A 57,671-nucleotide genomic window follows, 5' to 3' on the forward strand; every position below is an offset into this window, starting at 1 on the left:
TATCTGAAATGACAGCAATACGATCCATCTGAATATCACTCCTTTGTCCGAAACAGCTACATACTACACTAAACCCTTTTTATGTGAGGATTTTAAATAATCCTGATAGTAGTTACAAGCCGATGCTGATGAAGGTAAACATATAATAGCCTATTGACCGGATTTCAGTGTAATGACACTCAGCTCCGGCCTGCACAGCACACGAATCGGCAGCTTGGTCATACCAATGCCTCTGCTGACATACAGCGGCATTCTGTCGGTCCCTACATGAAATAATCCCTGAATGTACTTGCGTCCACCCGGAGGCGGCATCGGCGCTCCCATGACAGGCAAGCGCACCTGTCCTCCATGCGTATGCCCCGACAGCTGAAGATCAAAGGACATTCTCGCCGCCACATCCGCATAATCCGGCTCATGCATAAGCAGAAGCTTGCACATCTCATCAGGTAGTCCGTGGATGGCACGCCGTGGATTGGGTTTGCCCATAATGTCATCCTCTAAACCGACAATCGCCATTCGCTGTCCTGCTCGCTCCACAATCACGTGTTCATTTCTCAGCAACGTAAACCCGGTTTTCGGATATAGCTCCTGTACCCCGGCTGGTAAACCTCTATAATCGTGATTGCCGAGAATGGCGAATTTGCCGAGTGTGGCGTGCATAGAGGCCATGACCGGAACAGCAGCTTTCATAGATACGGCATAATCATCCACAATATCACCTGTAAAACAAAGCAAATCCGGCTCCAGTCCTGCAATCCGATCCGCAAGCTCCCGCAGGTCCTGCTCATCCATGTGAAAGCCCAAATGTACATCACTAAAATGCACCACCCTGATGCCGTCAAAAGCCAACGGCAGACGGGGCAAAGCTAGTGTGAAACGTGTAATCTCCAAATGATTAGGCTCCCATAAGGAAGCGTATCCTCCAGTCAAAAGCGCGGTTCCGGCTGTCGCTAAAGCGGCTTTTTTCAAAAAACGGCGGCGCGAAGGATTGGCTGGCTCATTTGAAATGGAACGCCGCGAAGAACCGGGAGGGATAGCTGCCTCATCGTGTGAGCCATCCTGACTCTCGCGGCGGGTTTGCGGCGTCTTCTCCATATGCGTGCCCCCTTGCTATCTATTCAACTATTGTACAGTTCAGATATCTCATGATTCAAATGTTCAAATATCTCACGCTTTTAGCCCTCTAGCGGTTGGTGGCTAACCATCGTTCTGCATAGTCTACCAAATCGCGCTGCCTCGCTAAAAAACAGAAGGCCTCTCCAATGTTGACCCGTGTAAAGCACGCAGGGCAATCCCGTTCAAAGTCATGGCCCAGCTGCTCAAAATCATCTGAGGTAATATTAAAATCCTGAAAAGTGACCCATGCTCTCTCCCCGTCCACCATCATCGGGGCCTGATGGGTCGATTCTTCACGTCCATTGTACGCCGTGCGGTATTCCGCCAAATGAAAGGACGTGTTGCTCTCATGTCCGCAGCCCAGCAACAGCACGAAGGCGTCTGCCTCATATAGCTTCGCCAGTGGCGAATGTTCACCCAGCCCGAAATCAGGCTCATGCCCTTCCAGCAAGTGTGAAGCCGCAGGTCCACGGGCCGCAAACGAAACATGCGGGTGTCCGCTGCGCAATGTTCCCGGCAGGCCACGGAACGTTTCCACAATGACACCCATCCCCCCGGTCAGTGTCCAGGCCGGATCATAGACGGGCATTTCCTCGCGTACAAGATCCCACCATGACTCATCCAGAGGCGGGTTCATCCATGTCGACGGATCGGTCAGATCATGGGATTGCGTCGGCGTGACCAGCGTCCCTTCCGGACCAATGGCTTCGGTTAACGATGCAAGAATGGCAGAGGCCCCGCCCGGAACAAAACTGCCGAAGCTGCGCATCGACGAGTGCACAAGCAGCGTCATGCCTTTTTGAACTCCTAGCTCCTTTAATCCCTTCAACACATCCGACCCGGTAACAGGCCGTCGCGTCATCGGTTGTACAGCCACCTGTCCAGCCTCCTTTTCTCCAAAAACGATACACAATACCATAATTATACCATAACTGCTGCCCCACTCTCCTCCCTCCACGATAACTCCGATCTGTCCTGAGCACAAAAAACAGGCTTTCTCCGGTTCAGGGAAAAAGCCTGTTTTTGTATAAAGCATTCACTGACGAGTGCTATACGGTCAACCAGCGCTTGAACATATGCTTGGTCGTTTGCTTGTTCATTTCGGCAATGGAGGTTGTCAACGGAATGCCCTTCGGGCAGGAACGTACGCAGTTTTGCGAGTTACCGCAGCCCTCCAGCCCGTCGTCCGTCATCAACGCATCCAGCCGCTCCTCCTGATTCATTTCCCCAGTTGGATGGCTATTGAACAGACGAACCTGAGATATCGCCGCAGGTCCAATGAATGTCGTTTTCTCGTTAACATTCGGGCAAGCTTCCAGGCAGACACCGCAAGTCATGCACTTGGACAGCTCATACGCCCATTGACGCTTCTTCTCTGCCATTCTGGGGCCTGGGCCCAGATCGTAGGTGCCGTCAATTGGAATCCATGCTTTGACCTTCTTGAGCGCGTTAAACATCCGGCTGCGGTCGATGACCAAATCCCGCACAACCGGAAACGTGCTCATCGGCGCGATGGTAATCGGCTGCTCCAGCTTATCCACAAGCGCGGCACAGGCCTGACGCGGCTTGCCGTTAATCACCATGGAGCAGGCTCCGCACACTTCCTCCAGGCAGTTCGACTCCCAGCATACCGGGGCTGTCTCTTTACCATGGCTGTCCACCGGGTTACGCTGAATCTCCATCAACGCACTGATTACATTCATCCCCGGTCGATAAGCCAACTCAAATTCTTCCGTATATGGATTCGCATTAGGTTCATCCTGACGGGTCACAACGAACTTCACGGTTTTATCCGATTTCACTGCTTGCTCCGACATCTAATACACTCCCTTCTGTATCTTCCTTTTACTTGTTCTTGGAGTAATCCCGAATACGCGGCTTGATCAACGAAACATCTACCGCTTCATACGAGATTTGCGGTCCTTCCGGTGTCCAGTCCGCAATCGTCGTTTTCAGGAAATCCTCATCGTTACGGTCCGGGAAGTCAGGTTTGTAGTGGGCTCCACGGCTTTCGTTACGCAGCAGCGCTCCTTTAGTCATCGCTTCGGCCAGCTCCATCATATTCCACAGCTGACGTGTGAACGCCGCACCCGCATTGTTCCAGCGCGAAGCATCATTAATGTTAATGTTGGAATAACGCTCCTTCAGCTCCTTAATCTTGTGGATCGTAGCTTCCAGCTTGTCATTATAACGAACCACGGTCATGTTATTCGTCATCCACTCGCCCAGTTCTTTATGAAGGACATAGGCATTTTCTTTCCCGTCCATATGCAAAATACGCTCATACTTCTCTGTCTGCTGGTTGACCGCCGCATCGAACACGGAGGAAGCTACATCCTGCGCGGATTTTTTCAAGCCTTTAATGTATTCCACAGCCTTTGGTCCAGCCACCATCCCGCCATAAATGGCTGACAGCAGCGAGTTGGCACCCAAACGGTTCGCTCCGTGATACTGGAATTCACATTCCCCGGCGGCAAACAGTCCCGGAATATTCGTCATCTGATTGTAATCGACCCACATGCCGCCCATCGAATAATGCACAGCCGGGAAGATTTTCATCGGTATTTTACGCGGATCGTCACCGACGAATTTTTCATAAATTTCAATAATACCGCCCAGCTTCACGTCCAGCTCTTTCGGGTCCTTGTGGGACAGATCAAGGTACACCATGTTCTCGCCATTAATGCCGAGCCCATCATCGACACATACACTGAATATTTCACGTGTCGCAATATCACGAGGGACCAGATTTCCATAAGCCGGATACTTTTCTTCGAGGAAATACCACGGCTTGCCGTCCTTGTATGTCCAGATACGGCCGCCCTCTCCCCGTGCCGACTCAGACATCAGACGCAGCTTGTCATCCCCAGGAATAGCCGTCGGATGAATCTGGATAAACTCGCCGTTGGCATAGCGTACGCCCTGCTGATATACCGCCCCGGCAGCCGTACCGGTATTGATCACGGAATTCGTGGTTTTACCGAAAATAATGCCAGGTCCGCCCGATGCCAAAATAACTGCATCCGCTGCAAAAGTCTTCACTTCCATCGTGCGCAAATCCTGCGCACAGATGCCGCGACAGATACTCTCATCATCTAGTACAGCCTGTAAAAACTCCCAGTTTTCATACTTGGTCACCAAGCCTTCGGATTCCCAGCGCCGTACCTGTTCATCAAGTGCGTACAAAAGCTGCTGCCCTGTCGTCGCTCCAGCAAAGGCGGTCCGATGATGCTGCGTACCCCCGAAGCGGCGGAAATCCAGCAGTCCTTCCGGTGTCCGGTTAAACATGACACCCATACGGTCCATGAGATGGATAATTCCCGGAGCCGCTTCGCACATCGCTTTTACCGGAGGCTGGTTTGCCAGAAAGTCCCCGCCATAGACCGAATCGTCAAAGTGAATCCAGGGTGAGTCACCTTCACCCTTCGTATTCACCGCGCCGTTGATGCCGCCTTGAGCACAAACGGAATGGGACCTTTTGACCGGAACCAAAGAAAATAAATGAACGTGAACTCCTACCTCTGCCGCCTTGATCGTAGCCATTAGACCCGCAAGACCGCCGCCCACGACAATGATGTTGGATGCTGCCATTTCTGCTCACTCCTTTTTTTCAGGATTTTAGCCAAATCCCCTTTTACCATAAGAAATAGAATCTGCAAACGATGTATTGCAAACACGTAAAGTGTGCATTCATTTTTTACAGTAGCTGTTGAATAGCACTGCTTTGTATCAAGGCGGTTGCCGTTTCCTGGAATTCCGCGCTGCGGAATGCCAACAGGGAAGCGATGAAGCCGATGGATACAACCACGAACAAGGTCATGCAGATATAGGAGGACACTTTTTGTGCACGCGGTCCCACCGTAATCCCCCAACTGACCATAAAAGCCCATAGTCCGTTAGCAAAGTGAAAGGATGCCGAAACAACACTGATTAAATAAAGGATAAAATAAACCGGATTCGTTACAATGCCATGCATCACGCCGCCTAGCTGCTCATGTGTTACATTACCCAGAGCCACCTGAAAACGTGTATCATATACGTGCCAGATAATGAATACGAACGTAATCACACCGGAAATGCGCTGAAACAGAAAGCGCCAGTTACGCGAATAGCCAAAATTTTTGACATTCGGATCAGCCTGGTAAGCGATATACAAGCCATAGATTCCATGGAACAGCAATGGTAAGTAAATAAATAACGTTTCAAGCACAATAACAAGCGGTAGACCATTCAGGAAGGCCACGCTGCGATTGAATCCTTCCTTGCCGCCCTCCACCGCTGTGAAGTTGGTCACCAAATGCTCTACAAAAAACAGAGCCAGCGGGATGACGCCAAGAAGCGAGTGCAGCTTTCTGGAATAAAATCCTCTCATCTAGGTAATGCTCCCTTCTCCCAATAATAGCGTTTTCAATAGTAATATAACATATGAAATGACAGTTTCCGACAGGAAATGTCCAACAAGGTGTTCCTTAAAAGGGAAAACAAAAGTGTGAACATCTTGTGTCGCTTTCATGTTACTCCTTTTCGGCTTATAATGGAATTGCAATATACGTATTAATTGTTATGTCTTTTTTGCATATAGAGAGGAAGTGGATGATTTGTTTGAGGATTTGAACGCTTTTGCTGTCATTGTCGAGCAATCCAGCCTGAATAAAGCCTCCAAGCTGCTTAATCTGTCCCAGCCGGCCCTGTCCCGCAAAATCGCCAAGCTGGAGGAAGAGATGGGTGTGAACCTCTTTGATCGGAGGGGCAAACGACTCGAAATTACGTCGACAGGCCGATTTGTATATACCTTCGCACTGGAGCAACGGCAACGGCAGCTCCGCTTTTTGCAAAAGCTGTCCCAGCACAAAAACGAAGCCCAGAGCATGCTCACACTGGGCGCGAGTCTGACGACACTCCAAACGACGCTACCTACCCTCGTTGAAGCTTTCATGAGCAAGCATCCCCAAACCGAGCTGAAACTACTCACGGGCAAAACCCATGAAATCGTCGCTTTTGTACGCGACAAAAAAGCAGACGCCGGTATTGTCGGGTCTGCCATTCATGAGGCCGGACTGCGTTGCATTCCGCTGTTTGATGATCATTTGGAGCTAGTCGTTCCGATCGGACATGAATTAACGATGAAGACGGGAACGGCCTCGATGAAAGACCTGCAAGGACTGCCAATGATTATTTTTTCCAAGGGAACCTGGTATCGCAGTCTTACAGATGACCTGTTCCAGCGCAGCGGCATCATGCCGGATATCCGTATGGAAATCGACTCGTTCGAGGCGATTGTGCGCCTGCTGCCGACCTGCAAGGCTTCCGCATTGCTGCCCAAATCCTACTTGCGCAGCGAGCTGCTTCGGGATAATGGGCTAACCGCGCTGTACTTGCCCGATCTGAAGGAGACACGACGCACCACCTCCCTTATCTACTCGGAGACAACCGATCTGGGGCCGACAGCACGGCGCTGGATCAGCGAGACACGTGCATCGTTTGCAGGCTATCGTATGGTGTAGCTGAGAACAGCTTTCCTAGTTAACGTTAACGACCTCGTCCTCGAAGCGGCCGATATTATCATTGGAGCCGATGATGACCATAATATCGTCCGCTTTTAGCCGATCCATCGCTGTTGGTGCAATCAGGATACCGTTCGCCGTATGAAGCGCGACGATGCTGCAACCAAAGCGGGTGCGGGCATTCAGCTCAGATAGCGTTTTGCCATGCAGACATGCAGGAACGTTGAGTTCTACAATACTGTATTCCTTGGACAGCTCCAAATAATCAAGCAAATTAGGCGTGACCAGTTGATGCGCGACCCGTATCCCCATATCCCGCTCGGGATAAATGACCCGGTCCACACCGAGCTTTTCCAACGCCCGTCCGTGCAGCACAGAAATCGCTTTGGCAACGACTTTGCTCACTCCCAGCTCCTTTAGCAAAATGGCAGCCAGAATGCTGACCTGAATATCAGCACCAATCGCAACAATGCCGCAATCGAAATTGCGGATGCCCAGTGATCGTAGTGAATCCTCATCTGTAGCGTCCGCCACGACGGTATGCGTCAACAGCTCACTCATACTGTCCACAACATCCTCATTCCGGTCGATGCCAAGCACCTCGCACCCCATATCTACCAATTGCAAAGCCAGGCTTGAGCCAAATCGTCCCAAACCAATAACTACAAACTGCTGCGTTTTCATATCTACTCGAAAACTCCCTTATCTGAATCAATTTCATAAATGATTGATTCATCCTATAATCATTTTGCCTTCCGGATGACGATATAATTCCTTACCCTTTTTCGGAGTCATTGCATAAGCGAGCGTGAGCGGACCCAATCTGCCCGCAAACATCGTCAGGGTAATGACCAGCTTGCCTATAACTGTCAAGTCAGGTGTAAGTCCCATGGACAATCCCACCGTCCCAAATGCAGACACCGTCTCGAATAATATCATCAGAAAATGATGATCCTCGGTTGCCGATAAAATCATCGTCACGCCAATCACAAACAGCAGCCCAAGCAGTGTAATAGTCAAAGCCTTGTAAATTCGCCCCTGCGCAAGCCGGTATTTGAACAGCACAATATCCTCCCGACCCCGCAGCATCGAAATCACGGCTCCAATGAGCAGCGCAAACGTTGTCGTCTTAATACCGCCTCCAGTAGAGCCAGGAGAAGCACCGATAAACATCAATATAACGATGAAAAACTGCGTGGCCTGTCGCAAGCCAGCGATATCTAACGTATTGGCACCTGCGGTGCGTGGTGTTACGGACTGGAATAAAGATCCCAGCAGCTTTCCACTCCAATCCAGCGAGCCCAATGTCTTCGGATTGGTAAACTCGAATACAAAGATGACGAGCGTACCGACTACAATCAGGGCAGCCGTCATACTGAGTACCACCTTGGTATGCAAGGAAAGTCTCCCGCGCTTGCGGTATTCTACCAGGTCCGACATAACCACAAAGCCGATGCCACCCGAAATAATCAGAAACATAGCTGTAAAATTAACAATAGGATCATACACATAACCTGTCAGGCTGCGAAATTGACCGAATAAATCAAAGCCTGCATTGTTAAACATGGAAATCGCATGCCAGATTCCAAAATAAATCGCCCTGCCTACGGGCATATCAAAGGACCAGCGAATCGCGAATATCGTGGCGCACACGCCCTCAATAATTAGCGAGTACAGCAACACCCTACGAATCAATCCGACAATTCCCTCAACAGAAGTCTGATTCATCGCTTCCTGCAAAATCAGGCGCTCCCGCAAGGAAATGCGGCGCTTGAACACCAGCGCAATCAAAGTAGCCATCGTCATAAAGCCGAGACCACCAATCTGGATCAGCGCAGCGATAACCACCTGACCAAAGGTGGTAAAGAAGGTACCAGTATCCTTAACGACAAGACCTGTTACACAGGTTGCGGAGGCAGCTGTAAACAAAGCATCTATAAATGCAAGCGGCTTCCCCGTTGTATTGGAAATCGGCAGCATTAACAACAAGCTGCCTATAAGAATGATAATGGCAAAGCCCGCAACAAATATCTGCGGTGGAGAAAGCCGAAGCCATCTTGCATTGGGATTCATCTATTTATCACTGCTCCTACTAGGTGAATTATGAGCATGGAGACGCTCCGGGTGCAGATTGTTCTTCCGATTGCTGTTACCCCCGGATTTTTTTCTGATTTTATAAGCCCTTTTAATGGTTAAAATCCGGTGGTAAAGGCAAACGCTGGCGCTTCTTCAGAACAATTCTGCCCCCTCCGCTACTGCCAGCTCATAAAATCACCAATCTCTTTTCAGTTTCTTTAGTCCGTTTTTTTAGCAAACAGAAAAGTATCCGCAGAGCAAGATACTTTTACCTATCAGTACTCATCACACTTCATACCTCACTACCTCATGAAACGTTTAGTGACTTTAAGGCGGGCAGCAGCGCAGCGATCCATTTGAATCTGGAGAAGCGGTAGCGCTCGCCTTTGTCTCTGAATTTTAACCTTAACAGGGCTTATCTAATCCAATAAAATTCAGAGACAACAGCGATCGGAAGATCAAATGGAGCGCGAAGCGGACTTAACTCAGCTACGTTTTAATCGCACAAAAAAAGACACCGGAAAACCGAGTGCCTGACTTGGTTCCTGCTCACAGCCTACGAGGTTAGCTGACGGATTCGGGCAGCACAGTATGCCCTATTCACACTTCCGGTCCGGGACCGGCTGTGAAATTCACCCCAGTAACATGGTTCCCCCGTTTTCCTATGGAAATTCGGCTCAAAATGTATATCGTTACCTATGTATTTCATATCCATTGCCTCAAGATTATAATCTTTATGTATGCAGAGCACAAAACCGATTTCGTCGAAATAACGCTAAATTAGCGGTAATTTGAGAATAGGCCACCTTTAATCGCAGCTTATCTTATTTTATTGAAACTTTAAAGTGCTTTCACTCCATTTTCATGAATATCGTAGGTCTGTTGGCGGGAACCTGTGCAGTATGATATCTTTAATGGATGTTCTTATTTACAGATTAAGGAGGAAACTCATGAATCCTATCGGGAAACCGGTCGTGCTCACGGCCAACTTCAAAAGATTAGGCTTGCTGGGCGCGATTGGCCTGATTTGCTTTTTTGTCTTTCAATTGCTTATTCCCTCATTTAGTAATCCGAATCCGGAGGCACTGGCGAATGCCAAGGTCATCAGCAAGCAGGAAGCAGTCATACACGCGCTGGACTTCGCCCGCTCCGAGCTGAGCTATACCGAATTACGGTCTAAGGAGCCTCTGGTGACCTATCAGGCCGAAACGGACCTGTACGGTTATTTATCCAGAGAAAAGCTGCTTCAACAGTATGACCGTACATGGAAAAAAAGTTATCCTTACGAAACCTTCCGGGTCGATTTGCCGGAACCTTCTTCGAAGAGCAAGTTGCAAATTCATGTGGATTTGTCCACTGGCAAAGTCGTTAGCTTTAAACGAATTACCTCCAGCACCAGTTACACACAAGCTGATATTTCTACGGATGAGCAAGCACGTAACAGGCTTGTACGTGCAGCTGAGGGAGACATGACGCTGGATGCGAAGGAGCAGGCAGCGACAGCTTGGGTGAAGCGCTTTGGCTTTAAGCCGTCGGACTTGAAGCTCGCAACAACCGATGGCGAGGGTGGATTGAAGTATACCGTGGACGATAAGAAAATCGGTTCCTCGGTGCTTACACTGGCTTTTACTTTTGAAGACGGGGATGTTCGCTCGTTTACACAAAGCTTTTCTGCCCCATCGTCCTATACGGATTATGTCAAAAAACAAACGTACTGGGCAAACTGGATGACCTACGCGGGTTATGCCTTATTAAGCATGGTCTTGGGCATACTTGCCATCGTATACGCCTCACTCACACGACGCCACACTTCCTTTGTACGCGGCATTGTTCTGTCCATTGTATATTTTGCTGCCAGTATGGCAGGAACATTTAACATGCTACCTGTACTGCAAGCGGAAGCAGGCGTACGGGGAGCGCTTATATTTCTTATGATTTTGCAAGTTGTGGTTTCCTTCGTAATGGCTGTAGCGATCTACTTCTCCTTGGTCGGCGGTGACGGGCTGATGCGCAAGGTTGGACTGAATGCATGGCCACGCGCCAAGGAGTCTGGCTATGGGCTGTATGTGCTTCGCAGTATGTATGTTGGCTACTTGTGGGCCTTTATTTTACTTGGGGTGCAATCCATTTTGTTCTTTGTACTGGAGCGCACGCTTAATACGTTCTCCACAACAGATGCCACACAGTCTCCTTATAACATGGCTTATCCATGGCTACTGCCGATTATGGCCTGGATGGCTGGTATTGGAGAGGAAGCCGTATACCGTCTGTTTGGTATTCCGATGGTGAAAAAAATAGTAAGAAATACTTTTGTTGCCTGTCTGATCACCACATTGATTTGGGCACTGGGGCACACACTGTATCCGATCTATCCGGTCATTTCCAGACCGATTGAGCTGACCTTCCTTGGATTGCTGTTCAGTTTTGTGTTCCTGCGCTACGGCTTTATTGCCGCCATGTTCAGCCACGTTATTTTTGACAGCATTCTGATGGGACTGAGTGTGATGACGCTGGGAGATAGCGTGAACCTGTTCGCAGGTATATTCTGGATCGTGCTCCCTGCCATTGTGGCCTATATCATGTACTGGTTTAGTCCAAAGAAACCAAATCGAGTCATGTTTGAGCCCATAAAAAAAGAAGAGCCGTATTCTACGACTCCTCCTCCCGAAGGGCAGCTATAATCTGACGCGCAAGCTTATCACCGATAGAGAGAGGCCGGAAGTCTTCGACGCTGGCCTCTCTTATTTTTTTAAGTGAGCCAAAATGCTTAAGCAGCAGCTTACGCCGCTTCTCGCCAATTCCCGGAATCGAGTCCAAACGAGAGGTTACCATGGATTTGCCCCGTTGCTCACGATGGAATGTAATGGCGAATCGGTGAACCTCGTCCTGAATGCGTTGCAGCAGGTAAAATTCTTCACTGTTGCGGGCCAGTGTCACGGCCTCTGGAGAATCCCCCACCAGTAGTTGAGAGGTTCTATGCTTGGTATCCTTCACCAGACCACACACAGGAATGAACAAACCCAGTTCATTCTCCAGCACATCCACAGCGGCCTTAATCTGTCCGCGTCCACCATCGACGACGATCAAATTCGGACGCTCCAGATTTTCCTTGAGCACACGTTCATATCGACGCCGAATAACCTCACGCATCGTTTCATAATCATCCGGCCCCTGCACTGAACGGATTTTATATTTACGGTATTCCTTCTTGGCAGGCTTGCCATCAATGAACACAATCATTGCCGAGACTGGATCGGAGCCCTGTATGTTGGAGTTATCAAACGCCTCCACCCGATGCAGGCTATCCAGCCCAATCGCACGCCCCAGATTGCTTGCAGCCTTGGATGTCCGTTCCTCGTCCCGCTCAATCAGCTTAAACTTCTCATCCAAAGCAACCCGTGCATTTTCCGTAGCCATACCCGTCATTTGCTTTTTCAGTCCACGCTGAGGCACCAGTACCTTTACATCCAGCCATTCAGCCAGAGCGAGTGCCGCCGTAGCTGGTTCCTCCAGCCCGCCGGACAGTTGGGCTTCTGTCTGGTCCTGCTCCGTTGCTTCTCCATAAGAAGCACGCTCTTCGGCCACCAGCAGTGCATCCGCGGAACGCTCGAACGGCTGCTCTTCATTTGCCACATCCGATAATGTCCCTGCTTCTTGTACAGCATTGTTACTGGTCTGTGCGGTTCCCTCGGTTGTTGCAGTGTGAGAAACAGCTTCCGTCACAGCCGATTGACCGACATCACCCTGTTCCGCCTGCTTCATCAGCTTCGGTGTATCCGGCAGCAATATTTCCTGCGGCACCGCCGGGTTATCACTATAATATTGCGTCACATAGGACATAAAGTCGCTGTAGGCCTCGCCATAAAAAGGAAACGTAGACATATGCCGCTCGATCATTTTACCTTTACGAACATATAGGATCTGCACACACATCCAGCCCTTGTCTACCGAAAATCCAAATACATCGCGGTCCTTCGCATCGGCTGTCGTGATCTTCTGCTTTTCCATCATCGCGTCAATGCTGATAATCTGGTCGCGTAGCTCCTTGGCACGCTCAAAGTACAGCTCCTCTGCGGCCTCCTGCATTTTGCGTTGAAGATCCTTTTTGATTTCCTCATGCCCGCCACTCAAAAAAGAACCGATCTCCTGACCAATCTGGTCATACGTTTCCTTCGCAACCTCTTTCACACAAGGGCCCAGGCATTGATGCATATGATAATAAAGGCACACTTCCTTCGGCATCACACCGCACTTGCGTAACGGATACATACGGTCCAGCAGCTTCTTCGTCTGATGTGCCGCGTAGGAATTAGGATAAGGGCCAAAATATTTTGCTTTATCTTTCAGAACGCGCCGGGTCACCTCCAGCTTGGGGTGCTCCTCGTTCGTAATTTTCAAATAAGGAAAGGTTTTGTCATCCTTCAACAGCACGTTATAGCGCGGCTGATGCTTTTTAATCAGGTTGCACTCCAGAATGAGCGCCTCCATATTACTGCCCGTAACGATATATTCAAAATCACGGATATCGGAAACCAGTCGCTGCGTCTTGCCGTTATGGCTGCCTGTAAAATAGGAACGGACCCGGTTTTTCAGCACTTTGGCCTTGCCGACATAAATGATGGTGCCCTCGCTGTTCTTCATCAAGTAACAGCCCGATGCATCTGGCAGCAACGCTAATTTGTGTCGTATGTTCTCCAGCGCCTTCTCCTGATTCCGCAAGTCCTCCGCATAAGATTCCATTCGCCCGGTTCCTCCTTCCATTCTTATAATGACTGCTCGACTACTATATAATATACAGGAATAATACACAAAAACGCCCCCGGTATTTACAACCGGAGGCATTGACCGTTCATGGCCGCTCCCCAAGCCCCCGCAGGAGCATGGGTCACATGCGATAATTACTGGTGTTTGGTAAGCATGCTTTTCAGCGCTTCTTTGGAATTCAGACCCACCACTTTATCAACGGGCTGTCCGTCTTTGAAGACGATCAGGGTAGGAATGCTCATAACGCCGAAACGGGAAGCAGACTCTGGGTTTTCATCCACGTTCACTTTCGCGATTTTGACGCTGTCGCCAACTTCTGTGGACAGATCCTCCAGAATAGGAGCGATCATTTTGCAAGGACCGCACCATGGCGCCCAAAAATCAACCAAAACGGTTCCTGTACCTTCGACTTCTGCGTTGAAGGATTGGTCGGACACGTTAACAATTGCCATTGTATGTTCCTCCTTTATAGAAAAGTCAAGATTATTATAACCTGTAATTTCTTTTTTGACACCTTTTAATTATATCACAATAGTTTTTTAATTGTAAGATATCAAAATAGCAAATTGATTTACAATTATCCTCGCTGATTTTTCCCTTTAACGGTAATGACATCTACAAAAGGGCGAATCCGGTCCATCAAACGCTGTCCCTTGTACAATTCCTCACCGTCCTTGCTCGTAAAGCTCAGATGCTTCTCCAGCCCTTGCAACGAATAATTCGAAGTATAAAAGGTAGGTTTGCGGTTCATTCGATAATTTAAAATCGAGCCCATCACATGATCCCGTACCCATGGACTCAAATTTTCGGCTCCAATGTCGTCAAATACGAGCAGATCACAATTTTTAAGCATTTCAGTCGTTTCCTTCAGCTTCTGCCCTTCCTGAATCATGGACTTTAAGTCCTCCACAAAATCAGGCATATACACAATCACACCGTTCAGTCCGGACAGGGCCAGCTCGTGCAGCAGATATCCCATTAAAAAGGTCTTACCCGTACCAAACGTACCTTCCAGGTAGAGTCCTTTTTTGGATAAACCCTGGCTTTTCGTTTCTTCGATGTAACGGAATAGTTGTGTGACTGCGGGCATACGTTGTGCATCCTTACGTGCAATCTCAAGGGCATTATAGCCTTCCAAGAGCGCACGCTCATCCACATAAAAGCTTTTAATCCGCTGACGCACCCGCTGTTCGTGCTGTGAAGCTACCAGTTTGGCGCAAGGGGTACGGATGTCCACCATTTCGGCTGTACCATTTGGGTATTCTACGCCCAGCTTGCAAAAATGTCCCTGAAAATCGTTAGGACACTGTTCGAGTCCCGGACAATTGTCGCAATTTCGACGATCCCGGGCATACTGAAAAAGCATACTCATGTTTAATCGCAGTTGTGTTTCGTCAATATCTTGATGCGCAGCACAAAATTCCTGCACCAGCGGATCATTGAGAACCTGATCGGCCACATTGCGCGTGCGCTGGCGAAACGAAGGGTTCTGCATCTGCTGTAGCAAATCGCCCAGTGATTCCAAGAACGCTCCTCCTTTCTAAAATGTACAGAATTATGGAGGGGAGATGCTTCGCATGCAGATTGTTCTTCCGATTGCTGTTATCCTCAGATTTTTCCTATTGGAATAAGGATTTAAAGGTTAAAATCCGGGGATAGCTTATGCTTACGATGCCAGCTTTCCTTCGGAAAGCTTTTAGGCAAACGCTTCGCTTCTACAGAACAATTCTGCCCGCTCCGCTGCCGACCGCCATAAAGTCGACACATATTTGAATTGGCTTCGCTGAACATTTTTATAATACCTAATTGGTTTTGGATCAAAACCAATTGATAGTTCGATTTAGCGTAGAGCTATCCACTACACCTTTTTTTGCTTGCCGGATTGCATTCGTTCGGCCAGGCGCAGCAATTCATCCAGTTCTTCCTCGGATACCGGTTCCTCGGCAGGATGATCCTGTACGATGGGAATGGATGGCTTGGATGGGCCGTTGTTTTTGGCATACGAACGGGAACGGCCGCCGGAAGGAGAGGCAGCGGACTGCTTGCCTTTTACCTTGGCTTGGTCACGTATATATTGAACGGCCTTTTCGTAGGTACTTACCTGCTTTAACAGCATATTGGAAGCGACGGCCTCGACAAAGTTTCGGTTGATCCGCTGATCGCTTCCTGATACCAGCAGGGACATTAAATAATGGATAAGTACATTGATGACTTCACCGGGCAACTTGTAGCTGATATCAATCTTTTCGAATATATCCAGCAGGTTACCGGGAACCGTGCCGGGGAAAAAGGTTTGCAACAAACGACGATAAGGCTCGTTGCGCAGCATCATATTATATTGGTGAATGTCGCATTTAGCTGTGAACTGTGGTGGAACTTCCACATAGAACTCCATTTCCACGGCCTGCTCCGCAGGAGGCTCTTCCGAAGTGGCAGCTTCTCTCTGACGCAGAGCAACCACTTTGGCGGCCTGCACCTGCTGTTCCTCCTGACGCTTCCGATCCTGTCTGGAATGCTGGCTGGCCCGGAGTTGAAGCTCGTCTAGCAGCAAATCGCCCGCTTCGGTAAAAACACCGTCCTCATCCAGCAAGCGGCTGATGTCCTGTACAGATAAGTCAAATTTGCGAACAACGTAATTGACCATGCCTAACTGCTCGTGCTCAAAACGCAGACGCTCTACATGCTTGCGATTAACGGATTCACGCGGAAAACGGAGAATGATGTCTGCATAATTCAGCCCTTCCTCCGACTCTGCGGCCAAAGCCCCATTGTGACGGCCCGAAGACACCTCGGAAAGCGCCTGCTCCAACTCGTAATCAATGACATGGGTGTTCAGCTCAAATAACTCGTAAAACGGAATAGATATATTCTCTTTATTATAGGAAGATTGCGACCATTCCGCAGATTCGCTGCTCCACAGCGATTCTCGCAGAGAAAGCACCGCAAACTTGCCAATTTTGTCTCTCAACAAAAGAGTAAGATGCTGCGTCCTGAAAAAATCGGCAGGTGCAAGCGGTGGCTGCATCTCATATTCATACATATAGTCGTCCGTTTCCGGTGCATACAGCCTGGACGTCTGCAACAGACCGACAGCCTCCAGCTTGGAGGTCTGTTCAATTAGATGCTTGCGTCCCTTCTCACTCGGCTCCAGCCCTAGTGTCAGAAAAAGACGACGCTGCTGCTCCAGCGGCGAATAACCGATCTGTCCGACTGGCACATGCTGGAACAATAGCCGATACAGGCTGACCGCAAATGCGCCTACCATCGGCTGATAGACGCTTCCCAGCATCAATTCATCCAGTGCGCTCAAGCCGAATTCCCGATAAACGCAGTAGCGGTGGTTCTCAGTATAGTGCAGCAGGTTTTTCATCCGCATTCCAACATTCTTCCTTTCCTGACATAACGGTCTCCAAGATGTTTTTCTATTCTATCATACTTGACCCCAGCTGAGACCAGCAAAATAAGTCCAATTGTCCTCCTTTTTGGCAGCCTCATTCGTCCGTGTTCCCCTTTTTTCGAGAATACTAACTATTTTACTGCTTGTGACCTGCATCACGGAAAAAATAAAATTCTTCACATTTCTTTCATTGGTGAAAATCCTTTATTTGGGCTACAATATAATAGTTAAGCATTACACATTCTTTATTCGCAGGACATACTTACAACGCACATGTTTCGGCCATGCCGATGATTATTTACAGATTTGAAAAAGGAGTGACCATTGTGAACCAACATCAACCTCAACAACCCCCATCAACGCCAAATGAAGTAGCATCCACGCTGGAAGGCTGGTATGCACTTCACGATTTCCGATCCATCAACTGGACGGCATGGAAAACAGCAGACGATGAAGAACGCGCCGGGGCGCTGGACGAGCTTCAAGAGTTTATGAAGGAATGGAGCGTTACCGAGGAAGCGGGTCTGGGCAGCTCTGCCGTATATACTGTAATCGGACAAAAGGCTGATTTTGTAATGTTACATCTACGCGAAACGCTGGAAGATCTCAACAAACTCGAAAATGATTTTAACAAAACAACCTTTGCCAAATATACGACTAAAACCTACTCTTACGTGAGTGTGGTCGAGCTGAGCAACTATTTGAGCAAAGAAGAAGATCCGATGCAAAATCCGCAAATTGTTGCACGTCTGAAGCCTGTTTTGAACAAGGCTCGATATATTTGCTTCTATCCGATGAACAAAAAACGCGATCTGGATGACAACTGGTACATGCTTTCGATGGACGAGCGTCGCACTCTGATGCGCAGCCACGGTTTGATCGGACGCAGCTACGCTGGCAGAGTGAAGCAAATCATTTCCGGTTCTATCGGCTTCGACGATTGGGAATGGGGTGTCACGCTGTTCGCCGACGACGCACTTCAATTTAAAAAGCTGATCTACGAAATGCGTTTTGACGAAGTCAGCGCCCGTTACGGCGAGTTCGGCTCCTTCTATGTCGGCAGCGTCCTGAACGAAGAAACATTTGAAGACATGTTAAAGCTATAAAACGACCAAGGATTTCGTGAACTCCCGCTTTAGGGAATGCGGAATCCTTTTTATATGCTGCAAAGCCGCACAAGATGAGAAAAGGCCCCCTCACAGGCGCCTGAAAAATCATATTCTTTGATATTAGTGTAACACAGGTTCAACCACTACAGCTGCATCCTCGCTTTTTGCCAGCTTTCTTTTCTCCAGAGCAATCAGAATAAAGATCAGAAGCAACAAAGCACTTAACAGGATCAAAAATCCTCCAACCTCAGGAATGAAATACTTCAAGCTTCCGCCCTTGAATCCCATCCCTCTCAAAAACTTGAAATGCCAGGTTAATGGAAGAATGTTACTTACATACTGCAACGATGGAGGTAGCATAGCTACCGGCAATTGAGCACCACTCAGCATAAACGAAGGCAATATAAGCAGCATGAGACGCGGGGAAGCTTTTCCCGGATTAGCCGCACTCCATCCCAGAACCATTGCAAACAAACCCAAAGTAATCGTGTACAGTAGAAACGGAATACTCATTTGCCATACATTGGCCTCAAAACGGAGTCCGCCGATCTGCTTGAGCAAACCAATGGATAGAAAAAAGGATACACATCCAACTACCGCATACGGTATGACCCTCAGAATCAGACCGTATGAATGCTGCAGCTCATCTTTTAATCGTCCTTCCTCCCGTAAGCGAGGAACAATCGTCAGCGCAGCAGCACCAATCAGTGAAATCATGACCGTATTCATGAACCCCATAACCGAGGTCATCAAAGTAACATTGGTCGGATTATACAGCAGACGCTGCTGGAGTAGCATATTGGAGGTAAGCCCTGTAACCTGGCTGTCACTCATTCCCATGCCCCTTAGTCCACCACCAGCCAGCATCGCATTTTCCGTGGCAATGATCTCCGTCACCGCCGACCGCAGATTCCCTGTAGCCAGCCCGACCGTGTTATCTACATAAAAGCCGATGTTGCTCTGGACTCCCTTAACTCTATTCTCCTCCAGACCTGCCGGAAGATAAATCACTGCAAAAAACTTTTCATTATATAAGAGTAAATTCGGATCGGTTTCATTCTCTTGCACATAACGTACATCAATATACTGGGATGCATTTAATTTATTAATAAGCTGTCGGCTATAATTGCTATGATCTAAATCGACTACAGCCACAGAGGCATCATTAAGCTGATTGTTTTTAAAAACAAACCCTAAAGATGCCGATACGACAATCGGGACGAGCAGCATAACGAATACCAGCTTGCCGCTGATCAATAGCTTCCATTCTTCTATAAACGCCTTCATTTCGTCACAACCTCTATCGTCATTCCAGGTAATAATTCAGGTGTTCGCTGAACATCTACCCTTACCTGGAAGGAGCTTATATCCGACAAACCTTTATCCCGGCTCATTCTCATGTTGGTATACTGCGGAGCAGAGGTAACGTATCTCACCTTGCCCTGGATATTTTTGTCTAAAGCTACGACATGTGAAGCCACATTTCCCCCTGCTTTAAACTGTGAGATGGAATCCTCATCCACATAAATATCATAGTATAGGTGGTTGGTTTCAATAACGACGCCTGTTGCCCCCGTAGCAACGATTTCTCCCATCTTGGGAACAATGCGGGACACTTTACCGTCTGCGGATGCCTTCAGCACCGTACGTCCGCGCTGCAATTCCAAGGTTTTGAGCTGAACGCTTAATGCCTGCTTTTGTTGAGCCAGAAGATCCACGTTGTATTCACTATTTTTAACATCTTTACGTGTTTGGGAGGTCTGGGTTAGTGCTTCCTTGGCCTTTTCTGTTTTGATGCGGGCCTGTTCGCGTTCCTCTGCGGTTGCACCTGCCTCCATTTTTTCCAGAGCGGTTTGCTGCTGGGCGATACTATTTTTAGCAATGTCGGATTGTTTGCTGGCCGCAGTAATCTGATTATTGGCAATCTCCACCTGATCCCGGGCTGTATCTAGCACAATTTGTGCAGAATCCAGTTGGTTTTTAGCGTTATCCAGCTCCGCCTTGGTTCCAGCCCCAGCATCGTACAAAGCTTTAATACGGTTGTAATTGATTTTAGCCAGTTCCAGCGCCTGTTGTCTGGAGGTCACTGTCTTTTGCGCGATCTCTGCATTTCTCTTGGATGTCTCCACTCCTGTCAGAGATGCGTCCAACGATTGCTGCGCCGCTTCAATAGCCAGCTTTTGCTTCTGGATATCCTCCACACGTGTGCCTTGGTTCAACAGGGATTCTCCCGCTTGCGCAGCCTGAATATCCAGTTGCCCCTGTTTTTCTGAAGTCGAAATTTTCTCTGACTGATTTTGCAGTCCGTCTTTAGCCTGCTTTATTTTTACATCAGCCTGCGCGATATCCGTTTTTAATTTCTCAATTTGCAGGTCGAGGTCCACAGGATCGAGGGTCATGAGCACATCCCCTTTTTTCACCTGTTGTTCCTCCTTCACCTCAATGGTGTTCACTCTTCCCCCAACGCCCTGAAAGGCAGCATTTACGGTATCTGCCGTAAGCAGCGTGTTTTTTTGTGTGGCAGCCATACTCACAGCATCCTTGCCGCTCATAGCCATCAGCGTACCTCCAGTACCTAGCGCGGCAATAAGTATAACGTACACAATGATCTTCTTATTCATTGCAATGAACTCTCCTTCATGATGATTTAGCCAATAATAAGCGGAAAAATGATTGTTTTAAAAAAACAAGTACGCAATCTGATAGTACGACGTCTAACTATCGGCCTTGGGAAAGCATTTATTCCCGTTTTATTCGCTCCACACCTGTGGAAAGCTTCTGTAGCATCCCCGCGAAGTGGACATGATCTTCCTTCGTAAATTCCTTCAATAAATCGGAAAAAAGCTGAATGAACATCGGAATTCTTTCCGTCATTAACTGTCTTCCTTCCTCAGTCAAGGAGATTGCGGTCATACGGCGATCCGCCAGCGTACTTCTTCGGATGATACCGTCACGTTCCAGCTTGTCGATTACACTGGTTACGGTTGACCGTGTTACTCCTGAATATTCGGCCAGTTCAGATGGAGTCAATGCACGTTCATGCAGATACAGCGGAATTAAAATTTTCAGACTTCCAATCGATAGTCCATATTCGGACAGTCTGGAGCACACACCATTGTATACTTCATGAGCTGTCTGCATGAAAAGCGCTAGCGTACTCAACGATTGGGGGTCCACATGGGGAAATTTTTCTGCCAATAAATTTATCTTTTTGGGATCACCCTTGAAGTTAAAATCAGAATACAACGTGAAGGCCCCCCCCTCTGTAATTAATATCCACACTATACGTCGCCGTATAGTTATGTGTCAATACCCTTTTTAGGAGTACATTAATAAAAAAGGTTTCCAAGCCCCCTGGCCAGGAGTCATGGAAACCTTCTCAATGCATAAGATCTTTTGATGTCATGCTCAAGCTTAGAAAAAACGTCCCTTTTTCAGCACCAACGGAATCCCGCCAATGATAAACAGATAACGGATATCCACAATTTTTTTCAGTTGCGCGGCTATCCAGCCCTTTATTTTGCGATTGCCCACGACGGCGACAGCCTCCCCTTTTCCAAGAGAAGCAACCGTGCCTTTGTTGGAAAATACAAACTTGTGCAGCTCCTTTTTACGAAGCGTAGCTGCCAGATTCTTCGCGCAGAGTACCCCTTGCTGCATTGCAATTTGGGCGGTCGGCGGATACGGGCGTCCTTCGGGATTAAACATTAAAGAACTGTCCCCGATAATAAAAATGTCGTCATGGCCCGGTGCGCGTAGAAAATCGTCGATCTTCACCCGTCCGCGCATCACTTCAAATCCGGCTTTCTCGATCAGGCCGTTACCACGAATACCTCCAGTCCATACGACCGTGCAGGCTTCGATTTTCTCACCCTCACCAACAATGACGCCGTCCTCAAGACATTCCTTAATTGGAACACCGATGCGGAAGGTAACGCCCTTGCGCTTAAGGACATCCATCGCGTATTCTACCAGTTCCGGATCGAAGCCCGGCAATGCCGTAGGAGCCGCCTCGACGTTAATGATTTGAATCCGGTTAAAGTCAATATCATAGGCTCTCGCCAATTGTGGCAGACGATCCGCCAGCTCCGCCACAAATTCAATGCCGCTAAAGCCCGCACCTCCGACTACAAAATTCAGCCGTCCGGGGTTTCCATCATTTTTATACAAAGCAAGCTGGTATTCGACATGCTCACGGATCAAGCGGACCGAGTTAATGCTTCGAATTGTAAGCGCGAACTTATCCATCCCCTGAATACCGAAGGTTTCCGGTTCTCCGCCCAGCCCGATTACCAGATAATCGTAGGATAGCGATCCATCCTCCAGCACGATTTTTTTCTCCTTCGGTATGATATCCTTAACCGTCCCTTTGATTAGATCCACTTTGAACTCATCGATCAGCTGCGAAATCGGAATACGTGAATGCTCAATCGTATCCGTACCCGCTGCGGGCATGTGGAGATGCGTTGTTATATAGTGGTAATCATGGCGGTTAATCAGCGTGACATCCGCCTCGTTGTGCTTGAGCTCCTTTTGCAATTGCTGAGCCGTCAAAATACCGCCATACCCGGCACCCACAATGACAATTTTGGGAATACTGCTCATGCTTCTACCCCTTCCGGTTTACGTAATCAGTGATTATTCACAGCTTTGCTCTCAAAATGACTTATTTATACACGCCGGATAACCTTCATCAAATAATAATTCGCTTAAACTTTGCAAGCGGAACCCGGCAGTTTATAATGATAGACAGTGAATCATACGTTCGGTGGCTTTTTTTAACCTCTATGCGGCTGATTCAACATTTAATATTCATTATCCATACTATCCCTTTCGGAGGTGTTTTTAGAGTGACAGCTCAATCCACAGGTGCGGAGCTCCGCGATCTGATTATCATCGGAGGCGGTCCAGCCGGTATTTTCGCTGCTTTCTACGGGGGAATGCGTCAGGCATCCGTCACCTTAATTGAAAGTATGCCCCAACTCGGAGGCCAGCTTGCAGCCCTTTATCCTGAAAAATATATTTATGACGTCGCTGGCTTTCCTAAAGTGACTGCACAGGAACTGGTCAACAATCTGGTTCAGCAGATGAACCACTTTAATCCAGAAGTACAGTTAGAAGAGAAAGTCGTATCATTAGAGAAAAAGGAAGAACGCCACTTCATCGTAAAAACAGATAAAGGCGGCGAGTATCACGGTAAAGCGGTCATTATTACCGCTGGCGTGGGTGCTTTCGAGCCACGCAGACTGGAACTGCCGGGCGCAGATCGTTTTGAAAAAACGAACCTGCATTACTTTGTCAGCGACCTGAGTAAATTTGCAGGCCGGAAAGTGCTGATCAGCGGCGGCGGCGACTCTGCGGTAGACTGGGCGCTTATGCTGGAACCGATTGCAGAACAGGTTACATTGATTCATCGCCGCGACAAATTCCGTGCGCATGAACACAGTGTAGAAAACCTCCTCGCTTCCAAAGTAAACGTCGTTACACCGACCGAAATTACAGAGCTGCACGGGGAAGACTCGATTACGAAGGTTACCCTTGCTCATGTAAAAACCAAAGAAACTCAGGAAATCGAAGTGGACGATGTGATCGTTAACTTTGGATTTGTATCCACTCTCGGTCCGATTGCCGAATGGGGAATCGAAATCGAAAGTAACTCCATCGTGGTCGATTCCCGTCAGGAAACGAATATTCCCGGCATTTTCGCCGCTGGGGACATTACGACCTATCCAGGCAAGCTCAAGCTGATTGCTGTCGGCTTCGGTGAAGCGCCTACGGCCGTCAACAACGCCAAGGTTTATGTTGATCCGGACGCCAAGCTGTCCCCGGGTCACAGTAGTAACATGAAACTGTAGTCTATTCTTAGACTATGACAAAAAAGGGTATTTTACTCCAAAATTGAATTATTGGAGTGAAATACCCTTTTCTACGGTGTGCCTATTCGTTGCAGTGATTGTCCGTAAAGTCATTCGAACCCTGAATGACTTCACAGTCGCAGTACGAGAGCTTGTCCGGTCTAATGAAGGACTACGGCTGTATTCATCTCTAAGTTTCTTTTGTGGATCTCAGCCAGCAACAGTGCAATGAAGTCGCATTCAAGTTTAAGCTCGATTGCCATCTGATAGGAATCCAAAAGCATTTCATCCGTCAGCATAGCCATCCTCGACACAACCTTTCCTTTTATTTCAAAATCTATTCTATCAAAATACCAAAAACGGAACAAGCGTTCTGTTATCCACAGCATGTTGTGGAAATCCTGTGTATAAATTGTTGGTAAGTGTCGTAAAGCCTTATATGTGACAGGGGATAATGTGGACAATACTTATACACAGGATTTTGACGCTGGTAAATAAAAAAAATTTTTTATTGTTTACACAAATATATTATATTCACAATCTACTAAATTGAATTTTATGGGATTGAATTCAAGAAAATCAAGAATTATTGGGGCCTTGTGTTTACCTCCAAAATCCATATCCGTCCATTCGGATCAAGTCCATAATCAAATCCCAATTGTCCAATCCCCGGAAATCTTTTCTCCAGTACAGGAATACACCGCTGTGTAAGATTAACGATTTCACGTCGCTTTCGGGTAGCCACCTGGCGGGGATAAATCTTCCGAAGTGCATCCATTCCCTTCATCAAAGTTCCCCCTTTGCACAGGTTCGTAATGACCAGTCCGGGACGGGCATGACGTGCAACCACCGACCGGAAAACCCATTTCTGGCCCACTTTCACCACTTTTACCCGATAGTCAACCGGTCTGCCCTGAATAGTAGCCAACAAAATACCCTGCTGAATCAAATACGGACGCTGGAGCCGGAGCTTTCCGATTCCGACAGCAAGCTCTCCAAAGCTGCTGAACCGGTATGTGCGTTCCATGCGCGTGCAGGTGTATTCCCTGCGCCCCCTAGCCACACGCATGACTCCGATTCCACCGCCGCCCTTCACAGGCTTTATGAACACAAAAGCTTGCCGCCGCAGCATCATGCGCAGTTGATCTTCGCTATACAGACACGTTTCCGGTATATAAACGGCGGTATACGGATGGCGGAGCAGCGCCTTCGTCTTTAACCACTTGCTTGCAAGTTGTCTCATGAATCCTCTCTCCTTTCGCCGTCAAACTATACTTATACATACTCAACACGGATGCTCTATTCTTGGATGATTGCCCGAGGAACATATCCATTTCGACAAGATCAATGCTAACGGTAGCATGCACGGGACATCACTGGTACAATGACAATAATCTACTTATATTTGCACGGAGCAGCGGGTTTGCCGGCAAATTGTTTTTTCGACAAGGAGGTCAACTCATGAACAGCAAAATCGGCATCATGGACATTGGCTCCAACTCCATACGTCTAGTGATCTATGAAATAACAGAGACAGGAGCCTACCGGATTGTCCAGGAATGCAAAGAGGCTGCCCGACTAAGTGAAAAGGTTGGAACCAACGGCCGTATGGAGCGGGAAGCGATTCGAAGCATCGCTCCATTACTGCGCCAATTTATAACGGTATGCCGTATGCACGAGGTTGTTCGTATGCGTGCAGCAGCGACAGCCGCTATCCGTAATGCGGCGAATTCGGATGAGATTGTTCAATGGATTGCGGAGGAAACAGGCTTAACGCTGGAAATATTGAGCGGGGAGCAGGAGGGCTATGCCGGTTTTCTGGGCGTCGTCAATACCATGAATGTAAACGACGGCATTATTATTGACATCGGGGGCGGCAGTACCGAAATTACGCTGTTCCGCGAGCGACAGCGGCTTCATACCGTATCGTTTCCTTTTGGCGCGGTCAACACGAATTCGCGCTTTGGCCAGGAAGTCAGGAATGGTGAATGGTCCTCTCAGCAGATCGAGGAGATGGAGAGCTTCGTCCGTTCTTCCCTGCAAGACCATGATTGGATCTTTTCCAATCCGGGCCTGCCGTTCATCGGTTTGGGCGGTACCTTGCGTACCTTGGCCAAAATCAATCAGAAGCGGCAGGATTACTCGTTGCCCGTGACGCACCATTACGAAATGACGACAGAAGATGTCGATTATTTTTATGTCAGTCTGCCCCATCTTCCCTATGAAAAACGCAAAAAAACAGCCGGCCTGTCCAAAGACAGAGCCGACATTATTGTACCGGGGCTAGTTATATTGAAAACGATATTCGAGGCCGCTCATGGCTCCACCTATTTGGTCAGCGGAGCGGGCTTGCGTGACGGTTTGTTTCATGAACTGGTCAATTCCGAAAAGCCTGTGGTCGACAATCCGCTCATCGCGTCGATCCGCAATATACTTTCATTCGCTGTTCCGGTTAGCGAAGAGCACGTCAAGCGGGTTAACGAGTACGCTGTCCGACTCTATGACGAACTCGTTGACGTATGGGCTGACGTATCATCCTCAGCGATGGACAAACGTCTGCTGCTTACCGCCGCAACGCTGTACAAAACCGGAGCAGCCTTAAATTACTATCATTTCCGCCAGCATTCCGTGTTCTGGATCCTACATGCGGGCATCGGAGGTTTATCCCATCAGGAAACGGTGCTGGCTGCGCTGATCGCAGACTACCATCCCAAGAATCGGACGCCCCGACTGTTGCGCACACATGCCGATATTCTGGAGCCTTCCGACGAAGAACGTGTACATCGGTTGGGCTCCCTGCTCCAGCTTGCGATCGGCATGGATCGGAGCGAATCCGGCATCATCACCAGCATCAATCCCACCACAGGTGACGATGCGCTACATCTTCGTCTGGAAAGCATGAGTGAACCGATTCTGGAACAGCGGGAGCTGGAGGCTGTCGCCAAGGATTTTCAAAAAGCATGGAACCTTACGTTGTCGTGGTCCATTCTTCCTTCTTCCAATTTCTAACCTTCATGGCTTCGGATTGGCTCCGCATAGGGGCCTCTTCGTCGTTTCTTGCCACAAACTGATAACTGCCATTGGACAGAAGCTGCCGCGCCTTCACATTATCTCTCAAGGACAAATGCAAAATGTCCGACAGCATTCCCTTGATCCGGTCATCGTAAATCGGGCACATCAGTTCAATCCGGCGTGTCAGGTTGCGAGTCATCCAGTCCGCGCTGGACAGGAACAGCTCCGAAGCCCCTGCATTTTCAAAATAAAACAGCCTGGAATGCTCCAGAAAGCGATCCACAATACTAATGACGCTGATATTCTCGCTGAAGCCTTCCACACCGGGACGCAAGCAGCAGACCCCTCTAATGATCAAATCAATCTTCACACCCGCCTGAGAAGCTGCATAAAGTTCATCAATCATCTCCTGACTGGATAAGGAGTTGATTTTGGCAATGATACGGGCTGGCTTGCCTGCAAGTGCTTGCTCCGCTTCCCTGCGGATCAGCTCGAACAGCTTGTTTTTCATTCCCGTCGGAGCCACCGTAAAAGCTTGCAGCGTCTTGAGTGCGGAGAAGCCCGTGATTTCATTAAACAGCTCGGAGGCATCCTCGCCCAAGACCGGGTCTGACGTGAATAACCCGATATCCGTATATACGCGGGCCGTGCTTTCATTGTAGTTGCCAGTCCCCACATGCACGTATCGTTTGAGCGCGTTACGCTCGTGGCGTACCACGAGAATGATTTTGGCGTGCGTCTTCAAACCGACTAGCCCGTAAACCACATGACAGCCTGCTTTCTCAAGCGTACGCGCCCAGGCAATATTACGTTCCTCATCAAAACGGGCCTTTAATTCCACCACCACCGTGACCTGCTTGCCCGATTCAGCCGCACGTGCCAGTGCCGGTATCAGCTTGGATTCCCCGTTGACCCGGTACAGGGTCATTTTGATCGCCATCACATCCGGGTCCTCTGACGCCTCAATGATAAAATCCGTTACCGCATCGAACGACTCATACGGATGATATACCAGCACGTCCCGTTTGCGAAGTACGTTGAAGATATCCTCTTGCGGGGGCAGCTCTTCCGGATACACCGGTTTGATTGCCGGAAACTTCAAATGCGAATGCCCTTCCAATTGATCGGCAAAGGACGATAGAAACGTCAAATCCAGCGGCCCGTCCATCTCAAACACATGATCGAACAACTTGAATTCGCGCTGAAGCTCCATCAGAGCAAAGGGATTAATCCCTTTTTCCACTTCCAGCCTTACTGGCGCACCGCGTCTTCTTCGACGCAGTTCTTTTTCAATCTCTTCGAGCAAATCTTCGATTTCTTCTTCATTAATGGACAAATCGGAATTGCGCGTGACCCGAAAGGCTTGGACCGATTCCGGCACATAACCTGTGAACAGCGTTTGAATATGATGCTTGATCAGCTCTTCAATTAAAATGAATGATTTCTTCTTGCTATTGGAACGTAGCGGCACAGACACGACACGCGGAATATTGGAAGGCACCTGCACAATGGCAAAAAACGGCTTATCCTCCTCCGTATCCCCTTGACGTCTCAGTACAACTGCCAAATATACATATTTATTGTGAACTAGTGGAAAAGGACGGCTCTGATCGACCGCCATTGGCGTTAGCACCGGAAATATAATTTCATGAAAGTAGGTATCCAGAGACTTGCGCTGTGTCGCATTCAAGCCCTCATATTCAAGCAGCAAAATCCCCTTTTTCGTCAACAGGCGGGAAATTTCGCGATAGGTTCGATACTGCTCCGATACCATTGAGACCGTGCGCTTGATCAGCCGTTTGTACAAACCGGAGGGAGTATATCCGGTAAAATCCTTTTGCATAAAACCAGCCTTAATCTTCTCGCGCGTCTCTGCCACCCGAACAGCCATAAATTCATCCAGATTGCTGGACACAATCGCCAAAAATTTGGCTCTCTCCAGCAACGGTGTGTCTGTATCCTGAGCTTCCTGAAGCACACGACGGTTAAATTCAATCCAGCTCAAATCCCGATTAAAGTAGCGTTCTGACCCGGCTTTATCTTTATCCTTATTCTGACTCTCTATCAACATATGGCCTCCATCAATCATGCAGTATAGTTATGTTTTATTGTACTATTAGATGAAACGCACTAGCATCACGGCTGTGTAAACACAATGTAAAATGTGTGTAAAACGCAGCCTGTTGTTGAAAAGGTCAATCGGATACTTTACAAAAATAGTATTAAAGGGTACAGTGTTTACGTCTGTTTCATTGAGGTAGATTGTCGAATCGTACTTTTTCATCGTTTTTTTATATTTATCACGCTTTACTTGTCACATACCAGCCACTTTCAATTGTTTCATTTTCAAATGGCATCATATAGGGAGGATTTACGTTATGGAACCCAAGAAAACGCCACGCGTACTGCAAAAAAACATCGAATTTTTTACCGCAGCGCTGTCTCAGCATCTCGTTTCAGTCTGGCAGGAGGACCCGACGGGCGTATACTGCGAGATTGGCAGCGGATATATCGAATTGTTCAGCAGCGAGATGATTCGGGTGCGCAATCAGGATGGGACCCAAAGCCATTATGACCGCAATATCACGATGTTTCAGTTGATCACCAAGGATCAGCCGATATAATTATTATATGCTATGCCTGTACTGTTCTTCCAGATTAGAAATGCTTTTTTTCTTGAATATAACTGCTATCTAACTGTTACTTATAGGCTAAAAGTTATTCTTTAAGGCAGCGATGCTGCTGGCTTTCGGTCTGTGAAAATATTACAGGTTTATCCAAAAGGCGCCACAGAGCGCTTTTTTTGTCGTTTTTTTTGAACATCGTTTCAAAAAGCAGTATGATAAAGTAGCATAAAATCTAAATTTAAAGGGGAATCAACCGATGGAGCCTACAACATCAGACGGACGCATCCTGATCATGACCGCGGTTGAGGGCGAACGGGAAGCCGTGCTGCGCGGGCTGAACGGCGACACCCGCTTTGCAGTTGAGCTGGCTGGTGTGGGCGCTCCGTCCGCAGCGGCTTCGACTGCTCTGGCGCTGGTTGGCGGCGGCTACCGCCTGGTCATCAGCGCCGGAATCGGCGGCGGCTTCGTGGATGTAGCCGCACTGGAGAGCGTCGTCGTCGCGGACGCGATCATCGCCGCCGACCTCGGGGCCGAGACGGCGGAGGGCTTTAGCAGCGTGGACGAGCTGGGCTTCGGCTCCAGCCGAATCGCCGTGAACGGCGCAACCACGCAGCGACTCGTTCAGGCGCTGCGTGCCGCCGGACAGACAGCCGTCGCCGGGCCGATCCTGACCGTCACGACGGCGACTGGTACGGCGGCAACCGCAGAACAGCTGGCTGTGCGCGTTCCCGGGGCTGCTGCCGAAGCGATGGAAGGCTATGGGGTAGCCGTAGCGGCGAACAGGCTGGAGCTGCCTGTGATGGAGATCCGCACGATCTCCAATGCAGTTGGCCCACGTGACCGCGCCGCCTGGCGGATCAAAGAGGCTTTGCAAGCGTTGGAAGCCGCATTTTCTACATTAACGGAGGTTATATAGATGCAAATTGCTTTTTCACCTTGTCCCAACGACACCTTTGTCTTTCATGCCTTGGCGCATGGGTTGATTCCGGGCGCACCCTCGCTGGACATCACATTCGCCGATATCGACATCACCAACAATCTGGCGGTAACGCCAAACGGGCTGGATGTTATGAAAATCTCTTATGCTGCACTCCCTTGGGTGCTGGACGAATACGCCCTGCTGCCTTGCGGCGGCGCGCTAGGCCGGGGCTGCGGACCGCTCGTGCTGACCAAGGAAGATACCACGGCGGAAGGACCGGAAGCCCTGTCCGGCAAGCGCGTAGCTGTGCCGAGCGAACGCTCCACGGCCTATCTGCTATTCCGCCTGTGGGCGGCCAAGCATGTGCCGGGAGGGGTCGGTGAAATTGTCGTGATGCCGTTCGACCAGATCATGCCTGCTGTCCGTGACGGACATATGGATGCCGGGCTGGTCATTCACGAGGCACGTTTCACGTATCCATCCTACGGTCTCAGCAAGCAAGTGGATCTGGGCAACTGGTGGGAAGAAGATACGGGTCTCCCGATTCCGCTTGGAGCCATTATTGCCCGCCGTTCTCTGGACCTCGATGCGATCGCAGGCTGGTTACACGCCTCTGTCGAGTATGCTTGGAAGCATCCCGAGGCCTCGCGCGAATATGTATTGTCCCATGCACAGGAGCTGTCTCCGGATGTGGCCCAATCACATATCGACCTGTACGTGAACGACTTTACCGCCAATCTGGGCGACAGTGGATACGCAGCCATCGAAGCACTGCTCGGACGCGCCGCACAGGAAGGACTTGTGCCTTCGTTTGATTTAGCCAAGCTGCGCCTTGCGTCCACCACCCGCTAATGGACCGACATTGCATGTTTTCCAGCTGAATAGAGCAGTTTAAACATATAAAACCTCCCGAACGAGCACATTGCCTAGCCATGCGCCCCATTCGGGAGGTTCTATGATTTCATATTGCGAATCATCATTCAGACTCGCTTGATCCTTGTCCTTAGTTCTGTTCCTGCTCCACGACCTCGGTCTTAAACACGTTATCCAATTTGGTACCCAATCTTTTGACCAGTGGCACCTTAATATCCCGGCTCAGCTCCTTGAAAAAAGCGTCCATGTCACAATTAATCTTATCCAACACGACCTTTACGGTGCCCTCTGCCAAGATCTGCTCATTCAGATCTTCCGGTACGGTAACCGAGATATCATACTTCTTGCTTAACGTTTTAATGTAGCGGGTAAAGATTTCGATAAGCTCCTCATTGTTGAACTTCTCGACTGCAACTTGCCCTTTGTTCGTAAATTTCAAATTCACTCTCACGTTAGCATTTCCCCTTTTCCTTTTGACCATTTATTTTGGATAAACGTTGAACCTTACGAGGTTCTTCAAAGAAAGGGCCTTACCGGTCGTTTTAGACTCTTGTCCTTTGATATACTAAGTATAACACATTAAGTCCGTTTTCATTTCCCAACTTGTCGTTTTATGATAAAAAATGATACAATTTGCGCATTTTCAGCATTAATTCTTTCTTTTCATGCCAATCATTAGGAAGATTTTATACATAAATACACAAAAAAACGCCTATCTCGCAAAAGAAAGACGTTTCCGTATAGATGCTTATGCAGTATGGATTTACAAAGGTTTTGTACATTCCCAACCATGTGAACGATACTCACGCACCGCATCCCGTACATCCTCGATATCATCGGTATGCAGCAGAACCGCAGGTAAAATCACCCAATATTCGTTCTCTGCCAGATCAATAAACACGTCCTCGACATCATAATATTGCATATCGCCAAAAGCCGTATCCCTGATTTTCTGTCCAACCAAAGGTGTAAAATGGGAATCAAATGTTTTAATCACCTTCGTATATTCCTTCACGCCCGTTGCTGTAATCTGCTGTGAAATAATGACGCTCAATGCTGTTTACCTCCCTGACTGATAATGCTCATTATAACCTCTTATCAGGCCTTCCACAAAACCTTGTGCTGCAAAAATAATAAAAATCAACAACCCGATGCCGATCCCAACGGAGCTTAAAACGATAATCAGGATGCCCTGTGTATTACGTTGCTCTATCCGTTTCGTCAAAATGCCGAAGACTAAACCCAGAATAGCCGACAGATTACCAATGACGAAAATACTTAATAGTAGCCCCAATCCTGCAAAAATCCAGCCAAACAAAGCAAGCACCCAGCCCTGCGGCTGCGGCTCACTCTGTCTCATCTGCCAGCGTTCCCTCGCTGTAGACGTGTACCTATCCATTCTTTAGCTCCCCCGCTCTTTAACCAATACTCAAGAAAGAAATTCGCTCGCCTTCTCCCGGTGGGCAGGCTTGATATGCATGTCCAGCACTTTTAAGGCCGCCAGCACGACACCCGCATCGTCCGTGAAGCCCAGCATCGGAATGACATCCGATATCGCATCCAATGGAGAAATAAAATACGCCAAGGCCCCGAAGGCCACCCCTTTGGCATAAAGAGGCGTTTCAGGATCTATCGCACAATAGTACATGGCCACCGCATCCTTCACAAAAGGAACCTTTCCGGCCGTGGATTTCACCTTTTTGAAAAATCCCTTTTTTACCTGTTCTTCCTGCTTCGGATCATATTTGGCTTTAGTTACATCAAAATCCTTCATAAGGTACCTCCTATTTCTGACTGGCAAGCTTGAAAATTCCACCTTCCCGCTTTCCAAGTTCATAATTTTGTACCGTCATTTCCACCTTCGTATTTTTATCCCATACCGGAAGCTTGTCCGACGTACCATACTGTTTCATAGCTATGTCTATGACTTCCTCCGCCTTCTTCGTCAAAGTAGAAGAAGCCATATTATATTTACCATAACCTCGATAAGCACCACCCAAACCAAGATTCGGTTGATTGTTCACATTTAAAAGCACACCCTTCAACGTACCATTCTCTGCTACATCAAAGGTCGCTTTTTCCAATACAAAATCATCAGTAACGACGGAAGTCTGCTCCAATACATGCGATATGGACGACAGGTTGGCTGCTAATCTAACCCGTTGCAGCAGGGCCTCTGTATCCTTTTGTTGCTTTGTCAATGCTTGCGTTGTCTTGTTGAGTGAAGCATTCGCTGTAGTTAAAGTATTTACCTTTGCAGTCAGATTATAATTCCATAACGCCAAGGTAATACATCCGAGTACAGCTATTCCTGAAATGACCGTGGCTACAACTGCGAGCTTACGAACAGCCTGTGGTTGCGGCTCCAAAGACTGAGTATGACTGCTTAATTCCCCCATAGCAAACTTCCTCTCTATTTACATAGTCATATTTTACTATGACCCCCTTTTATAATCTAGTATATTCTTCCTGCTTTCTCATTCTCTATTTATGGGTACAGGATTTCGTTTCATTGGCCCTTGAGCTTGGGTTGCCTCGTTTTCCCGGTAAAGCCGTATTCACCAGATACACACTGCCCGCGATCAGCACCAATCCCACCACGAATGTCAGAGTAAGCGACTCCTTGAGCATCACCATACTGAAGATCGTAGACAGCACCGGAATCATAAATGTATAGGAGCCGACGGTTCCTGCTTCTCCGTTGTCGATCAGTTTAAAATAAATCATCCAGCCCATCGCAATCACGAATACCGATATAAACAGCAAGATACCGATAAAGGAGGGGGTCCAGTGAATATCGCTCCATTTCTCCGTCGTAAGTCCAATCCCATTGAGAATAATTCCCCCAAAAATGAGCTGCATCGTCACCGCCCAAATGGAGTCCAACTGCTTGCTTTTTTCTTCATATAAATCGTTCCGAGTGCCCAGCACAGTCCAGAGGCCAGCCCCAGCACGATACCCAACACGGACAAATGCCCTGCCATCCCGCCGGAGCTAATCACGATCACCCCGCCAAATCCAAGAACCAGTCCAATGACCTTCATCGGAAACATGCGCTCACCCAACCACAACCAGGAGAACAATCCAAGCAAGATCGGCTGGAGGAATACTAAAGTGGAAAATAACCCGGCAGGCAAATACCGTAGCCCCACCGTCTGCAAGCCATAGTAGCCTGCAATATTAAATATCGCCAGAACGAGATACGTCCACGCATTCTGTCTCAAGCGTAAGGTTTCCCTGTGACGCATAGCGAACAGAAGCAGGATTAGCCCGCCCAGCAGCGTACGGATGCCTGAAAATAAAATCGGCGGTGTATCTGGCAGAGCCAGCTTGGTCAACGGCCAGTTAATTCCCCACACCATCACTAATATCAATACAAGCCACAGCGTAGCTTTTAGGTGTTAATGTTTTCATAGCTGTGTTCCTCTCCCCTAGCGATGGTCATCACTCATTTCATACAGCTATAATCATTTACAGACATTTGCAAAGCTTCACTTTACTAGCATATACTGTGAGCTTTAATAAATAAAATGAATGTTGTCAGAAAAGAGTTCGGCTATTCTTACGAAGTCTGGAACCAGCGGTTATTAGCTCAGCACGTTCGTAAATACGCTTTGGCTGAAGGTCATGAATGTCTTTTACGTTATTTCAGGATCGTTCTACTAGGCTGGTGAAAGTGTTTTACTTCTAAGCCATTTTCCCGGGGAGCAGTTTTTCGTAAATCGGTAAAGTTACAAACCATGTAAAAAAAAGCTTCCCTGGTCCCAGGCTGGGCCCAGCGCTTTTTCGTCGTTTCGGATTACGAACTTTCGTCAGGCCGAGCAGGCCGGGTTGGCGACTTATTTCCTAAAATGACGCATTCCCGTCCGTTCGCCTCTCTTGTTACTGGGCCGTTAAAATCAGTGGCCCGTCCGGCGTGACTGCGATCGTATGCTCATATTGCGCCGACAACTTGCCGTCGGCCGTTCTCGCCGTCCACTGATCGTCGTCGATCATGATACGGAACGTACCTTCGTTGATCATGGGTTCAATCGTAAATACCATGCCTTCCTTTAACCGAATGCCTTTGCCGGCTGTGCCGATATGCTCGTAGCTCGGCTCTTCGTGCAGGCTCCGCCCAATCCCGTGCGCCAGCAGATCGCGTACGACGGAATACCCATTCGCCTCCGCATGCTGTTGAATTGCTGACGTGATGTCGCCGAGCCGGCCCCCGGGGAGCGCCCGGGCGATCCCCAGATCCAGACATTCCTTCGTCACCTTCATTAATTGTTGCGCCTCAGGCCGGATATTGCCCACCGCATAGGTCATGCACGAATCGCCGAACCATCCGCCGTATTCCGCGACGATGTCGAGCTTCAACAAGTCCCCGTCCATAAGCGCCCGATTGGAAGGAATGCCGTGAGCCACGACATCGTTGATCGAAATACAGGTTTCGGCGGGGAAACCGTTGTATCCTTTCGTAAACTGCTTGCCGCCCAGCTTGGTGATGTGTCTGGCAACAAAGTCATTGATTTCCTGGGTGGTAATCCCAGGCTCGATCAGTTTGGCCACCTTACGGTAGCAATCCGCAACGATTTGGCTCGCCGGCTTCATCTCTTCAATTTCCCTAGGTGATTTTAAAATGATCATCTTTGTTTATTCGCTCCTTATCCATTCTATAATTTTAAAAACCCGGCGATATCCCTGGCCTCCTCGTGCAGCTTTCCGCGGCGAAGCGAAAGTGAGGCGCAGCCGACCAAGGCGGCCAGCAGCATTTCCGCGCGCTGTAGCCGATCCGGCGGCTCCGCTGCGTTTCTGCCGGAAGCGGCAGCCCCGTCCGCCGCACGCCCAGTTTCCAGCAGCGCGGCAAGCGGCGCGAGCACCTCCCGGCGAAAGGCGGCCGAGAGCGGAGCCGACCGTGCTTCAGGCAGCGAGGCAAAGCCCTCACCGGCCAGCTTATGCAGCAGGTACAGAGCGTGGTCCTCCGCCCAAAGCTGTAACAGCCGGACCCCAGCGGCGGCGACGGGGCCAAACTCTGCGGCAGCGGCCGTTTCGCGACTTCCGCTTCGGGAATCCGCGGCAGCCGCGTTCCCGGTGTCCGCCGCAGCAGCCAAGCCGAAATGCCCGCCCGCCGGCGCCTCCCCCGAAGCCGAAGCGCAAGGGACCTCCAGCGGGGCCTCTAGCGTGTCCTTCTGCCATCCCCCGGCCCGCTCCAACGCGTCCCATAGCAGATCGTGGAGCAAATCGCCCTTATTGCTGTAATAATGGTATACCGTGCCATAGCCGAGTCCCGCCTGCGCGGCCACATCGCGCATTTCCAGTAAAGGCCCTTTATTCAAAAACACATCGGCAGCGGCTTTCCGGATTTGCGCCAGACGCCGCAGCCGGATCTCTTCGTTTTGTTCCTTCGTGCGTGGAGACATCTCGTCCGTTCACCTCTTTTATTTTTGACCTACTCTTATGTCAATATAAAACATCGGCTTGCGAATAACAAGGAATTAGCTGGAGAATTTACGGCTTACCTAGAAATCGGAGCTGTTTACGGATGCGAAAAAATAGGAAGCAATAGTAACGAGATTTTGGCAGGTGTATAATGTTCCTTAAATACTGATTGAGATCGTTATTATAAGGGGTGTCTTTTCAAAAGTAGGTGGTTTTCCTGTCTTTACGTGATGTGCTTAAAAATAAAAAAGAGTTTTCCATGAACGGAAAACTCTTTCGCTATTTATCTTTTGGGTTGAGCCATCATAGACTTAGAACGATCCCTTTCACCGACATACCGCTCAAGGTTTTCGGCATGCTTATATAGTTTCGTCAATGACGGACCAAACCTCCAGCCAAATCATCCCAGCGCCAGGAAACCTCATGTCCGTGAAGATGCAGCCCCCCAAACCACTCGTCGATCCCTTGAACTGCAATACGGTCCGCTGATCCATTTAGTACCTCATTACCCAACTCAGTCAGAATTACCGGGCGGTTCAGAAACTCCGGGATTTGCCTGAAATCCAAGCCGTCCTCAGCCCCGTCAATAATCAGTAAAGGATGCTCACCTTCCACCAAAGAACGAATAACTTTCCAATATTCGAGATCGCCCATGCCGAGCACATGCAGGACGTCAGTTACCTGACGGAACAATTCCAAAGGCGTATCCACTCCGTTGCGAACGGCCTGAAGCGTGGTCTGTTCCACAATGCCAAGACCATTCCGTTCCGAGGGCAACCGTTTGAGATGCGCTGTGAAGGCCTCATAGGCAAAAGGCAGGCCGGATGCTGCCAATGTTGCCTTCTTGTCTTCCAGAAGATTAGCCATTTGACCAGGATCAGGAGAAGCATACGCCTGCCAAAGCTCGCTTCCGAGCTCCATTTCTTGCCGCCCAATGGTCCGCCAGGTCCCGGATAATGTCTGAAGCTGTGCCGGAGTGAGCTGTCCCAGACCATGAAACCGTTCAATTCCTGGAAACTCCCCAATACAGAGCAGACTCAGCTTCGTGCGGCCCAGTTTCTGTCTTTTGAACCAGTGGAGCAGATAGGCGAGCATACTCTGATCAAACAGGTCATGCTCAAACCACAACACGACTTCATCGTACTTGGTATATTCACGAAGTTTCTGTTCTTGTTCCTCACAGCCCGTTATGTATTCGCTGGCCGGAATACCCATCGTTTCTTCCAGAACCCGGGCCCGCAGTGACCGTTCTTCAGCCCCTGCTGGATTTGCAAATATCGGCCCTGATGGATAAACCTCTCTCCATACAAGCACATCACCCTGTACAACGCCCTGCTTCAACATCTCACCTACAACATCACCGTTAACAATATGTAGCATGTTTTGCCCTCCCTCATACAAATGATTGAACACGGAGACGAGGTCGGCCACCGGGAGTGTACCTTTCAACTTTCGGCGGGCATCGTGCAGCCGCTTCTTAAGCGTCGGGACCGGAGTGCCCAGATAATCGGAAATTTCCTGAAGAGAGTAGCCGTAAAAATAAAATAGCCGCAGAGGCACGCGCAGCTTGGCAGACAGTGCCTTCACCGATTGTTGCAAAACTTGACTCTCCTCCCTACGCTCCGAAATTTCTGCCAAATCCGGTACTCCTCCCGATACCTGCACCGCTTCATCCAGAGGAAGCACCGAATGATGCTTGCGCCGCAGCGTCCGCTGGGACTGTCTTACGACAATGGTCTTGAACCAGCCTGGAAAAGCGGCCGGGTTCTGTAGCTTCTCCAGATTCTGATAAGCCTCTATGAACGCATCCTGCACGGCATCTTCCGCGAGATGGACATCCTTCAGCATGTCATAGGACACCGCATAGGCCATCCCACGAAAATGCAGCACCAGCTGCCCAAACGCTTCCGCATCCCCTAGCCGCGCCTTTTCAACCCACTCCCTCATACGTCCCTAGCCTCGTTTCTTTCGTGTTCTTAATCTTAAGTGCCAACTCAATGGGGGAAGGTTACAAATTATATTGATGGAAAAATGAAATGATTGATACATAGCGTCACCGAACACTGCAACAATATGAACAGATTCTTTCTCATAGGAGCATACTGTAGTTACAGCTGATAGTTTCCAACCGAAATAAATCACCCTTTATTTTTCACGAGGTTAAGTTCAATGTGACTTCTACCATGTAGCCATAGCAGTTCATCCAGTAAAAATGCTAATCCATCCTTACTGCGCAAACGCTCGATCAGTTCTGTGACGACCTCCATGATCTCACGTTGCACATTCTCCGCTAGTTGTAGTCCCCCGCTTTCCCCGTCCACATAAAGATACGGATGATCCGGTTGTTCTACCTTTCGTACATATCGCAGACACAATATTCCATGTTCAAGATAAAAAAAATAGCTACGATCATACAGGACTCCCTCAAATAATTCATACATATGAGGATCATCATCAAGTCCATATACCATGGCAACTCTTTTCAATTCAACAGATTCGCTCATAAATAATTCCCCCTACCTTATAATATTACTGATTTATTTATGTATTGATATCCAGCATAAGCATGATTACTGTATGAATGATCTGGAAAACATAAACGACACGCCCCTTCACTCCCTAAATCATTGTTATAAGAAATTTTTTATCAATACTTAAATTCAGTATCCAGTACCGTTCTACTTTAGAACCAAGTACCAAGTGATCAAATTAACAATGTTGAGAGAAAATAAATTTAATACTTATATTCGTATATTCGTTTATTAGTATAATATATACGACTTTTAGTATAGAGTCAACATCAATTTTACGGATATTCGTATATTGGATATAATGGGCTAGAGGATGGTGTACATATGAGAACGATTCGGCTTAAATTGAACGAGGTTATGACACAACGGGGACTTACGCAAACTCAACTTTCCGAACTATCTGGTGTTCGTCAGGCGGCTATATCAGAAATGTCACGGAACATTCGTGAACAAATAAATCTAAAAACACTTATCAAAATCGCGGATGCACTTGAAATTGATGATATATCTGAACTCATAGCAATTGAAAATTCTGAAAAGGATCGCCTATAAAAACGGTCCTATTTTCGTTAAGTACTTTTCGTCTGCACTGGCTAAAACTTAAATAATGTACAAGAAAAACGGAGAAGACGGATTGGTGCTGTACAAGCCAAGCGGTCGCTTCGGAAGCACCATCCGTCTGCGAAGTGGCAGTTCCATTTATATATTCGATCTTTTGATCAGTTCCTCCACGGCTTTATAAGTCATGTCAAGGTAATCACTTTATATAGTGTAGTGATTATGATCATTTAACACATTCAAAAAGGCCTCCATAGCAATATAGTATTATACGACTATACCGCTATAGAGGCCTTCATTTATAGTTAGATCATTTCTTTGCTTTCGTCTGATCCTATTTAAAAATCACTTCGATTGCTTTGTGGCTTCGTACAAACGCTGTAAAATGGTAACCGCCTCAGCCCGTGTGACTAGCGCTTTGGGGTGAAGGTATCCATCATTGGCGGTAAGGACGCCCATATTAGTCAGGGTGTAGAATGCTTCTCCTTTTTGATCTTGGGAATCTCCATCATAATAGGGCTCCTCTTGAGTCGTGTCGATGTATATTACTGGATAGCTGAACGAGTAATTGTCATTGTAATTCGCCTTACGAATTTTTATATCCTTATACTGCGCAGCTGCAGAGATTACTTCCTTGATCTCAGGATGAAGAGTCTGATTCGTATAATCCGTCCGAACGGAAGCAATCATCATAACATCCCAGCGGGTCAGCGGTTTGTCGGGATTGATATAGAATTGATAGTTTGGATATTTGCCTCCTACTCTTTCAGTGAAGCCCCAAACATAATCCCCATTGAATAATGCTGCAAAATCTTTATTCGCCCAGTGCTTACGCGCATCAACAAATTCTGAAGCTTTTCCGGACGAATGATTGATCTCTGGAAAAAGCTTGTGAAACATATTTACAAATTCCGCTTTCGTTATGGTTTTGCCTGGCTTGAAGGTCCCATCCTCATAGCCCTTGACAACGCCTTTGTCGACCATCGAACGAATAGATTCAGCAGCCCACTCATATTTTGTCCCGTTCACATCAGTAAACGTATTTGCCGCGAATGCGGATTGGCTAAAAAACAGTGCCACCGCAACCAGCGGAGTGATAAGCCATTTCTTTTTCAACATCTCTTTCCACTTCCTTCAGGTAAAATTTATGTAGAAAATAGTTCTTCAGAACTCCATGTTATATCGGCATCTCAAAAGCAAATGATAATAATAATCAGAAAAAACAACACAAAAACGACCTCGCAACGAGTAATTCCCGTCACAAAGGCCGTTATCCGCATTCCCTAACAAACCTGACATTTAGGCTTCTATAATTCAGACCACCACTCGAAAAACATTAATTAACAAGGCTCTTCGTTCGGCTTCCCTGCATCCGTAGCTGTACGGAAGCTTGAACCGCAACCACAGGTAGCGATTGCATTCGGATTATGAATGGTAAAACCGCCTGACATACCAGACTCTTCAAAGTCGATTTCCAGACCGTCCAGGTAGCGGATGCTTTCCTTTTCCACTACAATCTTCATATCCTGTACGTTCATATATATATCCTGATCCGTCTCGTTGTCGTCAAAGCCCATGGCATACGAGAATCCGGTGCAACCGCCCGGCGTAACACCCAGACGCAAAAACATATTCGGCGTTTCCTGCTGCTCCAGCATATCTTTCAAGCGCTCGGCAGCGGAATCGGTGATGTTAATCATGACTCCATCCTCCTCTTTTACTTCATGTTCTCCTTTAGTATACTCCACTATTTGCAGGTGCTCAAGTCATGGAATGTCCTTCCCTTACAGGCTAAAAGACCTGTTTTTCTATTCGTTTGTATTGAACACCTGTGAGGTGAGGTTTATAATAGGTGAAGAGTGTGTAAAAGAAACTGTCGGAAATTTGTCATTTCACAGATGAAGTTCTGAGACATTCATCATTGTAGCTTGTCATTGTAACATTTTTCACATATCACATATCCGCGCTGCCGGATTCGTACCGACGGAACGGGACATCCTGTGTGCATTAAGCGCTTGTGCCGCTTATCAGGCGGACAGCCTCGCACAGAGCAACTTGAAGGAGGAATAGGCATGTCCACATTAGTTACACCCTTTACAGACCGCAGAATGGCGGAGATTGTAGAAAAGGTACAGAATGGTATTCGTTTGAGCCTTGAAGACGGTATATATTTGTACGAAACTGACGATATTCTCACACTGGGTCAGTTGGCTAACGAAGCGAATTTACGCAAGAACGGAAAAAAGGTTTATTTTATTGAGAACATGAGCCTGTACTTCACCAATGTATGCGAAGCGCGCTGCGCGTTCTGCAATTTCCGCAAGGATCAGGGGGAAGAAGGCTCTTATACGTTGTCCGGGCAGGAAATGATTGATTATGTTGAGCAGCATATCCATCCGGGCGTCAGAGAATTCCATATCGTCGGCGGTCATAATAATCATGTGCCTTTCCAATACTATGTAGACTCATTGAAGGCGCTGAATGAAAAGTACCCCAATGTTACACTGAAAGCCTATACTGCGGCAGAGATTGATTTTTTCACACGCATTAGCGGCTTGAGTATCAAAGAAGTGCTTCAGGAGCTGCAAAAGGCAGGGCTGCAAACACTGACCGGCGGTGGCGCAGAAATTTTATCGGATGAGTATCGCCAAAAAATGCGTGTCACCAAAGCGAATGTAGATCGCTATCTTGAGGTTCATCGCACGGCTCACAATCTCGGCATGAGAACTCATACGACGATGTTGTACGGTTCGGTTGAATCCTACGAGGATCGTATTGAACATATGCTGCAAATTCGCGCATTGCAGGACGAAACGAACGGATTTATGGTATTTATTCCACTGTCCATGCAGCCGAAAAGCAAAAATGCCAACATTATGCGCCGTAACTCCGCTTACGAGGATCTCAAAACGATTGCGATCAGCCGCCTGATGCTGGACAATATCGATCATGTTAAAGCTTACTTCATTAATATTGGTCCGCAATTGACGCAGGTCGCTCTGACCTTCGGTGCATCGGACGTCCACGGCACGATTGTGCGCGAGCAAATCAGCCATGCCGCAGGCGCACTGACCCCGGCCGGATTGACCCGTAAAGAGCTGATCTGGCTGGTCAAAGGTGCAGGACGCACCCCGGTTGAACGGGACACCTTCTATAACGAAATCGAAGTTTTCGAATAAAAGCCATATCGGATTCGTATTTTCCCGCGTGCATTTCATCCCCATACCTCACACCATGCAGCGTCAAGCTGCCTCGGAATTTTCTGGTCTGCCTACAGGCGGGCCGGGAAGCCGGGTTTTATAACAACAAAAAACTTGTGTCTGATCGGAAACATTGAATTTGCATGTCGCCGGGATAAGACGTAATTTGAAGGCGAACAAGGTTTCCTGATGAGGCACCAGACCATTTGCCGGGGACACGGCAGCGAAAGGACGGCGGATTTTGATGAAAAATTTCGTTATTCTGGGAGGCGGCTACGGTGGCCTTACCATTGCCAAGGAATTAATCAATAAATATATTCCCGATGATGTACAGGTTATTCTAGTGGATCGAATGCCCTTTCAGGGATTGAAAACAGAATACTACGCACTCGCGGCGGGGACGGTATCTGATTTTGATTTACGGGTACATTTTCCCGATGAACAACGGCTCATTCGCAAATACGGAGAAGTCACCTCGATGGATTTGGAAAATAAAATTGTACATTTCCAGGACGGCGAGCCTTTGCCCTATGAACAGCTTGTGATTGCACTGGGCTGTACGGACCGTTTTCACAATACACCAGGGGCTGAAGAACATAGCTGTACCATCCAGTCCTTTAACAATACACGTCAAACGTATCTGCGCCTGAATGAAATCAAGCCTTACGGACATGTGCATATTGTAGGTGGCGGTCTGAGCGGTGTTGAGATTGCGGCGGAATTGCGCGAAAGCCGCACGGATTTGAATATTACCATTATGGATCGGGGCGAGCGGGTGCTGTCGGCATTCCCGCAGCGTTTGTCTGCCTATGTGCATGCCTGGTTTAAGGAGCATCAAGTCGATGCGTTAAATCATGTGGGGGTTTGCCGCATTGAGCCGGGCGCTATTTACAACCATGATGAAGAAATTGTGACGGATGCGGTTGTATGGACTGCCGGGATTCAACCCGTGAAAATCGTGCAGGATTTAGCTGTGCCCAAAGATCCTCAGGGCCGCATTGTACTAAATGAATATTACCAAATTCCGGATCATCCCGAGGTGTATGTAGTTGGAGACTGCGCCAGTCTCCCCTACTCCCCAAGTGCTCAGGCGGCCGAGGTGCAAGGTGAGCAGATTGCACACATTGTACACGACCTGTGGAAAGGCCAAACGCCTCACCCGCATCCTTTGAAGCTGCGTGGCACATTGGGTGCGCTTGGCAAGAAAGCCGGATTCGGCTATGGTTTTATGGGCAGCACCTCGCTGCGTGGTCGTGTACCCCGCCTGCTCAAAAGCGGCGTGCTCTGGAAATCCAAACGCCATTTTGGCTAATCTGTTGGTACAACACACAAAGAAAACCTGCTCTGGGAGCGGGTCTTCTTTGTATTAAACATGTATGGACGGTGCGTATATCATAGATAGAACGAAGAAGGCTGACGAATGATTAACATCTTAGTCCAGATCAAGGTTATCCCATGCCTCGGCTTCCTTGATTTTGTTCATAATCACTTCGTACAGCAGCTCGGCTGAATCGGCAGATACAATCTCACCGTTGACCATCGCATACGGTTCTGCGTTACACTGACCACAATTGCTGAGACAGCCGTATTCAATGACGTCGTAATCCGGATTTTGCTCCAGTCTGGACATCATTTCATCGGTGCCAAAATGCATATTGCTGGTGCAAAATTCAATGATGGGTCTTAACATTTTTTCACCTGCTTTGGTCGACGGGCATTTTAATTTGGCCCGCTTTGTAATATAATAAATAAGGTATAGGAAAGGAGTTGAATTCTAATGAGCGAAACACAAAGCGTTCAAATGTATGATGAAGTAGCGGATGTACTGGATAAGCTTCGTCCGTTCCTGCAACGCGATGGTGGCGACGTTGAACTGGTTGATGTAGAAGACGGCATCGTTAAGCTGAAGCTGGTAGGCGCTTGCGGCAGTTGCCCAAGTTCCACAATCACGCTGAAAGCAGGGATTGAACGCGCTCTTCTCGAAGAAGTCGACGGCGTCCAAGAAGTGGTACAAGTATTCTAATGCTTGATGCATAATGATCATGAGAGTCTTGACTTCGGTAACGAAGCTCAAGACTCTTTTTTGTGTGACGGGATGTACTGATCTTAATCCCTTATATGGTCGGCCGAATCGGGTCCAGTCCTCCCGACACATCCATAATATTACCCGTGATAAAATCCGAATGCTCATCACACAAATAAGCAATCACACGCGCAATATCCTCTCCACTCCCCGGGCGTCCGCGCGGTGTCTCTTTATCCTGCAAGCCGATGACGTCGGCAATTGACTTTTCCTTGTTCGCACCCCGGATATCCCCGGGACAAATCATATTGACCGTGATACCATAAGGAGCCTCTTCCACAGCCAGTGACTTCGTAAAAGACACCAGCCCCACCTTGGCGGCTGCGTACACAGCACGATGCGGCCCAAGCCCGTGCTTCTCCAGCATGACCGAAGCCAAAATGAATAATACGTCCCCATTGCTGGTTCCGCATATGAGGTAATACCAGATGATCCAGCAGCATCGTACCAACCAGATTCCCCTGAATCATAGTATGGATCTCAGCTACACTGTACTCCGCAAACAAGCGACGTTCCCGGATGAACGGTCCGGCGTTATTCACCATAATATCTACGCCGCCCAGCCGATCCTGTACTTCGCCGATCAGCCTTGTAATATCTTCCTGAATCGAAATATCCCCTTGCAAAGACAGACAGCGTACTCCCTTGGCTTCAATCACCTGCCTAAGCTCTTCGGCTTCCGTTTGGCTATGCACATAGTTTAGTGCAATGTCACAGCCTTCATCAGCCAGGCGCAGAGCGGTCATTTTACCTAATCCTTTGGCACTGCCCGTTATAAGCGCGACTTTGTGTCTCAACAGTTTTCCTCCTCTTCACAGAGAACGGTCACCCCCAAGTATAAAATATTTACGCTTCGCCTACAACTCCAAGCAAAAAGAAACCCCAAATCCTCTTGTTCAAGAGAATTCGGGGTTGGGGTTCAAAGCGTTCTTGTGTCCAGCTTAAAATGCCGGGATAATCGCGCCTTGGTATTTGTCTTCGATGAATTTTTTAGTTTCCGGGGATTGCAACGCTTTGATCAGCTTTTGAATCGCTTCGGAATCCTTATTATCCGGACGTGCTACCAGAACGTTAGCATATGGAGAATCTTTATCTTCCAATGCCAGTGCATCCTTCGTCGGGTTTAGCTTCGCTTCCAGAGCATAGTTCGTGTTGATCAGAGCAATGTCGACTTCAGGCAACTGACGTGGCAGCATAGCCGCTTCCAGCTCCTTGAATTTCAGGTTTTTCGGGTTTTCTGTAATATCTTTTACTGTAGCTTCAATGTTGCTTGCGTCTTTCAGCTTGATCAGACCTTGTTTCTCCAACAACAACAATGCACGACCTCCATTGGTTGCATCGTTCGGGATGGCTACGGTAGCACCGTCCGGAATTTCATCAAGCTTTTTATATTTTTGGGAGTAGATACCGAATGGCTCCAGATGAACCGCGCCTACAGATACCAGGTCCATTTTGCGCTCTTTGTTCATAACATCCATGTATGGTACATGTTGATAGAAGTTAGCATCCAGTTGCTTGTCGAACAATTGTACGTTCGGTTGTACGTAGTCGTTAAACTGAACGACTTGAAGACGAACGCCCTCTTTTTCCAACTGAGGCTTGATCGCTTCTAAAATTTCCGCATGTGGCACAGGAGAAGCGCCAACTTTCAGCTCGACTTCACGTGGTGACCCGCCTGTATTTTGGGTCGCATTGTTTGTATCGGATGTTGTGCTTTTCGTGCCGCAAGCAGCCAATACCGCAATTAATGTCAAGCTTAATACGGCCAATACCCATTTTTTCATGTTATTACCCCTCCAATGAATTGTGATGTTCAGGATTCAGACGCCCTGATCAATAAGGATTTCTATATGGTTTCCCTATTTTCGAGTATAATGCCGCACCAGACGGTCTCCCGCCATTTGCAGCAATTGCACCAATACGACCATCAGTATGACCGCAACGATCATTACAGCCGTTTCATAACGGTAGTATCCGTAGTTGATAGCTAGTGTACCCAAACCACCGCCCCCGATCATACCGGACATTGCTGTATAGGATACGAGCGTAACGACGGTAATCGTTAATGCGGCGAGCAGACCCGGCAGTGCCTCACGCAACAGCACCCGCCTAATAATCTGACCTGTAGAGGCGCCCATGGCTTGTGCAGCCTCGATGACACCCTTGTCTACTTCGCGCAATGACGTCTCTACGAGACGGGCGAAGAATGGCGCAGCGCCAATGACCAGCGGTGGAATCGTACCCAGTACTCCCGTGGAAGTCCCCACCAACGACCGTGTAAAAGGAATCAGTGCAACAATCAAAATAATAAACGGTACGGAACGCAAAATGTTTACGATAAAGGAAAGTACAACGTACATCACCTTCATCAGACTCCATGAAGAGCGGCTTGCCAGAAATAATAAAATCCCGAGCGGTAAACCAATAATAAGGGTGAACAACGCAGATGCACCGAGCATCTGGAGTGTCTCTAATGTAGAGTTACCTAGTTCTTCCCAACTCACTTGCGAAAAATCAAGTTCACTCATTGTCCGATCACCTCCACATCAAGTCCCTGACCGGACACTTCGCGCAGCGTATGCTCAATATCCTCCTGATTTCCTTCAAAACGGACGATAAGCTGTCCATAGGGTACATTTTTAATCGTGGAGATGGTTCCCTGCAAGATCGCAAAATCAACGCCGGTGCTGCGGGCCGTTCGTGACAGAATCGCATCGTATGTCTTGCTGCCCAAAAACGAAATCCGTACAACATGGGCCGATTCGCCGCCTCCTGCTGCTGCAATCGCTGCTTGCAGCTCCTCGGGATGCTCAGACTCCCGCTGGATAAAGTCCTTGGTCACCTGATGCTGCGGCTTGAGGAATACTTCTGCCACCGGACCTTGCTCCACGATGTCGCCCTGATGAATGACGCCGACACGATCACAGATGCTTTGAATGACATGCATTTCATGCGTAATCAGCACGATGGTCAAATTAAAGCGCTGGTTAATGTCTAACAGCAATTTCAGGATGGACCCTGTCGTCTGTGGATCAAGCGCCGAGGTCGCCTCGTCGCACAGCAGTACATGAGGATCACTGGCAAGCGCCCGTGCAATACCTACCCGCTGCTTCTGTCCGCCCGAAAGCTGTGACGGATATTTTTCGCTGTGCTCTTCCAGACCCACCAGTTCCAGCAGTTCACGAACCTTCTGGTCCAGCTTCTGCTTGGGCGTGTTCACCAGACGCAACGGAAAGGCAATATTGTCATATACCGTCGCCGAGGATAACAAATTAAAATGCTGAAAGATCATTCCGATTTTACGACGCTGTTTCTGTAACTGGGATTGGCTTACCGTGGCGAGATTCACGCCATCTACCCATACCTCGCCCGAGGTCGGACGTTCCAATAAATTAATACAGCGGATCAGCGTACTTTTTCCCGCTCCGGAATGACCGATGACTCCAAATATTTCACCACGCTCTATGGAAAGATTCAAACCGGACAGCGCACTAACGCGTCGGCTGCCTTTGCCATAATGCTTGGTTAATTGTTTAAGCTCTATCAACGTGCTGCGACCCCCTTCACTCTTCCTTACCCTTTTAAGCGACGTTCATCTCTATGATGATACAAAAAGAGCCCCTTTCACAGAATGAAAAGGGCCCCGCTATGCGAACCTTTTCTCATCTGTCAAAACCGCTATAACTCTAGCGGTTTTGTAGGAATTAGCACCATCATGTCCCCTCCCGGTGTGTTACACCGGGAAAGAACGGGTTGCCGGGCTTCATCGGGCCAGTCCCTCCACCTCTCTGGATAAGAAAAATATGTTAAACTCCAGCTTTAGCTGTCCGTTAAGTTTATATTTAAAATCATAATTCAAGCATTTTTCTGAAACTAGATTTCAGTATAGATAGTTTACATAGCTTTGTCAAAGGATATTTTCTCACATAATTATGGGCGAGCTTCCCGGTTCTCCCATTGTTTCACCGTATAACGAAAGACAGTTGTCAAGGAACGGTTCACCATCTCCAGGCCTTGCTTCAAATCCTCCAGGTGATGATCCAAATCCTCCAGTTGTATCTTGCCGTACAAAGCACGATGCCGTTGCCAGAGATCATCCTGCATTTCCGTATTCATATAGTGTATTTCCGTGTTACGCCGCTTGCGCAGCCGATTGATCGCGTCAGTGTATGAGTCCTTGATATCATTCAGATCGTCGGTCATTACAGGATGCATTTTCAAATACCTGAATTGCCGTAGCACGGTAAAATAAGAATAATGCGGCTTATACTCGCCTGTTTTCAGATCATACAAATCATTGAGCCAGTTCCCGAGCTTATCCAAAATGGAAAATACCCTCACAAACCCATCCTTATAAAAGAATACGTACAACGCATAATCCGATTTTTCATTAACACTCATATCCTCGGCATATCCGGCTTTGACTTTCGTTCGGAAAAAGGCGGCAGCATGATGGCTCTGCTCCAGCTCATCCAAAGATGACATCAGGCCGCGTGTCAAAATATCCGCCTTGCGAAAAGCATGAGTCGGATCTCCACTGGCCTGAATTTGCCGCTCCAGCAGTTTCAGCATGTCTGACATGCTGTTCATAGCATCCAGCAGGATGCCCTTGTTCACACGTGGCGGCTCGCCTAGCAGCTTGCGTATCATGCTCACGCCTCCTTTTATGAATGTAAAATCCGGTTGTTGGGTTGGCTAGGGCGTCAAGCGAAATAACTCGTCCACCGTTGGTCTACAAGCTTAACAATATCCTCGCGCGGCAGCACTTCATCCGGGTAGCCCGGCTTCATACGAGCATCCACTACAATTGGCAGCTTGTAGTTCAAATGATGCAAACGGACCTCGCTGTCTGCATACATATCCGTAGCCGGGTTAAACCGCGTAAACACCGTCCACAGGAATGATGCTTGTGAGCGAACGACTTCCTTGGCATCATCTACAATAAAGACAAGTGGCCATTCCTGCTCACCCGCAGCCAAACGCTCCAGTACCCGCGCCGCCAACTCAGGCTCCTGCTCAAAGGACGCACCGGATACGACGAGACAGCCTCCGCAATACGGCTCAATCTCGCGAATACCCGGCAGGTCGCCTCCTTCATAGGCTCGAGGCAGTTCACGTATAGGCTCACCTACACCCATCAGGATCGCTTTACTGCCGTGATTCAGCTTACGGCCCGTATAATCAAGTGTATCGTGAGACGTATGATTGAAAATAAACAAATCTGTCGCCGGATTAAATCTCTCCAGAATGGTTTCCAGCAGCAGGTTAAAGTCGGATAAATCAATGACCCGATCCGTGAGCATCAGGAATTTGGTTAACGACAATTGGCCCTGTCCCAAAATGGTAAAGCCTGAGACCAGTGCTTCACGGGAATAGCTTTCACGCACAACTGCCGCTGCCAATGCATGTACGCCCGTTTCTGCGTAAGCCCACAGCGACTTGACGGAAGGCATCACAAGCGGATAGGCAGGTGACAGCAGACGTTGTAAAAATTCTCCGAGATAGTAATCCTCCTGCCGTGGTTTGCCTACAATGGTCGCTGGATAAATGGCATCCTTGCGGTGGTACATATGCTTGACATGAAATACAGGGAAATCATGCTGTAAGGAGTAGTAGCCAAAATGATCTCCAAACGGTCCTTCCGGACGGCGTTCATGAGGCGGCACGTAGCCGCTGATTGCAAATTCGGCCTCTGCCGGAATCCGGTGACCGCCGAGCGGGTCCTCCGTCATCGGCAGCTTGCCGCCCATAATGAGCGAGGCAAGCAGCAATTCAGGCAGATTTTCCGGTGCCGGAGCAATCGCGGACGCAATCAGGGCTGGTGGCCCGCCGATAATAACTGTCGTCGGCAAGGGCTCATTACGCAGCTCAGCTTCATGATAATGAAAGCCGCCGCCTTTATGAATTTGCCAATGAATCCCGGTCGTCTGATCATCATAAATCTGGATACGGTACATGCCCAAATTATGATCCTTGGACTGACCCGGCTTCTCGGTATATACGAGCGGAAGCGTGATAAACGGCCCCCCGTCGTCCTGCCAACTCGTCACTCTTGGGAGTGGAGCCAGCGGAGCATCCGTACGGCGAACTCCCAATACAGGAGCCTCGCTATGAGATACCGTTTTCAGTCCTACTTTTAGCATGTCCTTAATCAGCCCACGTTCATTCCACAATGCCTTGGGTGTAGGTGGAAGCAATGTTTTGGTCGCCCCTACAATCGCATCCATCAATTGCTCCGGGCGAGGGCCAAAGGCCATGTCCACACGACGGTTTGTGCCAAACAGATTGCTGGCTACAGGGAACGGGGTACCTTTTACATTGGTGAACAGCAATGCCGGTCCCTCTTCCTCAATAACTCTCCGATGAATCTCGGCCAGCTCCAAATAAGGATCGACGGGTGCTTCTATAATTTGAAGATTATTTTCTTTACGCAGCGCTTCAATAAATTGGCGCAAATTCTGGTAGATCAACTGGACGATTCCTCCTAAGCAAATCAAGCCCTCGAGAAACTCGCGGGCCTGGTTTGTTTCTTATATGCTATTATACGTGCTTCAACGCCACTTGGGCAAAATATCCGTTTCACCAACCATACATGACTACTTAAGTGCGCTGTGAATGCGTCCGAACGATGTTGCGATCCGGTGACAATTGCCACACACGGTAGCTCATGTAGCACAAAATGGAGAACAGTGTTGCAATGGCCAGCATGTGTGCCAGTACCACAAACATGTAAATTTCCGGTCTGGTGACGTACAACAGGCTAATGCCAATAACAACCTGAAGCATAATCAATACCACCGCAACGACACCCAGTATACGTATATCCCGATGATTTGGGTGATAGCGATAAGAATAGTGCCCCACAGCCAAAATGACCACGAACAGCAGTCCCGATGAAAGCTGGTGAAGCAACAACGGAGATATAATACCGCCGAGATTTACAACTTTTTGAATTACCGAGTGACTGAGCAGTGCGCCCGAGTATACCGCAATATACGTATAGATCGTCGACAACCATATAAAATTACGAAAGCCCCTGTTGACAGGCACGGTGGCCAAACGCGGGTTGAAGCGCGAATCCGCATGTTCCTTCCAGGCTCCCAATGTCATCATAGTCGCGCTGGCAAAGGCGATCAGGGCAAAGCCAAAATGCAGCGCCATGACCGGAGCGGATTGGGAGAAGACCACAGCCAAGGCCCCCATCGCTCCTTGTATAATGACAAATACTAGCGTCAACAACGAGAACAGCTGCAAATCCTTCCGATGCTTCATATACAGCAGAAAGCCAACAAAAGAGGCGATAGAAAGCAGACCGGCCATCGTGCTGACGGAGCGGTGAGTAAACTCAATAATGGATGCGACCGTATGTGCCGGAACCAGCTTACCATTACAAAGCGGGAACTCCCGACCGCAACCCAGTCCCGAATCGGTCCGCGTCACGACACCTCCGCCAAAGGTAGCCAAAAACATGACAATACATGTTACGAGTGCAAGCCACTTTAATATTCTAATTTTGTTGTTCAACGAACTCACCATATCCTTCCAGATAAAATATTTATTATCCTTATATGTTGTGAAATGATCACTTAAAATAATTATAACTGATATATCGTTCCTTGACATACGCGCTTTGTTGACAAAATGTGAACGTGTCCCGTTAGAAAGCCGCCCCCTTTGGAAGGAAGCGGCTCTCTGAATACCCTTATGAATAATTTCCCTCGGAACCCTCATACCAGCATAACATCAATTATTTAGCCAAGCTGGCGTGTACTTCCACAGCCCGGTCCAAAAACTGCTCGATTTCCTCACGGGATTTACGCAATCTGTTCACCAGACGCACCAGCTCGCGGCCTTCACTGTAAGCGATAAAGCTGGGAATACCCAGTACATTTTGCTCCTGGCTAACGCTCTCCGCCTGCTCTACATCAATCTCAATTAATGTAAGCTTGTCTGCATATTGCTGCTCCACATCAGGCATAAACGGATCAATGAAATGGCAATCCCCGCACCAGTCCGCCTTAAACACAGCCACCGTTACGCCAGAAGCGGATATTGCCTTATTAAAGTCTTCATGAGAGACGATCTTTTGCATGGATGAGTCCTCCTTCAATTCTGTTTGTATAAAAGAGCTTGTGCTCTCTATTGTAACGCCAAGTGGCGCTTTTGCACACTCCCCTATTATTCTCGTATCACCGATTGGAAGCCCTGCCATCGAGACATACTAATCATATAACTTAAGAACACACTTTGAGCATCCCCGTATACTTAACGGGTACGGAGTGTTCTCATCATTGAAAGGAGGTTATCAAGTATGTCTCTCACCGAATGGTTCCATGTGGCATCACGTCAGCTACAGGGTGGGCTAAAGCTGCTCGGTTCCGTACCACGTGTTGCGGAGGAAGCGTGGGAAGGCAAGCGGGCGGCCTGGACCGAGTCCCGCAAACTGCGCTATCCGCTACGTGAGTTACCATGGGATTATCATACCGCACAGACCGCCATGGATGAAGCCGAAGCGCTGATGCTGGTAAATGGACCTGCATCCCGTCCCTCTTCTCTGAATATGCCCTTATGTGAAACGGACTGCGAGCTGGTCGAGCGGATCAAGAACGATACGGCACAAGAGAATCGCAGCAACATCACCCGTACAGCCGCTTACCTGGAGTGCTATCATGGCTACCCCGAGTTGCATTGGGCGCTGCTGGCTCACCTGGTTTCTCGCAATGGTGGCTATAACATGACCGATTTGAAGGGCGGTCTGATCGACAGTCTGTTCGGCGAACAAGAGAAGGAATGGTTATATCGGCTGCTGGAGCGCTGCAATGCCCTTATTTTTCAGGACGCCTACCCGCAGCTGCAGCTATACATGCACAGCCGTCATTTGGGCCGAAGCTGTTTTCATTTGCTGCCCCATTTTCATGTATCACCATTCATGAGACCCTTCTGGGAACGTTTCTGGGCTTGGCGGGACAGCTCTCTCTTAAGCGTAGCCCTCATCATCAATGAACAAAACTATATTGAAGGCCGGGTAGTGAAAGATCCATATTTCCAAAAATTTGTGACGCACAAACCAGGCTTTTATTTGCATGATTGGCTCCAGTTGAATCAGATCATATTTCCGCTCGGACTAAACGGGGGGCTCGCCGGACTTATAATGGAGCGCTTTGGCCATCTGGATGAACGGATTGGCTTTGGTAAAAGCCTGTATGCCATGCTGTTCGGACACCAGCAGGTGCTGGACCAAGTAACAGCATTCGCTACCAGGGTGCCCCACACTGGCTCACGCAGCGACTATTGGCCGGGACTGTTCACTCCGGACAAACAAAAAGCGCTGCGCTCCCCTGAAGAGAGTGCAGCGCTCCTGGCGCATGAATGGCTACCGCAAGGACAACGCCTGTACAGCCCCGAGCTGAACGCCGTCTGGTCGGATACCGCTTATGATCCGATCCCCCGTTACGACTGGTTTCAGGACGGATCCACACTTGGGCATCTCAGCGAACCAAAGCGACCGCTGTTATTTGCCATGCGGCATGAGCACCGCCATGGCATCCAAAAAACAGCGATGGCCCATGACGCTCATGCCAGCCTGCGGCCTTTCCACTAAAAAAGCTGGGGGGCTGCCTTTACTTCTTTTAGCCTCGTTGTCCTGTGGACTCACGCTGGAGACGCATCAGTGGACGCAGTACCTTTTGCAACACACGCGGGTAGTTACCCAGCTCGTCCCGGCGCAGTACGCGTAGTACGACCAACAGCACCAGATAGCATACCAGTACAGCCGCACCGGCAGTACAGCATGCGATGAAGAAGGCCACACGTGCAGGCATGATATGAACCAGCAGAATACAAGCCTCATTCACACCATATCCAATGACTCCCGAGAGCACGACTGCAGTCAGAAAGCCTGCCCAGCGACGGCCCATGATGGAGAAAGATACGATGCCTTTGAGCACACGCAAATTCAGCAGCGTAATCACGAGGAAACATAATCCGGTTGCGGCAATGATGCCGTAAATTCCAAGCCAGCCAGCCAGCAGCCAGCTCGCCAGAAACTTAACCACGATACCGACCATAACATTAACCATTGAAATACGTGGTTTGCCCATACCGATCAGAATTGAGTTGGAGGTCATCATCGTGATCTGGAATATCGTTCCGAGTGTCAGAACAGCGATAATCCCGCTGCCTCCAAGCGAGCTAAACAGTAAACCATTGATGGAATAGGCGGTTACACACAAGGCCAGCACAATCGGCATTCCGGTCAAAATAGAGATACGCAAGGCCAGCGTCATCTGATTTTGCAAATGCTGTTCATCCTTGCGGGCAAAGGCTGCCGAAATGATCGGAATGAGCGATTGACTGAGCGCGATAGCCAAAATCGGCGGAATTCCCGCCACACTCTGCGCACGTGCTCCCAAATAACCCAACTGGGTCGTTGCCTGATCCAAGCCGATTTGGACGGATAACAGTCTGACCACAATCGACGTATCAATAAAGTTAACGGCCGGAACCGTCAAAGAAGACAATACAATTGGAATAGACAGCGTAAAAATGTCTTTGTAAATGCGCATCATCGGCAGTGCCGAGCTTTCCTCATGGAATTGCTCTTGTCGATCCTGACGATCCTGGCGACGCATTTTCACCGTGTAATACAGCATGACCGCCAGTGCGCCAATGCTTCCCATGACACCCCCGAACGATGCCCCGGCCGCAACCTCGCGATCTCCATAACCGAGCTTCAAAATAATAAAGGCGAGCAAAATAGCAGTAGCCACCCGTGCGACCTGCTCCACAATTTGTGAAATACCACCTGCGGTCATGTTACCTCGCCCCTGGAAGTACCCGCGCATCATGGCAATGGCGGGAAACAGCAGCAAGGCAGGTGCCAATGCCTGAATAGCCAAGGCCGACTGCGGAACTCCCGCCACATGCTCGGCAAAATAAGGCGCGCCAAAATACAGCACCACCGTAATGATAATGCCAGCCGCCGCCGCAAACAGCAACGCCGCATGGTACACACGTCGTGCTTCTGAAGGCCGATTCAGCGCATAACGCTCGGAGACCATTTTGCTCAACGTGCTTGGAATACCTGCTGTAGCCACCGTGAGCAACATCAAATAAGCATTGTTCGCAATCGTAAACGAGGCGTTCCCTACGGAACCAAGCAAATGCTCTAACGGAACTCGCTGCACCAGACCCAGCACTCTCGCCACCAAGGCGGCTGCGGCTAAAATAAGCGTGCCTCTAAGAAATGTTTCTTTATTGGACAAAATGCGTTCCCTTCTTTCTTGCTGTTGACACGCATGCAAAAGCTCCGCAAAGCAGTCATGGCCTGAGCCATCACCGGTGCGGAGCCGCATGTCGATTCTGTCTCTGCAAATCACAAGCCTAGGATGTTAAACTAAAACACCCAAATCAAGAATACAAGAATCATGACAAGCTGTAAAATTACTTTCATCACGGTGCTGGTAAACAGCCCTAATACAGAACCAAAGCCCACTTTAATCGCTCGATCCAGCGGGGCCTTGTTAATTAGTTCACCCAGCACAGCGCCAATAAACGGCCCTAGAATCAGACCAAATGCCGGAATAACAAAAGGGCCGATAATAATCCCGATGGTACTAAGGATCGTGGACAGACGCGAGCCGCCAAATCGTTTGACCCCCCACGCAGTGACGGCATAATCTGCAACAAATAGTGCAACGACGATAAGCGTCTGTATGATCCAAAACCATGCGTTATAAGGAGCAAACGAGAAAAACCAGCCGTACACAAAAAATGCAAAATAGATGGCGAGCGCCCCTGGCAATACGGGGTATACCGCCCCTGCCATGCCAACAATGAACAGCGCCACAATAATAATCCAGCCTACAACGTCCATTGGCTCCCTCCTTCTCGTCCAATTATTATCCTATATGCTTCATCATTCGTTCTCTTAGACAAGTACATAATCGCGGATAACTTCAACGATGCCATCTTCATTGTTCGAAGCTACGACCAGATCAGCCGCTTCTTTTACCGTATCCTGTGCATTACCCATCGCAACACCCAGTCCAACCGCTTGAATCACAGCCAAATCATTCAAACTATCCCCCACTGCAACTACCTGTTCCATTGTAATTCCAAGCAAATCGCATACTTCAGCAATCCCACTGGCCTTCGATATACCAGCCGGGTTGATTTCCAAGTTCGTCATGGATGAATTGGAAATTTCAAGTCCACCCATGTCCTGAAGCTTGAGCAAAATTTGATGACGAATTTCGTCATTTTCCGTATTATAACCAAATTTTAGCCATTCCTGTGTATCCAATGTATCCGGCCAACGATCTCTGTTAAATAATTCCTCAGTGGAGTATGCCCAGAACCAGGACCCGGTTTCTACAGCAATCCGGTGCATTTCCCGAACTAGCTCCTTATCAAGCAAATAACGGCGCCACAGTTCATGCGGGGATTTCCATACCTCGCTGCCGTTTACCGTTACCATAGGCGTATCCAGGCCGAGCTGTTGCCCGTAAGGCAAGGCATGCATCGCCGCCCGCCCGGTAGACAAGCACACGTGAATCCCCTCTTGAATCGCCTTGTTAATCCAGTTGATCGTTTCCAGCGTAATTTCATGATTGTCGTTCAATAAA

54 protein-coding genes, 2 pseudogenes and 2 riboswitches (2 of these 58 cut by a window edge) are annotated in these 57,671 nt (G+C 48.5%); of the genes and pseudogenes, 13 read left to right on the forward strand and 43 right to left on the reverse strand.

The window, feature by feature from the left end; genetic code table 11:
• From QMK20_RS20925 to QMK20_RS20950, 6 genes are all read right to left on the reverse strand, one after another.
• On the reverse strand, window positions 1–28 hold the 5' end (the start) of the coding sequence (locus tag QMK20_RS20925) for a metallophosphoesterase family protein (protein ID WP_283653156.1). 713 nt of this gene lie to the left of the window's left edge; the window shows 28 of its 741 coding nt (coding positions 1–28); it begins with the start codon at window positions 26–28; the stop codon falls past the left edge of the window.
• Between the two features lie 122 nt (window positions 29–150).
• Entirely contained in the window at window positions 151–1,095 is a 945-nt protein-coding gene (locus tag QMK20_RS20930; protein WP_283653157.1) for a metallophosphoesterase, read from the reverse strand.
• Between the two features lie 88 nt (window positions 1,096–1,183).
• Window positions 1,184–1,993: an AAC(3) family N-acetyltransferase gene (locus QMK20_RS20935; RefSeq protein ID WP_283653158.1), complete on the reverse strand. Its 810-nt coding sequence runs from the start codon at window positions 1,991–1,993 to the stop codon at window positions 1,184–1,186.
• 172 nt (window positions 1,994–2,165) lie between these two features.
• Complete coding sequence (gene sdhB / locus QMK20_RS20940; protein WP_014277823.1) at window positions 2,166–2,933, reverse strand: succinate dehydrogenase iron-sulfur subunit; 768 nt, start codon at window positions 2,931–2,933, stop codon at window positions 2,166–2,168.
• 28 nt (window positions 2,934–2,961) lie between these two features.
• Window positions 2,962–4,707: a succinate dehydrogenase flavoprotein subunit gene (sdhA, locus tag QMK20_RS20945; protein WP_283653159.1), complete on the reverse strand. Its 1,746-nt coding sequence runs from the start codon at window positions 4,705–4,707 to the stop codon at window positions 2,962–2,964.
• A gap of 106 nt (window positions 4,708–4,813) precedes the next feature.
• A complete protein-coding gene (locus tag QMK20_RS20950) occupies window positions 4,814–5,488 on the reverse strand; it encodes a succinate dehydrogenase cytochrome b558 subunit (RefSeq protein ID WP_283653160.1) in 675 nt (224 codons plus the stop codon).
• A gap of 226 nt (window positions 5,489–5,714) precedes the next feature.
• On the opposite strand from QMK20_RS20950, the gene QMK20_RS20955 reads away from it, so the two are divergent.
• Window positions 5,715–6,620, forward strand: a complete 906-nt coding sequence (locus QMK20_RS20955; protein WP_044645479.1) for a LysR family transcriptional regulator — start codon at window positions 5,715–5,717, stop codon at window positions 6,618–6,620.
• Between the two features lie 15 nt (window positions 6,621–6,635).
• On the opposite strand, the gene QMK20_RS20960 is transcribed toward QMK20_RS20955, so the two are convergent.
• Window positions 6,636–7,304, reverse strand: a complete 669-nt coding sequence (locus tag QMK20_RS20960; protein ID WP_044645478.1) for a potassium channel family protein — start codon at window positions 7,302–7,304, stop codon at window positions 6,636–6,638.
• Window positions 7,305–7,352: 48 nt separating this feature from the next.
• Complete coding sequence (locus QMK20_RS20965; RefSeq protein WP_283653161.1) at window positions 7,353–8,693, reverse strand: TrkH family potassium uptake protein; 1,341 nt, start codon at window positions 8,691–8,693, stop codon at window positions 7,353–7,355.
• A gap of 541 nt (window positions 8,694–9,234) precedes the next feature.
• Window positions 9,235–9,384: riboswitch (cyclic di-AMP (ydaO/yuaA leader) on the reverse strand.
• Between the two features lie 262 nt (window positions 9,385–9,646).
• Here QMK20_RS20965 and QMK20_RS20970 point away from each other — a divergent pair.
• A complete protein-coding gene (locus QMK20_RS20970) occupies window positions 9,647–11,377 on the forward strand; it encodes a CPBP family intramembrane glutamic endopeptidase (protein ID WP_283653162.1) in 1,731 nt (576 codons plus the stop codon).
• Here QMK20_RS20970 and uvrC read toward each other — a convergent pair.
• From uvrC to QMK20_RS20990, 4 genes are all read right to left on the reverse strand, one after another.
• Window positions 11,346–13,436 carry an excinuclease ABC subunit UvrC gene (gene uvrC, locus QMK20_RS20975; RefSeq protein ID WP_283653163.1) on the reverse strand — a complete coding sequence of 697 codons (2,091 nt, stop codon included), beginning with the start codon at window positions 13,434–13,436 and terminating at the stop codon, window positions 11,346–11,348. The two genes, QMK20_RS20970 and uvrC, sit on opposite strands and share 32 nt — an antisense overlap.
• A 158-nt stretch (window positions 13,437–13,594) precedes the next feature.
• A complete protein-coding gene (gene trxA, locus QMK20_RS20980) occupies window positions 13,595–13,912 on the reverse strand; it encodes a thioredoxin (protein WP_010347861.1) in 318 nt (105 codons plus the stop codon).
• Window positions 13,913–14,037: 125 nt separating this feature from the next.
• On the reverse strand, window positions 14,038–14,985 hold the full coding sequence (gene dnaI, locus QMK20_RS20985; RefSeq protein ID WP_283653164.1) for a primosomal protein DnaI: 948 nt from the start codon (window positions 14,983–14,985) through the stop codon (window positions 14,038–14,040).
• Between the two features lie 333 nt (window positions 14,986–15,318).
• A complete protein-coding gene (locus tag QMK20_RS20990; RefSeq protein WP_283653165.1) occupies window positions 15,319–16,836 on the reverse strand; it encodes a replication initiation and membrane attachment family protein in 1,518 nt (505 codons plus the stop codon).
• 347 nt (window positions 16,837–17,183) lie between these two features.
• Here QMK20_RS20990 and hemQ point away from each other — a divergent pair, with 347 nt between their 5' ends.
• A complete protein-coding gene (gene hemQ, locus QMK20_RS20995; protein WP_283653166.1) occupies window positions 17,184–17,963 on the forward strand; it encodes a hydrogen peroxide-dependent heme synthase in 780 nt (259 codons plus the stop codon).
• Window positions 17,964–18,086: 123 nt separating this feature from the next.
• Here the strand turns inward: hemQ and QMK20_RS21000 are convergent, their stop codons facing one another.
• From QMK20_RS21000 to QMK20_RS21015, 4 genes are all read right to left on the reverse strand, one after another.
• On the reverse strand, window positions 18,087–19,253 hold the full coding sequence (locus tag QMK20_RS21000; RefSeq protein WP_283653167.1) for an ABC transporter permease: 1,167 nt from the start codon (window positions 19,251–19,253) through the stop codon (window positions 18,087–18,089).
• Window positions 19,250–20,587, reverse strand: coding sequence for an HlyD family secretion protein (locus QMK20_RS21005; protein WP_283653168.1), 1,338 nt, complete (start codon window positions 20,585–20,587; stop codon window positions 19,250–19,252). The genes QMK20_RS21000 and QMK20_RS21005 overlap by 4 nt, the downstream gene beginning before the upstream one ends.
• A gap of 118 nt (window positions 20,588–20,705) precedes the next feature.
• The gene (locus QMK20_RS21010) at window positions 20,706–21,212 is read right to left on the reverse strand and encodes a MarR family winged helix-turn-helix transcriptional regulator (protein ID WP_283653169.1); all 507 of its coding nucleotides are present in this window, start codon (window positions 21,210–21,212) and stop codon (window positions 20,706–20,708) included.
• Window positions 21,213–21,380: 168 nt separating this feature from the next.
• Window positions 21,381–22,571, reverse strand: coding sequence for an NAD(P)/FAD-dependent oxidoreductase (locus tag QMK20_RS21015; RefSeq protein ID WP_283653170.1), 1,191 nt, complete (start codon window positions 22,569–22,571; stop codon window positions 21,381–21,383).
• Window positions 22,572–22,816: 245 nt separating this feature from the next.
• On the opposite strand from QMK20_RS21015, the gene QMK20_RS21020 reads away from it, so the two are divergent.
• Complete coding sequence (locus tag QMK20_RS21020) at window positions 22,817–23,821, forward strand: NAD(P)/FAD-dependent oxidoreductase (RefSeq protein WP_283653171.1); 1,005 nt, start codon at window positions 22,817–22,819, stop codon at window positions 23,819–23,821.
• 161 nt (window positions 23,822–23,982) lie between these two features.
• Here the strand turns inward: QMK20_RS21020 and sda are convergent, their stop codons facing one another.
• Together sda and QMK20_RS21030 are read right to left on the reverse strand one after the other, a co-directional pair.
• Window positions 23,983–24,126: a sporulation histidine kinase inhibitor Sda gene (sda, locus tag QMK20_RS21025; protein ID WP_007431918.1), complete on the reverse strand. Its 144-nt coding sequence runs from the start codon at window positions 24,124–24,126 to the stop codon at window positions 23,983–23,985.
• Window positions 24,127–24,407: 281 nt separating this feature from the next.
• A complete protein-coding gene (locus QMK20_RS21030) occupies window positions 24,408–25,064 on the reverse strand; it encodes a YheC/YheD family protein (protein WP_283653172.1) in 657 nt (218 codons plus the stop codon).
• A 218-nt stretch (window positions 25,065–25,282) separates the two neighbouring features.
• Between QMK20_RS21030 and QMK20_RS21035 the strand changes: the two genes are divergently transcribed.
• Entirely contained in the window at window positions 25,283–26,830 is a 1,548-nt protein-coding gene (locus tag QMK20_RS21035; protein WP_283653173.1) for a Ppx/GppA phosphatase family protein, read from the forward strand.
• Here the strand turns inward: QMK20_RS21035 and ppk1 are convergent.
• A complete protein-coding gene (gene ppk1 / locus QMK20_RS21040) occupies window positions 26,790–28,904 on the reverse strand; it encodes a polyphosphate kinase 1 (RefSeq protein WP_283653174.1) in 2,115 nt (704 codons plus the stop codon). The two genes, QMK20_RS21035 and ppk1, sit on opposite strands and share 41 nt — an antisense overlap.
• A gap of 307 nt (window positions 28,905–29,211) precedes the next feature.
• On the opposite strand from ppk1, the gene QMK20_RS21045 reads away from it, so the two are divergent.
• From QMK20_RS21045 to QMK20_RS21055, 3 genes are all read left to right on the forward strand, one after another.
• Window positions 29,212–29,457, forward strand: coding sequence for a hypothetical protein (locus tag QMK20_RS21045; RefSeq protein ID WP_044645463.1), 246 nt, complete (start codon window positions 29,212–29,214; stop codon window positions 29,455–29,457).
• Between the two features lie 259 nt (window positions 29,458–29,716).
• On the forward strand, window positions 29,717–30,376 hold the full coding sequence (locus QMK20_RS21050) for a futalosine hydrolase (RefSeq protein WP_283653175.1): 660 nt from the start codon (window positions 29,717–29,719) through the stop codon (window positions 30,374–30,376).
• Complete coding sequence (locus QMK20_RS21055; RefSeq protein ID WP_283653176.1) at window positions 30,377–31,231, forward strand: 1,4-dihydroxy-6-naphtoate synthase; 855 nt, start codon at window positions 30,377–30,379, stop codon at window positions 31,229–31,231. It abuts the gene before it with no gap.
• Window positions 31,232–31,382: 151 nt separating this feature from the next.
• Here QMK20_RS21055 and QMK20_RS21060 read toward each other — a convergent pair whose 3' ends face one another.
• From QMK20_RS21060 to QMK20_RS21105, 10 genes and pseudogenes are all read right to left on the reverse strand, one after another.
• On the reverse strand, window positions 31,383–31,703 hold the full coding sequence (locus QMK20_RS21060; RefSeq protein WP_014277849.1) for a hypothetical protein: 321 nt from the start codon (window positions 31,701–31,703) through the stop codon (window positions 31,383–31,385).
• Window positions 31,704–32,015: 312 nt separating this feature from the next.
• Window positions 32,016–32,306 (reverse strand): hypothetical protein, encoded by a 291-nt coding sequence (locus tag QMK20_RS21065; protein ID WP_014277850.1) that lies wholly within the window; start codon window positions 32,304–32,306, stop codon window positions 32,016–32,018.
• Window positions 32,307–32,312: 6 nt separating this feature from the next.
• On the reverse strand, window positions 32,313–32,651 hold the full coding sequence (locus tag QMK20_RS21070) for a hypothetical protein (protein WP_283653177.1): 339 nt from the start codon (window positions 32,649–32,651) through the stop codon (window positions 32,313–32,315).
• 30 nt (window positions 32,652–32,681) lie between these two features.
• The gene (locus QMK20_RS21075) at window positions 32,682–33,026 is read right to left on the reverse strand and encodes a YkvA family protein (RefSeq protein WP_283653178.1); all 345 of its coding nucleotides are present in this window, start codon (window positions 33,024–33,026) and stop codon (window positions 32,682–32,684) included.
• Between the two features lie 10 nt (window positions 33,027–33,036).
• Window positions 33,037–33,651, reverse strand: coding sequence for a hypothetical protein (locus QMK20_RS21080; protein WP_283653179.1), 615 nt, complete (start codon window positions 33,649–33,651; stop codon window positions 33,037–33,039).
• 85 nt (window positions 33,652–33,736) lie between these two features.
• A pseudogene (locus QMK20_RS21085) lies at window positions 33,737–34,666 on the reverse strand (DMT family transporter).
• Window positions 34,667–35,134: 468 nt separating this feature from the next.
• On the reverse strand, window positions 35,135–35,881 hold the full coding sequence (gene map / locus QMK20_RS21090; RefSeq protein WP_283653180.1) for a type I methionyl aminopeptidase: 747 nt from the start codon (window positions 35,879–35,881) through the stop codon (window positions 35,135–35,137).
• 26 nt (window positions 35,882–35,907) lie between these two features.
• Window positions 35,908–36,654 carry a TetR/AcrR family transcriptional regulator gene (locus QMK20_RS21095; RefSeq protein ID WP_283653181.1) on the reverse strand — a complete coding sequence of 249 codons (747 nt, stop codon included), beginning with the start codon at window positions 36,652–36,654 and terminating at the stop codon, window positions 35,908–35,910.
• Between the two features lie 391 nt (window positions 36,655–37,045).
• Entirely contained in the window at window positions 37,046–38,620 is a 1,575-nt protein-coding gene (locus QMK20_RS21100) for a sigma-70 family RNA polymerase sigma factor (protein WP_283653182.1), read from the reverse strand.
• 191 nt (window positions 38,621–38,811) lie between these two features.
• The gene (locus tag QMK20_RS21105; RefSeq protein WP_283653183.1) at window positions 38,812–39,177 is read right to left on the reverse strand and encodes a hypothetical protein; all 366 of its coding nucleotides are present in this window, start codon (window positions 39,175–39,177) and stop codon (window positions 38,812–38,814) included.
• A gap of 351 nt (window positions 39,178–39,528) precedes the next feature.
• Here QMK20_RS21105 and QMK20_RS21110 point away from each other — a divergent pair, with 351 nt between their 5' ends.
• Window positions 39,529–39,756, forward strand: a complete 228-nt coding sequence (locus tag QMK20_RS21110) for a helix-turn-helix domain-containing protein (RefSeq protein WP_283653184.1) — start codon at window positions 39,529–39,531, stop codon at window positions 39,754–39,756.
• Between the two features lie 351 nt (window positions 39,757–40,107).
• Here QMK20_RS21110 and QMK20_RS21115 read toward each other — a convergent pair whose 3' ends face one another.
• A complete protein-coding gene (locus tag QMK20_RS21115) occupies window positions 40,108–40,881 on the reverse strand; it encodes an S-layer homology domain-containing protein (protein WP_283653185.1) in 774 nt (257 codons plus the stop codon).
• Between the two features lie 221 nt (window positions 40,882–41,102).
• Entirely contained in the window at window positions 41,103–41,462 is a 360-nt protein-coding gene (locus QMK20_RS21120; protein WP_014277861.1) for a HesB/IscA family protein, read from the reverse strand.
• Between the two features lie 372 nt (window positions 41,463–41,834).
• On the opposite strand from QMK20_RS21120, the gene mqnE reads away from it, so the two are divergent.
• Together mqnE and QMK20_RS21130 are read left to right on the forward strand one after the other, a co-directional pair.
• A complete protein-coding gene (gene mqnE / locus QMK20_RS21125) occupies window positions 41,835–42,941 on the forward strand; it encodes an aminofutalosine synthase MqnE (protein ID WP_283653186.1) in 1,107 nt (368 codons plus the stop codon).
• 265 nt (window positions 42,942–43,206) lie between these two features.
• The gene (locus QMK20_RS21130; protein ID WP_283653187.1) at window positions 43,207–44,274 is read left to right on the forward strand and encodes an NAD(P)/FAD-dependent oxidoreductase; all 1,068 of its coding nucleotides are present in this window, start codon (window positions 43,207–43,209) and stop codon (window positions 44,272–44,274) included.
• A 120-nt stretch (window positions 44,275–44,394) separates the two neighbouring features.
• On the opposite strand, the gene QMK20_RS21135 is transcribed toward QMK20_RS21130, so the two are convergent.
• Window positions 44,395–44,652, reverse strand: coding sequence for a YuzB family protein (locus QMK20_RS21135; protein WP_134912826.1), 258 nt, complete (start codon window positions 44,650–44,652; stop codon window positions 44,395–44,397).
• Between the two features lie 87 nt (window positions 44,653–44,739).
• Here QMK20_RS21135 and QMK20_RS21140 point away from each other — a divergent pair, with 87 nt between their 5' ends.
• The gene (locus QMK20_RS21140; protein WP_013311836.1) at window positions 44,740–44,985 is read left to right on the forward strand and encodes a NifU family protein; all 246 of its coding nucleotides are present in this window, start codon (window positions 44,740–44,742) and stop codon (window positions 44,983–44,985) included.
• Between the two features lie 91 nt (window positions 44,986–45,076).
• Here QMK20_RS21140 and QMK20_RS27750 read toward each other — a convergent pair.
• The 8 genes and pseudogenes from QMK20_RS27750 to QMK20_RS21185 all read right to left on the reverse strand — a co-directional run bounded on the left by QMK20_RS27750 (window position 45,077) and on the right by QMK20_RS21185 (window position 53,137).
• Window positions 45,077–45,791: pseudogene (locus QMK20_RS27750) on the reverse strand (SDR family oxidoreductase).
• 195 nt (window positions 45,792–45,986) lie between these two features.
• Window positions 45,987–46,829, reverse strand: coding sequence for a MetQ/NlpA family ABC transporter substrate-binding protein (locus tag QMK20_RS21155; protein WP_044645446.1), 843 nt, complete (start codon window positions 46,827–46,829; stop codon window positions 45,987–45,989).
• Between the two features lie 75 nt (window positions 46,830–46,904).
• Window positions 46,905–47,573 (reverse strand): methionine ABC transporter permease, encoded by a 669-nt coding sequence (locus tag QMK20_RS21160; protein WP_283653189.1) that lies wholly within the window; start codon window positions 47,571–47,573, stop codon window positions 46,905–46,907.
• Window positions 47,570–48,592, reverse strand: coding sequence for a methionine ABC transporter ATP-binding protein (locus tag QMK20_RS21165; protein ID WP_283653190.1), 1,023 nt, complete (start codon window positions 48,590–48,592; stop codon window positions 47,570–47,572). Before QMK20_RS21165 ends, QMK20_RS21160 begins: the two co-directional genes overlap by 4 nt.
• 112 nt (window positions 48,593–48,704) lie before the next feature.
• Window positions 48,705–48,844, reverse strand: a riboswitch (SAM riboswitch).
• Window positions 48,845–48,975: 131 nt separating this feature from the next.
• The gene (locus tag QMK20_RS21170) at window positions 48,976–49,695 is read right to left on the reverse strand and encodes a Cthe_2314 family HEPN domain-containing protein (protein ID WP_283653191.1); all 720 of its coding nucleotides are present in this window, start codon (window positions 49,693–49,695) and stop codon (window positions 48,976–48,978) included.
• A gap of 53 nt (window positions 49,696–49,748) precedes the next feature.
• Entirely contained in the window at window positions 49,749–51,515 is a 1,767-nt protein-coding gene (locus tag QMK20_RS21175) for a UbiD family decarboxylase (protein WP_283653192.1), read from the reverse strand.
• A gap of 130 nt (window positions 51,516–51,645) precedes the next feature.
• On the reverse strand, window positions 51,646–52,578 hold the full coding sequence (locus QMK20_RS21180) for a COX15/CtaA family protein (RefSeq protein WP_283653193.1): 933 nt from the start codon (window positions 52,576–52,578) through the stop codon (window positions 51,646–51,648).
• Between the two features lie 214 nt (window positions 52,579–52,792).
• A complete protein-coding gene (locus tag QMK20_RS21185; RefSeq protein ID WP_137060148.1) occupies window positions 52,793–53,137 on the reverse strand; it encodes a thioredoxin family protein in 345 nt (114 codons plus the stop codon).
• Between the two features lie 219 nt (window positions 53,138–53,356).
• Here QMK20_RS21185 and QMK20_RS21190 point away from each other — a divergent pair, with 219 nt between their 5' ends.
• The gene (locus QMK20_RS21190) at window positions 53,357–54,646 is read left to right on the forward strand and encodes a DUF2515 family protein (protein ID WP_283653194.1); all 1,290 of its coding nucleotides are present in this window, start codon (window positions 53,357–53,359) and stop codon (window positions 54,644–54,646) included.
• Between the two features lie 28 nt (window positions 54,647–54,674).
• Here QMK20_RS21190 and QMK20_RS21195 read toward each other — a convergent pair whose 3' ends face one another.
• The 3 genes from QMK20_RS21195 to QMK20_RS21205 form a co-directional block, all read right to left on the reverse strand.
• Window positions 54,675–56,309: a putative polysaccharide biosynthesis protein gene (locus tag QMK20_RS21195; RefSeq protein WP_283653195.1), complete on the reverse strand. Its 1,635-nt coding sequence runs from the start codon at window positions 56,307–56,309 to the stop codon at window positions 54,675–54,677.
• 131 nt (window positions 56,310–56,440) lie between these two features.
• A complete protein-coding gene (locus tag QMK20_RS21200; protein ID WP_283653196.1) occupies window positions 56,441–56,920 on the reverse strand; it encodes a DUF456 domain-containing protein in 480 nt (159 codons plus the stop codon).
• A gap of 54 nt (window positions 56,921–56,974) precedes the next feature.
• On the reverse strand, window positions 56,975–57,671 hold the 3' portion of the coding sequence (locus QMK20_RS21205; protein WP_283653197.1) for a Cof-type HAD-IIB family hydrolase. It continues 53 nt past the right edge of the window; the window shows 697 of its 750 coding nt (coding positions 54–750); the start codon falls outside the window, past its right edge; it ends in the stop codon at window positions 56,975–56,977.

This window comes from Paenibacillus sp. RC334 (assembly GCF_030034735.1).
GTDB classification, from domain to species: Bacteria; Bacillota; Bacilli; order Paenibacillales; family Paenibacillaceae; genus Paenibacillus; species Paenibacillus terrae_A.

Coding starts and splice junctions, on each gene's coding strand:
- QMK20_RS20930 (WP_283653157.1), bottom strand. CDS start 1,095: ATGGAGAAGACGCCGCAAACCCGCCGCGAGAGTCAGGATGGCTCACAC.
- sdhB (WP_014277823.1), bottom strand. CDS start 2,933: ATGTCGGAGCAAGCAGTGAAATCGGATAAAACCGTGAAGTTCGTTGTG.
- sdhA (WP_283653159.1), bottom strand. CDS start 4,707: ATGGCAGCATCCAACATCATTGTCGTGGGCGGCGGTCTTGCGGGTCTA.
- QMK20_RS20950 (WP_283653160.1), bottom strand. CDS start 5,488: ATGAGAGGATTTTATTCCAGAAAGCTGCACTCGCTTCTTGGCGTCATC.
- QMK20_RS20960 (WP_044645478.1), bottom strand. CDS start 7,304: ATGAAAACGCAGCAGTTTGTAGTTATTGGTTTGGGACGATTTGGCTCA.
- QMK20_RS20965 (WP_283653161.1), bottom strand. CDS start 8,693: ATGAATCCCAATGCAAGATGGCTTCGGCTTTCTCCACCGCAGATATTT.
- QMK20_RS20970 (WP_283653162.1), top strand. CDS start 9,647: ATGAATCCTATCGGGAAACCGGTCGTGCTCACGGCCAACTTCAAAAGA.
- uvrC (WP_283653163.1), bottom strand. CDS start 13,436: ATGGAATCTTATGCGGAGGACTTGCGGAATCAGGAGAAGGCGCTGGAG.
- trxA (WP_010347861.1), bottom strand. CDS start 13,912: ATGGCAATTGTTAACGTGTCCGACCAATCCTTCAACGCAGAAGTCGAA.
- QMK20_RS20990 (WP_283653165.1), bottom strand. CDS start 16,836: ATGCGGATGAAAAACCTGCTGCACTATACTGAGAACCACCGCTACTGC.
- QMK20_RS21000 (WP_283653167.1), bottom strand. CDS start 19,253: ATGAAGGCGTTTATAGAAGAATGGAAGCTATTGATCAGCGGCAAGCTG.
- QMK20_RS21005 (WP_283653168.1), bottom strand. CDS start 20,587: ATGAATAAGAAGATCATTGTGTACGTTATACTTATTGCCGCGCTAGGT.
- QMK20_RS21015 (WP_283653170.1), bottom strand. CDS start 22,571: ATGAGCAGTATTCCCAAAATTGTCATTGTGGGTGCCGGGTATGGCGGT.
- sda (WP_007431918.1), bottom strand. CDS start 24,126: ATGGCTATGCTGACGGATGAAATGCTTTTGGATTCCTATCAGATGGCA.
- QMK20_RS21030 (WP_283653172.1), bottom strand. CDS start 25,064: ATGAGACAACTTGCAAGCAAGTGGTTAAAGACGAAGGCGCTGCTCCGC.
- QMK20_RS21035 (WP_283653173.1), top strand. CDS start 25,283: ATGAACAGCAAAATCGGCATCATGGACATTGGCTCCAACTCCATACGT.
- ppk1 (WP_283653174.1), bottom strand. CDS start 28,904: ATGTTGATAGAGAGTCAGAATAAGGATAAAGATAAAGCCGGGTCAGAA.
- QMK20_RS21045 (WP_044645463.1), top strand. CDS start 29,212: ATGGAACCCAAGAAAACGCCACGCGTACTGCAAAAAAACATCGAATTT.
- QMK20_RS21050 (WP_283653175.1), top strand. CDS start 29,717: ATGGAGCCTACAACATCAGACGGACGCATCCTGATCATGACCGCGGTT.
- QMK20_RS21055 (WP_283653176.1), top strand. CDS start 30,377: ATGCAAATTGCTTTTTCACCTTGTCCCAACGACACCTTTGTCTTTCAT.
- QMK20_RS21070 (WP_283653177.1), bottom strand. CDS start 32,651: ATGGATAGGTACACGTCTACAGCGAGGGAACGCTGGCAGATGAGACAG.
- QMK20_RS21075 (WP_283653178.1), bottom strand. CDS start 33,026: ATGAAGGATTTTGATGTAACTAAAGCCAAATATGATCCGAAGCAGGAA.
- QMK20_RS21080 (WP_283653179.1), bottom strand. CDS start 33,651: ATGGGGGAATTAAGCAGTCATACTCAGTCTTTGGAGCCGCAACCACAG.
- map (WP_283653180.1), bottom strand. CDS start 35,881: ATGATCATTTTAAAATCACCTAGGGAAATTGAAGAGATGAAGCCGGCG.
- QMK20_RS21095 (WP_283653181.1), bottom strand. CDS start 36,654: ATGTCTCCACGCACGAAGGAACAAAACGAAGAGATCCGGCTGCGGCGT.
- QMK20_RS21100 (WP_283653182.1), bottom strand. CDS start 38,620: ATGAGGGAGTGGGTTGAAAAGGCGCGGCTAGGGGATGCGGAAGCGTTT.
- QMK20_RS21105 (WP_283653183.1), bottom strand. CDS start 39,177: ATGAGCGAATCTGTTGAATTGAAAAGAGTTGCCATGGTATATGGACTT.
- QMK20_RS21110 (WP_283653184.1), top strand. CDS start 39,529: ATGAGAACGATTCGGCTTAAATTGAACGAGGTTATGACACAACGGGGA.
- QMK20_RS21115 (WP_283653185.1), bottom strand. CDS start 40,881: ATGTTGAAAAAGAAATGGCTTATCACTCCGCTGGTTGCGGTGGCACTG.
- QMK20_RS21120 (WP_014277861.1), bottom strand. CDS start 41,462: ATGATTAACATCACCGATTCCGCTGCCGAGCGCTTGAAAGATATGCTG.
- mqnE (WP_283653186.1), top strand. CDS start 41,835: ATGTCCACATTAGTTACACCCTTTACAGACCGCAGAATGGCGGAGATT.
- QMK20_RS21130 (WP_283653187.1), top strand. CDS start 43,207: ATGAAAAATTTCGTTATTCTGGGAGGCGGCTACGGTGGCCTTACCATT.
- QMK20_RS21135 (WP_134912826.1), bottom strand. CDS start 44,652: ATGTTAAGACCCATCATTGAATTTTGCACCAGCAATATGCATTTTGGC.
- QMK20_RS21140 (WP_013311836.1), top strand. CDS start 44,740: ATGAGCGAAACACAAAGCGTTCAAATGTATGATGAAGTAGCGGATGTA.
- QMK20_RS21155 (WP_044645446.1), bottom strand. CDS start 46,829: ATGAAAAAATGGGTATTGGCCGTATTAAGCTTGACATTAATTGCGGTA.
- QMK20_RS21160 (WP_283653189.1), bottom strand. CDS start 47,573: ATGAGTGAACTTGATTTTTCGCAAGTGAGTTGGGAAGAACTAGGTAAC.
- QMK20_RS21170 (WP_283653191.1), bottom strand. CDS start 49,695: ATGATACGCAAGCTGCTAGGCGAGCCGCCACGTGTGAACAAGGGCATC.
- QMK20_RS21185 (WP_137060148.1), bottom strand. CDS start 53,137: ATGCAAAAGATCGTCTCTCATGAAGACTTTAATAAGGCAATATCCGCT.
- QMK20_RS21190 (WP_283653194.1), top strand. CDS start 53,357: ATGTCTCTCACCGAATGGTTCCATGTGGCATCACGTCAGCTACAGGGT.
- QMK20_RS21200 (WP_283653196.1), bottom strand. CDS start 56,920: ATGGACGTTGTAGGCTGGATTATTATTGTGGCGCTGTTCATTGTTGGC.